53 protein-coding genes and 1 pseudogene (2 of these 54 cut by a window edge) are annotated in these 56,454 nt (G+C 64.0%); 38 read left to right on the top strand and 16 right to left on the bottom strand.

The genetic code is table 11. From position 1 onward, the window contains the following. The 6 genes and pseudogenes from CFE42_RS21600 to CFE42_RS21575 all read right to left on the bottom strand — a co-directional run. A protein-coding gene (locus CFE42_RS21600; protein WP_202959023.1) for a branched-chain amino acid ABC transporter permease crosses the window boundary here: on the bottom strand, positions 1 to 853 show its 5' portion. 29 nt of this gene lie to the left of the window's left edge; the window shows 853 of its 882 coding nt (coding positions 1-853); it begins with the start codon at positions 851 to 853; the stop codon falls past the left edge of the window. A gap of 14 nt (positions 854 to 867) precedes the next feature. Beyond that, on the bottom strand, positions 868 to 1,782 hold the full coding sequence (locus tag CFE42_RS21595; protein ID WP_004634993.1) for an ABC transporter ATP-binding protein: 915 nt from the start codon (positions 1,780 to 1,782) through the stop codon (positions 868 to 870). 93 nt (positions 1,783 to 1,875) lie between these two features. Further along, positions 1,876 to 3,012, bottom strand: coding sequence for a dimethylsulfone monooxygenase SfnG (sfnG, locus tag CFE42_RS21590; RefSeq protein ID WP_004634991.1), 1,137 nt, complete (start codon positions 3,010 to 3,012; stop codon positions 1,876 to 1,878). Between the two features lie 50 nt (positions 3,013 to 3,062). Then, complete coding sequence (msuE, locus tag CFE42_RS21585; RefSeq protein WP_004634989.1) at positions 3,063 to 3,644, bottom strand: FMN reductase; 582 nt, start codon at positions 3,642 to 3,644, stop codon at positions 3,063 to 3,065. Between the two features lie 347 nt (positions 3,645 to 3,991). Then, positions 3,992 to 4,261 (bottom strand): annotated as a pseudogene (locus CFE42_RS21580) (RNA polymerase subunit sigma-70); the annotation flags it as partial. A 34-nt stretch (positions 4,262 to 4,295) separates the two neighbouring features. Beyond that, positions 4,296 to 4,682 (bottom strand): helix-turn-helix domain-containing protein, encoded by a 387-nt coding sequence (locus CFE42_RS21575; RefSeq protein ID WP_004634985.1) that lies wholly within the window; start codon positions 4,680 to 4,682, stop codon positions 4,296 to 4,298. Between the two features lie 150 nt (positions 4,683 to 4,832). Here CFE42_RS21575 and CFE42_RS21570 point away from each other — a divergent pair, with 150 nt between their 5' ends. Further along, positions 4,833 to 5,840 (top strand): NAD(P)-dependent alcohol dehydrogenase, encoded by a 1,008-nt coding sequence (locus tag CFE42_RS21570; protein WP_004634984.1) that lies wholly within the window; start codon positions 4,833 to 4,835, stop codon positions 5,838 to 5,840. 84 nt (positions 5,841 to 5,924) lie between these two features. Here the strand turns inward: CFE42_RS21570 and CFE42_RS21565 are convergent, their stop codons facing one another. Beyond that, positions 5,925 to 6,578: a GntR family transcriptional regulator gene (locus CFE42_RS21565; protein ID WP_004634981.1), complete on the bottom strand. Its 654-nt coding sequence runs from the start codon at positions 6,576 to 6,578 to the stop codon at positions 5,925 to 5,927. A gap of 547 nt (positions 6,579 to 7,125) precedes the next feature. Between CFE42_RS21565 and CFE42_RS21560 the strand changes: the two genes are divergently transcribed. From CFE42_RS21560 to CFE42_RS21530, 7 genes are all read left to right on the top strand, one after another. Beyond that, a complete protein-coding gene (locus CFE42_RS21560; protein WP_235202077.1) occupies positions 7,126 to 8,100 on the top strand; it encodes a MerR family transcriptional regulator in 975 nt (324 codons plus the stop codon). 100 nt (positions 8,101 to 8,200) lie between these two features. Beyond that, on the top strand, positions 8,201 to 8,929 hold the full coding sequence (gene folE, locus CFE42_RS21555; protein WP_004634975.1) for a GTP cyclohydrolase I: 729 nt from the start codon (positions 8,201 to 8,203) through the stop codon (positions 8,927 to 8,929). A gap of 28 nt (positions 8,930 to 8,957) precedes the next feature. Beyond that, the gene (locus tag CFE42_RS21550; RefSeq protein ID WP_004634973.1) at positions 8,958 to 10,253 is read left to right on the top strand and encodes an FAD-dependent oxidoreductase; all 1,296 of its coding nucleotides are present in this window, start codon (positions 8,958 to 8,960) and stop codon (positions 10,251 to 10,253) included. Beyond that, complete coding sequence (locus CFE42_RS21545; RefSeq protein WP_004634971.1) at positions 10,250 to 11,017, top strand: DUF1365 domain-containing protein; 768 nt, start codon at positions 10,250 to 10,252, stop codon at positions 11,015 to 11,017. Before CFE42_RS21550 ends, CFE42_RS21545 begins: the two co-directional genes overlap by 4 nt. Continuing rightward, positions 11,014 to 12,213 carry a cyclopropane-fatty-acyl-phospholipid synthase family protein gene (locus CFE42_RS21540; protein ID WP_004634969.1) on the top strand — a complete coding sequence of 400 codons (1,200 nt, stop codon included), beginning with the start codon at positions 11,014 to 11,016 and terminating at the stop codon, positions 12,211 to 12,213. Before CFE42_RS21545 ends, CFE42_RS21540 begins: the two co-directional genes overlap by 4 nt. A gap of 2 nt (positions 12,214 to 12,215) precedes the next feature. Next, on the top strand, positions 12,216 to 12,992 hold the full coding sequence (locus CFE42_RS21535) for a DUF1295 domain-containing protein (RefSeq protein ID WP_004634967.1): 777 nt from the start codon (positions 12,216 to 12,218) through the stop codon (positions 12,990 to 12,992). 22 nt (positions 12,993 to 13,014) lie between these two features. Beyond that, a complete protein-coding gene (locus CFE42_RS21530) occupies positions 13,015 to 14,115 on the top strand; it encodes a cyclopropane-fatty-acyl-phospholipid synthase family protein (protein ID WP_004634965.1) in 1,101 nt (366 codons plus the stop codon). A 15-nt stretch (positions 14,116 to 14,130) separates the two neighbouring features. On the opposite strand, the gene CFE42_RS21525 is transcribed toward CFE42_RS21530, so the two are convergent. Further along, positions 14,131 to 14,661, bottom strand: a complete 531-nt coding sequence (locus tag CFE42_RS21525) for a DUF2878 domain-containing protein (RefSeq protein WP_004634963.1) — start codon at positions 14,659 to 14,661, stop codon at positions 14,131 to 14,133. Between CFE42_RS21525 and CFE42_RS21520 the strand changes: the two genes are divergently transcribed. After that, entirely contained in the window at positions 14,650 to 15,282 is a 633-nt protein-coding gene (locus CFE42_RS21520; protein WP_024974142.1) for a lipocalin family protein, read from the top strand. The two genes, CFE42_RS21525 and CFE42_RS21520, sit on opposite strands and share 12 nt — an antisense overlap. Positions 15,283 to 15,293: 11 nt before the next feature. On the opposite strand, the gene CFE42_RS21515 is transcribed toward CFE42_RS21520, so the two are convergent. Further along, positions 15,294 to 15,773: a chalcone isomerase family protein gene (locus tag CFE42_RS21515; RefSeq protein WP_004634960.1), complete on the bottom strand. Its 480-nt coding sequence runs from the start codon at positions 15,771 to 15,773 to the stop codon at positions 15,294 to 15,296. 339 nt (positions 15,774 to 16,112) lie between these two features. On the opposite strand from CFE42_RS21515, the gene CFE42_RS21510 reads away from it, so the two are divergent. From CFE42_RS21510 to CFE42_RS21500, 3 genes are all read left to right on the top strand, one after another. Next, the gene (locus CFE42_RS21510) at positions 16,113 to 16,754 is read left to right on the top strand and encodes a lipocalin family protein (protein ID WP_004634957.1); all 642 of its coding nucleotides are present in this window, start codon (positions 16,113 to 16,115) and stop codon (positions 16,752 to 16,754) included. A 77-nt stretch (positions 16,755 to 16,831) separates the two neighbouring features. After that, on the top strand, positions 16,832 to 18,373 hold the full coding sequence (locus CFE42_RS21505) for a cryptochrome/photolyase family protein (RefSeq protein ID WP_004634955.1): 1,542 nt from the start codon (positions 16,832 to 16,834) through the stop codon (positions 18,371 to 18,373). A gap of 34 nt (positions 18,374 to 18,407) precedes the next feature. After that, on the top strand, positions 18,408 to 19,328 hold the full coding sequence (locus CFE42_RS21500; protein WP_004634953.1) for a TIGR01777 family oxidoreductase: 921 nt from the start codon (positions 18,408 to 18,410) through the stop codon (positions 19,326 to 19,328). An 84-nt stretch (positions 19,329 to 19,412) separates the two neighbouring features. Here CFE42_RS21500 and CFE42_RS21495 read toward each other — a convergent pair whose 3' ends face one another. Continuing rightward, positions 19,413 to 20,072: a carbonic anhydrase gene (locus CFE42_RS21495; protein WP_004634952.1), complete on the bottom strand. Its 660-nt coding sequence runs from the start codon at positions 20,070 to 20,072 to the stop codon at positions 19,413 to 19,415. A 439-nt stretch (positions 20,073 to 20,511) separates the two neighbouring features. Between CFE42_RS21495 and CFE42_RS21490 the strand changes: the two genes are divergently transcribed. The 7 genes from CFE42_RS21490 to CFE42_RS21460 all read left to right on the top strand — a co-directional run bounded on the left by CFE42_RS21490 (position 20,512) and on the right by CFE42_RS21460 (position 28,737). Then, complete coding sequence (locus tag CFE42_RS21490) at positions 20,512 to 21,372, top strand: alpha/beta hydrolase (RefSeq protein ID WP_004634949.1); 861 nt, start codon at positions 20,512 to 20,514, stop codon at positions 21,370 to 21,372. 184 nt (positions 21,373 to 21,556) lie between these two features. After that, a complete protein-coding gene (locus CFE42_RS21485; protein WP_004634948.1) occupies positions 21,557 to 23,107 on the top strand; it encodes an FAD-binding domain-containing protein in 1,551 nt (516 codons plus the stop codon). 8 nt (positions 23,108 to 23,115) lie between these two features. Further along, the gene (locus tag CFE42_RS21480) at positions 23,116 to 23,280 is read left to right on the top strand and encodes a DUF2256 domain-containing protein (RefSeq protein ID WP_170816401.1); all 165 of its coding nucleotides are present in this window, start codon (positions 23,116 to 23,118) and stop codon (positions 23,278 to 23,280) included. Further along, entirely contained in the window at positions 23,277 to 24,584 is a 1,308-nt protein-coding gene (locus CFE42_RS21475; protein WP_004634946.1) for a DASH family cryptochrome, read from the top strand. The genes CFE42_RS21480 and CFE42_RS21475 overlap by 4 nt, the downstream gene beginning before the upstream one ends. Before the next feature lie 146 nt (positions 24,585 to 24,730). Then, a complete protein-coding gene (locus tag CFE42_RS21470) occupies positions 24,731 to 26,110 on the top strand; it encodes a sensor domain-containing diguanylate cyclase (protein WP_004634945.1) in 1,380 nt (459 codons plus the stop codon). Between the two features lie 577 nt (positions 26,111 to 26,687). Further along, positions 26,688 to 27,584 (top strand): LysR family transcriptional regulator, encoded by an 897-nt coding sequence (locus CFE42_RS21465; protein ID WP_004634943.1) that lies wholly within the window; start codon positions 26,688 to 26,690, stop codon positions 27,582 to 27,584. Between the two features lie 94 nt (positions 27,585 to 27,678). Next, a complete protein-coding gene (locus CFE42_RS21460; RefSeq protein WP_080633402.1) occupies positions 27,679 to 28,737 on the top strand; it encodes an AI-2E family transporter in 1,059 nt (352 codons plus the stop codon). A 33-nt stretch (positions 28,738 to 28,770) separates the two neighbouring features. Here CFE42_RS21460 and CFE42_RS21455 read toward each other — a convergent pair whose 3' ends face one another. Beyond that, a complete protein-coding gene (locus CFE42_RS21455; protein WP_004634939.1) occupies positions 28,771 to 29,487 on the bottom strand; it encodes a TetR/AcrR family transcriptional regulator in 717 nt (238 codons plus the stop codon). Positions 29,488 to 29,849: 362 nt separating this feature from the next. Here CFE42_RS21455 and CFE42_RS21450 point away from each other — a divergent pair, with 362 nt between their 5' ends. The 6 genes from CFE42_RS21450 (at position 29,850) to CFE42_RS21425 (ending at position 39,397) form a co-directional block, all read left to right on the top strand. Then, positions 29,850 to 31,016 (top strand): efflux RND transporter periplasmic adaptor subunit, encoded by a 1,167-nt coding sequence (locus CFE42_RS21450; RefSeq protein ID WP_037044792.1) that lies wholly within the window; start codon positions 29,850 to 29,852, stop codon positions 31,014 to 31,016. Then, complete coding sequence (locus CFE42_RS21445) at positions 31,013 to 34,180, top strand: efflux RND transporter permease subunit (RefSeq protein WP_004634934.1); 3,168 nt, start codon at positions 31,013 to 31,015, stop codon at positions 34,178 to 34,180. The genes CFE42_RS21450 and CFE42_RS21445 overlap by 4 nt, the downstream gene beginning before the upstream one ends. Positions 34,181 to 34,182: 2 nt before the next feature. After that, on the top strand, positions 34,183 to 35,646 hold the full coding sequence (locus CFE42_RS21440) for an efflux transporter outer membrane subunit (RefSeq protein WP_004634933.1): 1,464 nt from the start codon (positions 34,183 to 34,185) through the stop codon (positions 35,644 to 35,646). A gap of 87 nt (positions 35,647 to 35,733) precedes the next feature. Beyond that, on the top strand, positions 35,734 to 37,059 hold the full coding sequence (locus CFE42_RS21435) for a paraquat-inducible protein A (RefSeq protein WP_004634930.1): 1,326 nt from the start codon (positions 35,734 to 35,736) through the stop codon (positions 37,057 to 37,059). Between the two features lie 47 nt (positions 37,060 to 37,106). After that, a complete protein-coding gene (locus CFE42_RS21430; RefSeq protein WP_004634928.1) occupies positions 37,107 to 38,702 on the top strand; it encodes an MlaD family protein in 1,596 nt (531 codons plus the stop codon). After that, positions 38,702 to 39,397, top strand: coding sequence for a PqiC family protein (locus CFE42_RS21425; RefSeq protein WP_004634926.1), 696 nt, complete (start codon positions 38,702 to 38,704; stop codon positions 39,395 to 39,397). The genes CFE42_RS21430 and CFE42_RS21425 overlap by 1 nt, the downstream gene beginning before the upstream one ends. A gap of 43 nt (positions 39,398 to 39,440) precedes the next feature. Here the strand turns inward: CFE42_RS21425 and CFE42_RS21420 are convergent, their stop codons facing one another. After that, entirely contained in the window at positions 39,441 to 40,196 is a 756-nt protein-coding gene (locus CFE42_RS21420) for a TetR/AcrR family transcriptional regulator (protein WP_024974128.1), read from the bottom strand. A gap of 209 nt (positions 40,197 to 40,405) precedes the next feature. On the opposite strand from CFE42_RS21420, the gene CFE42_RS21415 reads away from it, so the two are divergent. From CFE42_RS21415 to CFE42_RS21395, 5 genes are all read left to right on the top strand, one after another. After that, a complete protein-coding gene (locus tag CFE42_RS21415) occupies positions 40,406 to 42,022 on the top strand; it encodes a bifunctional 3-(3-hydroxy-phenyl)propionate/3-hydroxycinnamic acid hydroxylase (RefSeq protein WP_052035698.1) in 1,617 nt (538 codons plus the stop codon). A 10-nt stretch (positions 42,023 to 42,032) separates the two neighbouring features. Further along, positions 42,033 to 43,103 (top strand): VOC family protein, encoded by a 1,071-nt coding sequence (locus tag CFE42_RS21410; protein WP_004634920.1) that lies wholly within the window; start codon positions 42,033 to 42,035, stop codon positions 43,101 to 43,103. Positions 43,104 to 43,151: 48 nt separating this feature from the next. Beyond that, positions 43,152 to 44,105, top strand: a complete 954-nt coding sequence (locus CFE42_RS21405) for a fumarylacetoacetate hydrolase family protein (RefSeq protein ID WP_004634919.1) — start codon at positions 43,152 to 43,154, stop codon at positions 44,103 to 44,105. Positions 44,106 to 44,110: 5 nt separating this feature from the next. Then, positions 44,111 to 46,051: an acyl-CoA synthetase gene (locus tag CFE42_RS21400; protein WP_004634918.1), complete on the top strand. Its 1,941-nt coding sequence runs from the start codon at positions 44,111 to 44,113 to the stop codon at positions 46,049 to 46,051. A gap of 152 nt (positions 46,052 to 46,203) precedes the next feature. Beyond that, positions 46,204 to 46,929, top strand: coding sequence for an OmpW family outer membrane protein (locus CFE42_RS21395; protein ID WP_004634915.1), 726 nt, complete (start codon positions 46,204 to 46,206; stop codon positions 46,927 to 46,929). A 15-nt stretch (positions 46,930 to 46,944) separates the two neighbouring features. Here CFE42_RS21395 and CFE42_RS21390 read toward each other — a convergent pair whose 3' ends face one another. Both CFE42_RS21390 and CFE42_RS21385 read right to left on the bottom strand, forming a co-directional pair. After that, positions 46,945 to 47,091, bottom strand: coding sequence for a hypothetical protein (locus CFE42_RS21390; protein ID WP_193747946.1), 147 nt, complete (start codon positions 47,089 to 47,091; stop codon positions 46,945 to 46,947). A gap of 244 nt (positions 47,092 to 47,335) precedes the next feature. Continuing rightward, positions 47,336 to 47,497, bottom strand: coding sequence for a hypothetical protein (locus tag CFE42_RS21385; protein WP_238563842.1), 162 nt, complete (start codon positions 47,495 to 47,497; stop codon positions 47,336 to 47,338). 84 nt (positions 47,498 to 47,581) lie between these two features. Between CFE42_RS21385 and CFE42_RS21380 the strand changes: the two genes are divergently transcribed. The 5 genes from CFE42_RS21380 to CFE42_RS21360 all read left to right on the top strand — a co-directional run bounded on the left by CFE42_RS21380 (position 47,582) and on the right by CFE42_RS21360 (position 51,919). Further along, positions 47,582 to 49,174 (top strand): MFS transporter, encoded by a 1,593-nt coding sequence (locus tag CFE42_RS21380; RefSeq protein WP_004634910.1) that lies wholly within the window; start codon positions 47,582 to 47,584, stop codon positions 49,172 to 49,174. Between the two features lie 58 nt (positions 49,175 to 49,232). Beyond that, positions 49,233 to 49,730, top strand: a complete 498-nt coding sequence (locus CFE42_RS21375) for a MarR family transcriptional regulator (protein WP_004634907.1) — start codon at positions 49,233 to 49,235, stop codon at positions 49,728 to 49,730. A 29-nt stretch (positions 49,731 to 49,759) separates the two neighbouring features. After that, positions 49,760 to 50,731 carry a magnesium and cobalt transport protein CorA gene (locus CFE42_RS21370; protein ID WP_004634906.1) on the top strand — a complete coding sequence of 324 codons (972 nt, stop codon included), beginning with the start codon at positions 49,760 to 49,762 and terminating at the stop codon, positions 50,729 to 50,731. A 10-nt stretch (positions 50,732 to 50,741) separates the two neighbouring features. Beyond that, on the top strand, positions 50,742 to 51,299 hold the full coding sequence (locus tag CFE42_RS21365; protein WP_004634904.1) for a DNA-3-methyladenine glycosylase I: 558 nt from the start codon (positions 50,742 to 50,744) through the stop codon (positions 51,297 to 51,299). Between the two features lie 74 nt (positions 51,300 to 51,373). Further along, positions 51,374 to 51,919 (top strand): NADPH-dependent FMN reductase, encoded by a 546-nt coding sequence (locus CFE42_RS21360; protein ID WP_004634902.1) that lies wholly within the window; start codon positions 51,374 to 51,376, stop codon positions 51,917 to 51,919. Between the two features lie 22 nt (positions 51,920 to 51,941). Here the strand turns inward: CFE42_RS21360 and CFE42_RS21355 are convergent, their stop codons facing one another. Together CFE42_RS21355 and CFE42_RS21350 are read right to left on the bottom strand one after the other, a co-directional pair. Further along, a complete protein-coding gene (locus CFE42_RS21355) occupies positions 51,942 to 53,168 on the bottom strand; it encodes a CynX/NimT family MFS transporter (protein ID WP_004634900.1) in 1,227 nt (408 codons plus the stop codon). Positions 53,169 to 53,262: 94 nt separating this feature from the next. Next, the gene (locus CFE42_RS21350; protein ID WP_004634897.1) at positions 53,263 to 54,141 is read right to left on the bottom strand and encodes a DUF2520 domain-containing protein; all 879 of its coding nucleotides are present in this window, start codon (positions 54,139 to 54,141) and stop codon (positions 53,263 to 53,265) included. Positions 54,142 to 54,320: 179 nt separating this feature from the next. Here CFE42_RS21350 and yddG point away from each other — a divergent pair, with 179 nt between their 5' ends. The 3 genes from yddG to CFE42_RS21335 all read left to right on the top strand — a co-directional run. Next, positions 54,321 to 55,241, top strand: a complete 921-nt coding sequence (yddG, locus tag CFE42_RS21345) for an aromatic amino acid DMT transporter YddG (RefSeq protein WP_004634896.1) — start codon at positions 54,321 to 54,323, stop codon at positions 55,239 to 55,241. Between the two features lie 173 nt (positions 55,242 to 55,414). Next, the gene (locus CFE42_RS21340; RefSeq protein WP_004634893.1) at positions 55,415 to 55,570 is read left to right on the top strand and encodes a DUF3309 family protein; all 156 of its coding nucleotides are present in this window, start codon (positions 55,415 to 55,417) and stop codon (positions 55,568 to 55,570) included. A 144-nt stretch (positions 55,571 to 55,714) separates the two neighbouring features. Further along, positions 55,715 to 56,454, top strand: the start of a protein-coding gene (locus tag CFE42_RS21335; RefSeq protein WP_004634891.1) for an efflux transporter outer membrane subunit. It continues 817 nt past the right edge of the window; 740 of the gene's 1,557 nt are visible here — the first part of the coding sequence; it begins with the start codon at positions 55,715 to 55,717; its stop codon lies off the right edge, out of view.

The raw sequence follows: 56,454 nt of genomic DNA, 5'->3' as shown, positions 1-56,454 counted from the left end.
AGAGGCCGCCCGGTTTGACCAGCAAGAAGGCCAGCGCGGCCACGTAGGCGATCCAGCTCTCGATGCCGCCACCGACGAATGGCCCCAGGTACACCTCGGCCAGCTTCTCCAGCGCGCCGATGATCAAGCCACCGACCACCGCGCCCAGGATCGAATCGAAGCCGCCCAGCACCAGGACCGGCAGCGCCTTGAGCACCACCAGCGACAGCGAGAACTGCACGCCCAGGCGTGCGCCCCAGAGCAGCCCTGCCACGAGGGCGATTACGCCGGCCGTGGCCCAGACCGTCGCCCAGATGCGCGGTAGCCGCAAGCCCACGGCAATGGCGGCGAATGTGTCGTCCGCCACGGCACGAAACGCCAGCCCCACGCGTGTGTAGCGGAAGAAGACCGACAGCGCCGTCACCATGACGGCTGCAGTGGCGGCGGCAAACAGGTCAAAGCTGGAGACGAGGATGCCGCCGATCTGCAGCGGCGCATCGGAAATGCCGAGGTTCAACTCGTGTACCTGCGTGCCCCACACCAGCTGCGCCACGCCCTCGATCACGTACGACAAGCCGAGCGTCGCCATGAACAGCGTGATGGGCGGCTGATTGACCAGCGGCCGAAGTACCGCGCGCTCGATCCCGAGCACCAGCAGCACCATCAACGTGAAGGTGAGCAGCAACGCGAGCGGGAACGGCACGCCGCGCTCGAGCAGGCTGACAAATGTGAGCGCGGCAAACAGCAGCTGCGCACCCTGCGCGAAATTGAGCACGCCCGAGGTCTTGTAGATCAGCACAAAGCCAATCGCCACCAGCGAATACATCACGCCGGACAGCAGGCCACCCACCAGCACCTCGGCAAAGAACGCCAGGTCGAAGTCGCCCATCATTGCGTCTCCGCCACGCTTGCCGCGTCGTGTGCGACGCCGAGGTAAGCATCGACGACGGCCGGATCGTCGCGTACATCGTGCGGCGTGCCGTCGGCGATCTTGCGGCCGTAGTCGAGCACCGCCACGCGATCTGACAGGCCCAGCACGATGCCGATGTCGTGTTCGATCAGCACGATGGTGGTGCCCCACTGGTCGCGCGCGGCGCGGATTAGCTCGGCCATCTGAACCTTCTCCGTCACCGTCATGCCGGCGAGCGGCTCATCGAGCAGCAATAGACGTGGCCGCGCGACCAGCGCACGCGCCAGTTCAACGCGCTTTTGCAGCCCATAGGAAAGTGTGCCCGCGAGTTGGTCCTGCACGTCGTCCAGGCCGACAAAGTGGATCACCTGTTCCGCACGGTCGCGCGCATCGACCAGCTCGCGTCGCGCGCGGCCCAGCCCGATCAACTGCTCGACGAAGACAGAACGGGTGTGCTGTACGCGGCCGAGCGCAATGTTGTCGCGCACGCTCAGGCCCTTGAACAACGCCAGGTTCTGGAATGTGCGTGCAATGCCAAGACCGGCCAATCGCGCCGGCGACACCTTGCGCATGGCGCGCCCATTGAGCCAGATGCTGCCGCGGTCCGGCCGGTACAGGCCGCTGATGATGTTGACCAGCGAGCTTTTACCTGCGCCGTTGGGGCCGATGATGGCGCGGATCTCCCCCGGCGCCACCGTGAGGTCGATGCCGCTGAGCGCCTGAATGCCGCCGAACGACAGGTCGATGTCGGTCAACCACAGCACGGGTGCCGCAGCTTCTACGGCCTCGGCGCCAACGCTGCGCGCAAGCGTTGGTGCATCGGCGTTACGCGTGTCGGCGTAGCGTGCAAGCGGCGGTGGCGGGGCAGCAAGTTCAGCGGACGTGTGAGACATGGCGGTCTTCGCAAAGCGACAGGCAACAGAACTCCCCCGCGCCCGTTCGACTGAGCGGGCGCGTATGGGGAACGCGGGTATCAGATCAGGCGGTCAGGCGGCGGACGTGGCGGCCTCGGCCTCGCGCGTGTCGGCGTTTGTGGCAGCGCGTTGCGCTTCCAACTCGCGCACCAGCGGCAGCACCTTGCGACCGAAGTACTCGACTTCCTCGATGAAATGCAGGAAGCCCGCCAGAACCAGGTCCACGCCGATCGACTTCAGATGCACGATGCGCTCTGCAATCTGCTGCGGCGTGCCGATCAGGTTGGTCCGGAAACCGTCGTTGTATTGGACGAGATCTTCAAACGTGGATTTCGCCCAGTTGCCTTCGCCCTCGGGCGACGCCTTGCCGGCTTGCTTCACCGCATCGCCAAAGGCGTGCACGGCTTCCACGTGCGCATGCTTGATGATGTCGTCCAACACCGCCTTGGCTTCCTCTTCGGTATCGCGCGCGATGATGAAGGCGTTCACGCCGATGCGGACCGTGTGGCCGTTTTCGCGGGCCTTCGCCTGGATATCGTCGATCTGCGCCTTGATCCCTTCGGGCGTGTTGCCGTTGGTGAAGTACCAGTCCGACACGCTGGCCGCGTTGTCGCGTGCGGCACGCGAGCTGCCGCCCTGGAAGATCTCCGGGTGCGGCTTCTGCAGCGGCTTGGGGCTCAGCGTGTAGTCGTTGATGCGGTAGAAGTCGCCCTTGAACGTGAACTTGTCCTGCGTCCAGATGCCTTTGAGCACGCGGATGAATTCGTTGGAGCGGCGATAGCGCTCGTCGTGCTCAAGCCAAGGTTCCCCCAGTGCCTGGAACTCGCCCTTGAACCAGCCGCTGACGACGTTGATGGCGATGCGGCCGTTGGAGATGTGGTCGATGGTTGCCAGCTGTTTGGCCACCACCGCCGGATGCCAGGGGCCGGGCAGGATGGCCGCGAGCACTTTCAGCTTGGTGGTGGCGTGCAGGATCGCCTGGCTGAACGATACCGATTCATGCTGGTGCTCGGCGCCGTAGCCGGCGGTAAAACGGATCTGGCTGAGCGCGTAGTCAAAGCCGGCCTTCTCAGCCGTCTGCGCCAGCTTCTGGTTGTATTCGAGGCTCCAGTCGGTGCGCTGCGGGATGGTGCTGACGACCAGGCCGCCGCTGACGTTCGGCACCCAGTAGGCAAACTTGATATTGGCGCTGGAAGAAGATTGGCTCATCGCGATGGTCCTTTGTCCTGTGCGGGATGGGAACGAACGAAGCGGGCGCTTCAGGCGGCTTGCGCCACAGGGGCGGCGCGAAGGTCTTCGGCCGACGATGCGTTCAGCAGCGGCAACGCACGCGTGACGGCCAGGGCGATCCGGTCACGCAGTGCCTGACTGCTGATTTCATAGCCGCTGAAATCCTGCTCGGATGCATACACGCCCAGCGGCAATGTGCGCGCCTGGAAGAAGCTGAAAAGCGGCCGCAGCTGATGGTCAATCACCAGCGCGTGACGGTCGCTGCCGCCCGTGGCGGCCAGCAGCACAGGCACGTCGATGAGCGCTTCGTGGTGGACCAGATCAAAAAGATGCTTGAACAGACCGGTGTATGACCCGCGATACACGGGGCTCGCGACGACGAGCACATCCGCCGATTCAATGGCGGCAAGTTCCGCCTGCACCCGGCTCGGCAGCCGGTCTCGATACGATGCGCCGCCGATGGCCGGGGCCAGGTCCTCGAGTGTGATCAGGTGAACATCGATGGGAAGAACCTCGGCGAGGGCGGCCAGCAGTTGCTCGACCAATACGAGTGTCCGCGAGGGGCGCTGCACGCTACCCGAGACGGCCACGACCTTGAACTTGCGACTCATTGTGAGTACCCCTGCGCTTGCGCGATCGACGGAACGATATGAATGCTTGAGCGCGGCCGGCCTCGAGCCGTGTCCAGCGCTTGCGAACCATTCTGCGTTGCACCATGCGCAGTGGCATACGTAGAAATCGGAGCATCTATATTTCAATGCTCGCGTTTCACGCTAAGTCTCTGAGCTGTAAAGAGAATTGAATTCAGTCTTTGGCGTTGGCGCGCTGTTGCCAATCCGCAATCGCGCGTTGTCATATCGAAAGACGAATTCCGGATGCGTGCAAGCGCGCAATCTGCTGGAGACTTGCTTCCAAAGCATCACGATCAACATGCAGGTCGATGTGATGATCGACAGCGTCAGCCGCGGGTAGTGCACCCGGCTGCGCGCTCGAGGAGCAGCGCACGCTCCTGCCGATTGTGCGTGAGTGCAGCAGGGCGCTCGTATTCCACGCGAGCCGACTCCAAGCGGTTGAGGCGCGCAAGAAAATCGGCGCGCACGCTGGGCAACAAGTGGTAGCTGCGCAGTGCCGGTTCGGCCGGCAGCGTATCGACGATCTCCAGCCCCGCTTGCGGGCCATACGCCATGGCCACCGCCACGGCACGGTTCAGATCGACGACGGGCGAGGGCGTCGGGCTCCTTTTTGGAAGCCTTTGTGTGACTTCAAGTCGCCATTGCCTCGCCGCGCGCGCATTCCGGTGCTTCGGCCGGCTCGCGGGACATCTCGTTCGTGCGATACGACTCACCCCATTCGCGCAGGCTGATCAGCACCGGTGCGAGCGACTCGCCAAGCGGAGTGAGCGCATATTCGACCTTGGGCGGCACCTGCGGATACACGTGCCGCGCGATGACGCCGTCCGCTTCGAGTTCGCGCAATTGCAGCGTCAGCATGCGCTGCGTGGCATTCGGAATCAGGCGCGTCAGTTCCATGAAGCGCTTCTTTCCGGGCAGCAGGTGGAACAGGATCACGGGCTTCCAGACGCCGCCGATCACGGAAAGCGTGACTTCGACGGCGCAACCGCTCTTGCCGTCCAGACGTTTCAGACGCATGGTTTTATACCTACAAAATTGATAGTACCTGTAAAAATTGTACGTTCTTGCGAAGCAGGAGGTACGCCGTGACAATGCCTGCAATGCGGTATCGCTGCAAGTTTTGCAGCGCTGCCCTTTCGCAACCTTCTCATTAAGGATGTCGTGCTCATGAAAGCCATTACCCTGCGCCAGCCTGCTGGCCTCGACAAACTTCATCTCGTCGACCTGCCCGACCCTGGCCAGCCGGGCGCCGGAGAAATCCGCGTGCGCGTGCATGCCAGCTCGCTGAACTTTCACGACCTGGGCGTTGTGACTGGCCGCATGCCGAGCGCCGACGGCCGCATCCCGATGTCCGACGGCGCCGGGGTGGTGGAGGCGATTGGCGAGGGTGTGGACGAGTTTGCCGTGGGGGATTCGGTTGTCTCGACGTTCTTCCCGACCTGGCTGGATGGCGGCCCGACACTCTCCGATTTTGCGACCGTACCCGGCGACGGCGTTGACGGCTATGCGCGCGAATACGTCGTTCGCCCGGCGCATTGGTTCACGCATGCGCCACGCGGCTACAGCCACGCCGAGGCGGCGACGCTGACGACCGCCGGGCTCACCGCATGGCGGGCGCTGGTGGTCGACGCACGTCTGAAGGCGGGCGACACCGTGCTGGTGCTCGGGACGGGCGGCGTGTCGATCTTTGCGCTGCAATTTGCCAAGAGCATGGGCGCAACCGTGATCGCAACGTCATCCTCCGACGAAAAGCTCGCACGGGCGCAGGCGCTTGGCGCCGACTTCACGATCAACTATGGGCGCGATACCGACTGGGCAGCCAAGGTGCTCGAATACACGAATGGCCGGGGCGTCGACAACGTGATCGAAGTAGGCGGGCCCGACACACTGGGTCAATCCATCCAGGCATGCCGCACCGGCGGCCATATCGCCCTGATCGGTGTGCTCACCGGTATTGCCGGGCCGGTGCCGACCGTCGAACTGATGCGACGCCACCAGACCCTGCAGGGTTTGATTGTCGGCAGCCGGAGCCACCAGCGCGACATGGTCCGCGCGATCGATGCAACCGGCATCAAGCCGGTGATCGATCAGACGTTTGCGCTGGAGGACATTGCCGATGCGTTTGCGCATCAGGCGGCGGGCAAGCATTTCGGCAAGCTCTGCCTGTCGATTTGAGTTGCCTGGGCGGCGGGAAACACCATCGGGTGGGGCGCCGCCGCCCCGTATCTGCCGGCCGATGCACCGGCGTGGGCGCCGCGCTTAAACCGTGAAGTATTCGGGCCGCAGTCGGCGCGTGATTTCCAGCACCGGCAGTACGTGGTCCAGATGCTCGCGCATGGCGCGCACGGCCCGTTTCGGGTTGTTGGACGCGAGGGCGTCGATCACGGCGCGGTGCTCGGCCAGCACCTCGGTCATGCGGCCCTCCAGCGGGAGGGTCAGCAGCCGGTAGCGGTCGATCTGCGTTTTGACTTCCAGGATGATCTGCCAGACGCCGGGGTAGCCCGACAGCTCGGCCAGCGTGGCGTGAAAGGCTTCGTCGGTGCGGAAGAAGCCGCGCCGGTTGCTCTCGCGCACGCATTGCGCCTGCCGCTCCAGCACGACGTTCAGCTTTTGGATGCCTTCGGGCGTCATGCGCTCGGCAGCCTTCTCGATGATGGCGACTTCCAGCGCGCCGCGCACGAGCATGGCTTCTTCCAGCGTATTGAGCGGAATGCGCGAGACGAAGGTGCCGACGCGGGCCTGGACGTCGATCAGCCCTTCCTCGGCCAACCGCTGGACGGCCTCGTGAACGGGGGTGCGGCTGGTACCGAATTCTTCTGCGAGATCCTTCTCGACGATGCGCGTTCCGGGCAGTAGTTCCATCTCGACAATCCGCTCGCGCAGGCTCAGATACACGCGTCGAGAGGCGGTCATGGTGGCCGCGCCCTCAGGGGGCGAGGGGAAAGGGCGCGAAGTCATACAGCTCGCAACGAGTTCGGATGGGAGTGGATGGAATTGCAACGGCGCGGTCTGAGATTGTCGATGCGGCCGCAGACCAAGGGCGGTGCGGTCACGATGATAGCGGCAAACTCAGCGCGCCTGAATTGCGATTCAATCCAGTCTGGACAGCTCGCAATTCAACAACGCCCACCGGACGGGATCTTCGTACTTCACCACCGATATGTCGTCGCCGCTGGCAGTGCAAAGGTTTGCTAGCGGTTACACCATCGAGGCGTTCCAGAAAATCGACTCCCCTGGGCCGCGGAGAACAACGCCTGGAGGGGGCTCCCGCCGTTGCAATGCGGGGAGCGCAGCCGGAACGCGTCGGTGTGCTGGGCCTGCAGTTCGCCCCGGGTTTCAATATAGCGACTCAATTCCGACTCATGCGTAGTCAAAAAGCGCGTTTTGCGCTTCATTTCATTGACGATATCGGCGGCACAGCGTTTCATGGCAACAAAGCAGCTCTTGCATGGAGACGCACGTGCCACACGAAGACAACGCGGCGCCGATGTACCGCAGCGGAACCGCCGCCCGCATGGCCAAGATGCCTGTATCCACCCTGCGTGTGTGGGAGCAGCGCTATGGCGTGATTTCGCCGGCCAAATCGGAGTCCGGCCAACGGTTGTATTCCAGCGATGATGTCCGGCGCCTCGCGCTGCTGCGTGCACTTGTCAATCAGGGCCACGCCATTGGTGCGATTGCGCATGCGGACAGCACCGAACTCCAGCAGTTGCTGGAAGCTTCCGTGGCCGTGGAGGCGCCCGCGCCAGCGCCATCCACCGCGGCCATTTCGATGGCCGTCTGCGGCGCGCTGCTGGCCGAGCGCGTCCGGCGCAGAAAGAGCACGCTTGCGTCGCTGGGTATCGAGCCCGTCATCGAGTTGCCCGCGCTTGACGGCGAGGCACTCCTCGACCCACCGCCGCGCAGCGACGCGTTGGTCGTGGAAGCTGCCTCCCTGCATCCGGAAACGGCGGAAGCCGTGTTGGCTGCGGCACGCCGTTGCGGCGCCAGTGCCGTGGGCGTGATCTACAGCTTTGGCACGGTGCGTGCCACCGACATGCTGCGCGCGGCCGGCGTGCGGCTGTATCGAGAGCCCAACGCGCAGGGCGAACTCGACCAGGTTCTGCAGGAGTTGGCGCAGCTTGTGCGCGTCGATGCCGTGTACGGAAAGCTCGAGCCGTTGCGGCGCAATGCGCGCAGGTTCACGGACCGTCAGCTGGAGATCTTCGCCAACGCATCGCAGACGCTTGCCTGCGAATGCCCACGGCATCTTGTCGGGCTGATCCGTCAGCTCGATGCATTCGAGCGGTTCAGCGATGGCTGTGCGGTGCGGTCGTCGCTCGATGAACAACTTCACCGCTATCTCGGCGATGTCGCCAACCGCGCGCGGTTGATGCTCGAAGACGCGATGGAATTCGCCATTCGGGCCGAGACGCTGCATCCACCTGCGGGTTAGCTGCGTATAGGTGGGTATGCGTTCCACCCGCCTCGCGCGGCAGCTTGCCTGAGGCGGCATGGGCGGTGAAAGCACCGCCGACTTTTCGGAGGCAACTTCAATGAAACTGACTTTGGATCCGCCCGGGTTTGCCGGTGCGGTTGGCAGCGTGCCGCTTTCTGTCCGGATTCGGGAGCGGCTGATGAGCGCCGGCCACCGCTTTCACGCCAACGACAACATCGCCGCCTACCTGCGCGACGGCGAACTGGATCTGCTCCAGGCAGAGGTTGAGGAGCGCCTGCAGGCGGTGCTGCGCGCGCTCGTCATCGACGTGGAGCAAGACCACAACAGCCAGGAAACGGCGCGCCGCGTGGCCAAGATGTTCGTACGCGAGGTGTTTGCCGGGCGCTACGTCGAAGCCCCCGAAGTGACGGCGTTTCCGAACGCGGAGCGGCTCAACGAGCTGATGGTGGTCGGGCCGTTGCGGGTGCGCAGCGCCTGCTCGCACCACCTGTGTCCGGTGATGGGACGTGCGTGGGTCGGTGTCATGCCGCGCCAGGACTCGCAGCTCATCGGGCTGTCCAAGTACGCCCGGCTGATCGACTGGGTCATGAGCCGTCCGCAGATCCAGGAAGAAGCCATCAAGCAGATTGCCGATTTGCTGGAAGACCGGATGGAGCCCGACGGCCTGGCTGTCGTGCTGGAGGCGGAACACTACTGCATGCACTGGCGCGGCACGAAAGACGACGAGTCGCGCATGGTGAGCAGCGTGATGCGCGGCGTGTTTCTGACCGACGCTAGCCTGCGGCGCGAATTTCTTGCGCTGCTGCCCGGCCGCAACGGCGGATGAGCGCCCAGCCACCCCAAGAGGCATTGCCTTGAACATTCTTCAGTTTCCTGCAAAGCGTATCGCCGTGGTCGGCTCCGGTATCTCGGGGCTGGCGGCGGCGCATTTTCTTGCGAAGCGGCACGCCGTGACGCTGTTCGAGGCCGCCCCACGGCTTGGCGGACATACCAATACAGTCGACATCGAAGAGGGCGGACAGGTCTTCGGCGTCGATACCGGCTTTCTCGTGTTCAATTCGCGCACGTATCCGAATCTGATCGCGCTGTTTGACGAGCTTGGCGTGGCGCATTGCGAGAGCGACATGTCGTTCAGCGTATCGGTCGACGGCGGAGCGCTGGAGTGGGCCGGCACCAGCCTCGGCACGGTCTTTGCGCAGCCGCGCAATCTAGTGTCGGCGCGGTTCCTGTCCATGCTGCGCGACATCCTGCGCTTCAACCGCCAGGCGCACGCCAACCTGGCGGTGGCCAGAAACGAGCGCCACAGCCTCGGCGCGCTGCTGGCTGCCGGCCGCTATGGCGAGCCGTTCTGCGCGCACTATCTGCTGCCGATGGCGGCCGCAATCTGGTCGACGCCGAGCCGCGAGATCCTGGCATTTCCAGCCGAAACGTTTCTTCGATTCTGTCTAAACCACGGCTTGCTGCAGGTCTTCAACCGGCCGCGTTGGCGTACCGTCAAAGGCGGCGCGCGCAGCTATGTGCAGGCGATTGCCAGCCGGCTGGCCGATGTGCGTGTCGGCACGCCGGTGCGAGGCATCCGCCGGGCAGAGACCCATGTCGATGTGCGCATGGATTCGGGAAGCGAGCGATACGACGCTGTGGTGCTCGCCACACACGCTCCGCAGACGCTGCAGCTGCTCGACGATGCCACCGACGACGAGCGCGCCGTGCTGGGCGCTTTCCGGTACCAGCCCAACACCGCATTCCTGCATCGGGATACCCGCCTGTTGCCGCGCCGACGGCGCGTGTGGTCGGCGTGGAACTATCTGGATGCGCCCCAAGCCGGCGCCTCGGGGGGCGCACCGTGCGTCAGCTATCTGCTGAACCAGCTGCAACCGTTGCCGGTGTCGACGCCCGTGGTGGTCACACTCAATCCATCCGCGCCGCCCGCGCCCGAGCTTGAGTATCGGCGCTTCGAATACGAGCATCCGGTGTTCGACCAACCGGCCATCGACGCGCAGGCCCGCCTGCCGGCATTGCAGGGCCGCAGTCGAACCTGGTTTGCAGGCGCCTGGACCGGCTACGGATTCCACGAAGATGGGCTGAAGTCCGCCCTGCGCGTCGTGGCGGATTTCGGCTGCGCTCCAGCCTGGGCACAGGTGGCGCCATGAACGGCGACGCGCAGCTTCTTGTCGGCCAGGTCATGCACCGCCGCCTGCGGCCGGTGGCCAATCGCTTTGTCTATCCGGTGTTTGCCGTGCGCGTGAAGCTTTCCGCGCTGGGGCGCCTGACCGGGACGTGGTTTGGCGTCGACTGCCTCCGGCCGCTGTCTTTGCGCACGCGAGACTACGGCCCGCGAGACGGCACGGACCTGCTCACCTGGATACGTGGCGTGCTGAGCAGCGCGGGTTTGCCTGCCGATGGCGAGGTCTGGCTGCAGACGTTTCCGCGTATTGCCGGCTGGATGTTCAACCCCGTCTCTTTCTGGTATTGCCACGACGCGGCCGGCACGCTGCGCGCCGTATTGGCCGAGGTCAACAACACCTTTGGGCAGCACCATCAATACCTGCTGTGCGCGCAGGGCGGTGGGGCCATCGACGCGCACACCGTGCTGACGTGCCGCAAGCAGCTGCATGTATCGCCCTTCTGCAGGGTCGAGGGCGGCTATCGGTTCCGCTTTGCCGAGGGCGCTGCAACGGCGCTGGTGCGCATCGATTATCACGACCGAGACGGCGCCTTGCTGCATACCGCCATCGGCGGCCGGTTGCAACCTTTCGATGCCGTTCACCTGCGGCGCGCGCTGCTGCGCCAGCCCTTGCTTGCACTGCAGGTCATCGGCCGCATCCATTGGCAAGCCCTGCGCTTGTGGTTCAAGGGCGTGCCGTTCTTTGGCCGCGCCCCGCACGACAGATCTTCTCCGGAGAACTCCCGATGACAGTCTCGCGCTCCCTTGCCTGGGTGCCGCCCCATGTTCCTGCTGCCGGCCGGCTGTTTCTGGCGCTGGCCGGTCGGCTGCGGCACGGCTCCCTTCACCTTGTCACGCCTGATGGCGATGTGCAGATCGGCGATGCCGCTTCGCCGCTCGCGGCGGATCTGCGCATCACCGACTGGCGCGCCTGCGGGCGCATCCTGCGCAGCGGCGACGTGGGCTTTGCCGAGGCGTATCGCGACGGATGGATCGACTCCGGCAACCTCACCAACCTGCTGCGGCTGGCCATCGTCAACGCGGCCACGCTAGACCAGGCGATCTTCGGGAATGCGCTGGCGCGCTCCGTCCTGCGCCTGCGCCACCTGCTGCGCCGGAACAGCCGCCGCGGCAGCCGTCGCAATATCCATTTGCATTACGACCTGGGTAACGATTTTTATCGCCTCTGGCTGGACGAAGGCATGGCGTATTCGTCTGCCTGGTTCAACGGCAATCTGCGGCATGGGCTTGCTGAGGCGCAAGCCGCTAAGTTCCGGCGCGTGTGCGACCTGCTGAGGGTGGAGCCCGGCATGGACGTGCTGGAAATCGGCTGTGGATGGGGCGGCCTGATGGAGATGGCCTGTGCGCGCGGTGCGCATGTGCACGGCATCACGCTCTCGGAAGAACAGCGCCGCTACACGGCCGAGCGCCTGGCCGGCGAGCCCCGGGCCCGTGTTGAGCTGCGTGACTATCGGGATCTGGATGGGGCGTACGACGCCATCGCGTCCATCGAGATGTTCGAGGCAGTGGGCGAGGCTTACTGGCCAAGCTACTTCCGGACGCTGGTGCGCTGCCTGCGGCATGGGGGGCGCGCGCTGGTGCAGAGCATCACCATCGACGAAGCGCATTTCGAGCGCTATCGCGCCGGCACCGATTTCATCCAGCAGTTCATTTTCCCGGGCGGCATGTTGCCCAGCCGTGAGCGCTTCATCAAGCTGGCGGAGCAGCACGGCTTGCGTGTGGTGGACCGCCTCGACTTCGGCCGCGATTACGCAGAGACACTGCGCCGCTGGAGCCAGCGTTTCGAAGCCCGGCTCGATGCCGTGCGCGCACTCGGATTCGATGATCCCTTCATCCGCATCTGGCGCCTGTACTTCGCCTACTGCGAGGCCGGGTTTGACGAGGGCCGGATCGGTGTGTCGCAGTTTCTGCTGCAGCGGGGATGACCATGCCTGCGATTGGGGTCGCGCTCGTCTCGCTGGTATTCCTGGTGGCGGTGTTCAGTGCCGTGTGGGCGTGGCAGTTGCGCACCGAGAATGCCGGCATGGTCGATCCGGTCTGGGCATTCTCCCTGGGCGCGGTGGCATTGCTGTACGCCGGGTTGGGCACGGGTTCGTTGCCGGCACGCTTGCTGGTCGGTGCGGGTGGCGCGGTGTGGGGCGCGCGCCTGGGCTGGCATTTGTGGCAGCGCAATGCCGGCAAGCCGGAAGACGCGCGCTACCGCAAGTTGCGCCAGGAGTGGGGCGCAGCCGCACCCCGAAACATGTTCGGCTTCTTCCAGGTGCAGGCGGCGGTATCGATGTTTCTGTCGATCGCGTTTGCCGTGCCGAGCTACCGCCCCGATTCATCAGGCGCGGTTGCCATGGCGATTGCGATTGCGCTGTGGCTGATTGCCGTGGCCGGCGAGGCACTGGCGGACCGGCAACTGCGCAGCTTTGCGGCGGACCCGGCCAACCGCGGCAAGACCTGCCGGGCGGGGCTGTGGCGCTATTCGCGGCATCCCAATTATTTCTTTGAATGCGTGCACTGGCTGGCCTACGTGCCCCTGGCGCTCGGCACGCCGTGGGCATGGCTGACGCTGTTGCCGCCGGTGGCCATGGCGTGGCTGCTCATCAAGGTTTCGGGCGTTCCCATGCTTGAAGCCCACATGCGCGCAACGCGAGACGACTACGCCGAATACGCCCGTACAACGAGCGTGTTGATCCCATGGCCACCGCGCCACTGATATACAGATCCAAGGAGCCCACATGACTGCACTGTCCACGCCGACCCTACCGCCGCAGGCTGCGGCCGACGCCAGTGACGGCTGGCTCATCCAGTGCTGCGAGCGCGGATGGCTGCCGGATGGGCTCGTTCGTGCGGGCATGCGCGCCCTCATGCGCCAACGCCTGCGAGACGAGGGTCTGAACGACGGCGAACTGCGTTCGCGGCGCTTCAATGCGTTGCTGGACGAGCTGCATGGCAGCCCCATTGCCATTGAGACAGACGCGGCCAATACGCAGCACTACGAATTGCCGCCTGCGTTCTTCGAGGCGCATCTGGGGCCGCAGCTGAAATACTCCTGTGCCCTGTACCCGAACGGCAACGAAACGCTGGCCGAGGCCGAAGAGGCGATGTTTGCGTGCTACGCCGAGCGTGCCAGCCTGGCCGACGGTCAGTGCATTCTTGACCTGGGCTGCGGTTGGGGTTCGCTGTCGCTATGGATGGCCAAGCGCTATCCCAACGCACGCATCGTGGCGTTGTCGAATTCGCGGGGCCAGCGCAGCTGGATCGAGGCCCGTGCTGCCGAGCGCGGCCTGACGAACCTGACCGTGCACACGGGAAACATCGTCGATTTCGACTTTGCAGAGATGCCCAAGGGCGGTCTCTTCGACCGGGTCGTGTCGATCGAGATGTTCGAGCACATGAAGAACTACGGCCTGTTGCTGGGCAAGATCGCGCGGTGGATGCGACCGGATGCGGTACTGTTTGTGCACATCTTTGCGCATCGCACGCTGGCGTATCACTTCCAGGTGCAGGACGGCACCGACTGGATGTCGAAGTATTTCTTCACTGGCGGCACGATGCCATCGGAGGCGTTGCTGCTGGAGTTCCAGGACGACCTGCGCATGGCGCGGCACTGGTGGGTCAGCGGCATGCACTACGCGCGCACCGCCGACCATTGGCTAGCCAACCTCGACGCGGCCCGTGATCGTTTGATGCCGGTGTTCGTCCAGACCTATGGCAAGCCCCAGGCGGCCGTCTGGTTTCAGCGGTGGCGCATGTTCTACCTGGCGGTGTCGACGTTGTTCGGCTATGCAGACGGCAACGAATGGGGCGTGGCGCATTACCGATTCGTCAAGCGTTAGGGAGCGGAGCGGCAGTCAGGGCGGGATGCCGGTTCCGTCGCTGTGCTCGCCCATCCGGACCAGTAGCGGCATCCATATCGCCCAACCGATTGCCAGGGTGCCCAGCGTGGCAGCCATCGCCGAAATATGTGCCGCCCCAAGCGCTGCACCCGCACGAAACGAGAGCGGGCCGGCAACGGCCCCCAGCGCCAACGCCAGCCACCATCTGCCGCGCAGCCAACGAAAGAGGACATTCACTTGGATTGCAAAGAGCACCCACAGCGCCAGCAGCCAGGGCGGTGCGAATCCGGCCCACAACGTGCCGTGCGGATAGGCGATGAGCCCGGCGCGTATCAGGAGGGTTTCCCACGGCGCCGCCAGCACCACGACCCACACCACCAGCCGCAATTCCCGCTGCGGCTGGCGGGCTTGCTGCAAGTGAAGCGCGAGCAGTACGGCGACGAAGACGATGCCGATCCACGCGGCGTCGCGCGCGGCACTCAGCACGCAGACAAACCAGCCGGCCTGTCCGGCCACCGCATAGAGGAGAGCACGATGAGAACGCATCAAAGAGGCCTTCGTGGGGTCATCCTGTCAGGTTGGGCACGTTACCTGGCAGTGGTCGCGCTGGCGCTTGCCAGCGCTGCCTGCTCCAGCCCTCCGCCAAATCCGAACCCGCGGGCGGCCGTGCCGCTGCAGACGGTTCCGGTCGACCTGCCGCGCTACATGGGGCGCTGGTATGTCATCGCCAACATTCCGTACTTTGGAGAGCGAGGCAACGTCGGCAGCTATGCCGAATGGTCGCTGCGGCCCGATGGCCGTATCGACGATGCGTACGTCTATCGACCCGGCAGTTTCGACGCGCCATTCAAACGCATGCAGTTCGTCGATTCGGTGGTGGACGGCAGTGGCGGCGGCGAATGGCGCGTGCGGTTGTTCTGGCCCATCTACGTGTCGCAGCTGACGCTCTATGTCGACCCAGAATACCGCGTGACCCTGCTCGGCTATCCGGACAAAAGCCTCGGCTGGGTGTTTTCGCGCGAGCCCAACATGAGTGATGCGGACTATCGCGCGGCATTGGGCCGTTTCGAAGCGATGGGTTATGACATTTCGCGCTTCCGGCGTGTACCGCAGTTCCCAAGCCAAATCGGGCAACCGGGCTTCCAGTCGCCGGGAGATCCCAACTAGCTGCCTGCGCATCAACGTGACTTGCCCAGAAGGTGACGACGCAAGGACGGAGCGCGCGTGCCGGGTGCCAGCCAGATATCGAAAAAGGCACGCGCGAAGACGGGATCGCTCACCTCGGTCGTCAGTTGTCCATTTGCGTAGAAGCGTGCTCCGCGGCCGGGCAGGTACACGCCGCACAAAGTGTCGCCGGGTTTGACATCGGGGAAGGCGGGCGTCATTGCGCGCTGCCATTGCGCGAGGGTGTCGTCGGGCGGGACGGGGCTCTGGAGCCGCCGGATTTCGTCGATGGCGGTGTCGATGAGGCGGCTTCGCTCGATCGCTCGCCGGTACGTCACCTCCAGTGCAAAGGGCGCGTCATAGCTGGGCGGGAGTTCAGCGCTCCACAACTGCGCATCGTATAGACAGAACCCCAGCAGGCACAGCGCTCCCTTGCCTGACAGCTGCGGCGCGGGCACGGTGTCGCGGCAGTCCGCCCAGGCGCCGACGCTCATGATGGAGGACAGAACAAGGACCAGGGCTCGGGCGGCGTGAACGCGTTTGGCAGGCATATTGCGAGGGCGTGCGTGTGGTCAAGCGTTGAACAAACTGCTTGACAAGTCTACTGACAGAGCCTCTGACGCGGAAACGCTGATACGAAATTTTCTCGATGCAAATCGTGCTCACGGCTCACACCGGTCGATAGCAGGATTGATCTGGTGTAGACGAATTTGCCAACGCAAAGCCTGTTCATTGGCGGGAATGCGCCGGTAGTTCTGTTGCAATCCGTTGACGCGCTGCGTCGTGCAGCGTTTCATGTCGGCATGGGCGGCATTCAGGTTGGGAGGAATTGAATGGCAGATGCGTTGACATACACGTTTCAACTCGCGAAGCATGGGTTGCGTGCAGTGCGTGCAGTGCGTGCAGTGCGTGCAGTGCGTGCAGTGCGTGCGTGCCTGCAATGGCTGGTGCCGCTACTCGCGGGCGCGACGCTTCTGGCAGGCTGTGTGCCGACGAGCCCGCCCGAAGGCATCACTGCTGTTACGCCGTTTGATCTTCAACGGTATCAGGGGCGCTGGTACGAGCAGGCACGGCTCGATCACTCGTTCGAGCGAGGCTTGACCGACGTGTCGGCCACGTACCAGCTCCAACCCGACGGCAGTGTGCGTGTGGTCAATCGTGGCTTCGATCCTGCGAAGAGCGAGTGGCGCGAGGCGGTCGGCAAAGCGCTGTTCGTTGGCAGCCACGATACCGGCTCGTTGAAGGTGTCCTTCTTCGGTCCGTTCTACGGCGGCTATCACGTGGCGGCGCTCGATCCGGGCTATCGCTGGGCGCTGGTTGTCGGGCCGGACCGCAGCTACTGCTGGGTGTTGACGCGGGACAAGCAACTCGAACCCGCGCAGCGCGAGGCGATCCTCGCGCGTGCACGTGCGCTGGGCATTGATACAAACGCGCTCATCTCGGTATCCCATGGGCGGCAGGATCCGTCTCAGTAGCGGCGAGGGCGTATGCACACGACCGAAAGCGAGCACGCGGCGCAAAGCCGTGGCGCCATGTGCCACCGAACAATGACATGAACCAGAGCGCCAAGATTCTTCGGCTGGTGCTGGGCGATCAGCTCAACCCGCAGCATTCATGGTTTGCGGACGCGGACGCGCACGTGGTCTACGTGCTGATGGAGGTGCGGCAAGAAACCGATTACGTGCTGCACCACGCGCAAAAGATCCTCGCCATCTTTGCAGCCATGCGCGACTTTGCGCGCGGTCTTCGGGCGGCGGGTCACCGCGTGCGGTATGTGGCGATCGACGATGAAAGCAACCGCCAGTCCGTGACCGAGAATCTCGCGGCGCTCGCCAGGCACTACGGCGCCGAGCGGGTCGAATGGCAATCTCCGGACGAGTGGCGCCTGGATGAACAGTTGCGTCGTTGGGGCGAAGCGCAGTCGCTGTCGACGAGCGAAGTCGATACCGAACACTTCCTGACGGGCAGGCATGAGCTGGCTGCCATGTTTGAAGGCCGCAAGCAGTGGCTGATGGAGCGGTTTTATCGCGAGATGCGACGTCGTTTTGGCGTGCTGCTCGACGGCACGGGGGCGCCGGAAAGTGGGCAGTGGAATTTCGATCATGACAACCGCAAGCCTTGGCGCGGCTCGCCCCCCGAGCCTGCCGACGCGCGTCCTGTGCATGACCACCGGGCGTTGTGGGAAACCGTTGAGCGCAGCGGTGTGAAGTCGTTCGGCAACCCGCAGGCCGGGGCATTCCGGTGGCCCCTGAACCGCACCGAGGCGCTGGCCTGCCTGGACGCATTTGTCGAGCAGGTGCTGCCGCACTTTGGCGATTTTGAAGACGCCATGAGCAGCAGCCACCAGCGGTTGTTCCACTCGTTGCTGTCCTTTTCCCTCAACGTGAAGATGCTGAATCCGCGCGAGGTGATCGATCGCGCCGAGGCAGCGTATCGGCATGGCAGGGCGCCATTGCCTGCCGTGGAGGGGTTTATCCGCCAGATTCTGGGCTGGCGCGAATATGTACGCGGCATCTACTGGGCGCAGATGCCCGGATACGCTTCGTGCAACGTGCTGAACCACGATGCGCCGCTCCCATCCTGGTTCTGGAGCGGAAAGACGCAGATGCGCTGCCTGCAACTCGCCATCGGCCAATCGTTGCAAACGGCCCATGCCCATCACATTCAACGCCTCATGGTGATCGGCAACTTCGCCTTGCTGGCGGGAATCGCACCCGACGAGGTGCACCGCTGGTACCTCGGCGTGTACATCGACGCATTCGAATGGGTGGAGCTGCCGAATACGGTGGGCATGAGCCAATGGGCAGACGGCGGCCGCATTGCCACCAAGCCGTATGTCAGCAGTGCCGCTTATCTTTCCCGCATGAGCGATTACTGCAAGGGCTGCCACTACGACAGCAAGCAGCGTGTCGGTGAGCGCGCATGCCCATACAACGCGTTGTACTGGGATTTCTTTGCGCGCCACAGTGAAGTGTTCGGCCGTAACCCGCGGCTGTCGATGGTGTATCGACAACTCGCCAAGATGGAACCCGAAGAGCGCGACGCCCTGCGCAAGCGCGCCGAAGAAGTGCGCGCAAGGCTCGAGGCGTTATGACAGTGTTGAACCGCAATAAGGAGGTCGCCCCATCGTGCGCGTCTTGCTGACTGGAGGCACCGGATTGATCGGGCGGGCCCTGTGCCGCCACTGGCAAGCGCAGGGGCACGATCTGGTTGTCTGGAGCCGTACGCCTGAACGCGTGGCGCGGCTGTGTGCCGGTGCGCGCGGCGTTGCAACGCTGCGAGAGCTGGACGGTGCTGCGCCATTGGATGCGGTCATCAATCTGGCGGGCGCGCCGATTGCCGATCGCCCGTGGAGCGCGGCTCGACGAGAGCTTCTATGGCGCAGCCGCGTCGATCTGACCCGGGAACTCGTGGATTGGCTCGGCCATTGCGAGCAGCCGCCTCGCGTGCTGATTTCCGGATCAGCCACCGGCTGGTATGGCGATCGGGGGCAGGAGCCCCTGGATGAAGACAGCCGCGCTGGCAAGGACGACTTTGGCAGTCAACTCTGCGTCGCGTGGGAGGAGGAAGCGCGCCGTGCCGAGGCGCTCGGCATGCGTGTCGTGTTACTGCGCACCGCGCCCGTGTTTGCAAGCGACGGCGGCATGTTGCCCAGGCTGCGTCTGCCATTCAGCATGGGGCTTGGCGGTCGGCTCGGCAATGGGCGTCAATGGATGCCGTGGATTCATCTTGACGACGTGGTCGGTCTGATCGATTTCCTTTTGCACCACGCCGATTGCTGGGGCGCCTTCAATGCGTGCGCACCGGACCTCGTCAGAAACGCAGACTTTGCCAGCACGCTGGCGGCGACCCTGCGCAGGCCGATGTTCCTGTCGGTTCCTGCCTGGGTATTGCGAATGGCGCTGGGCGAAATGTCAGTGTTGCTGCTGGGCAGTCAGCGTCTGCAACCGCGGCGGGCCTTGGAGACCGGCTATCGCTTTCGCTTTCCGAACCTGGAGGACGCGCTGGCGGGTCTGCTGGTGCAGGATAAGCATCCCGTTACCCGGTAACCCGCAGATTGATATTGAGCGGCGGGAACTACACCCGCCGCGTGGCAGGGAGCGACCGGAGCTCGAAGGCCCCGGCCGTGCTCGTCAGCCTTGCCGCTGGCTGCGTGACGTGACCGCCACCGTGGTGGGGGATTCCGCAAGCGGCACAAAGCGGCGCGTCGATCCATCCAGCGCGTCGATGCTGCCTCTCTCGATGTCATACACCCAGCCATGCAGGTTCATGCGGCCTTGCTCGAGGGCGAGCGCAACCGACGGGTGCGTGCGCAGGTTGGCAAGCTGTGCGATCACGTTTTCACGAACGAGGCCGTCCAGCTTGGCTCGGGGCGAGTCGAACGTATGCGCTGCGTTGATGACCTTGGCGGCGTCTGAGTGGCGCAGCCAGTTGGCCACGGCCGGCAGGTGGTCAAGACAGGTGCAGCGCGAGATGGCGCCCATCGCACCGCAGTCGGAGTGGCCGCAGATCACGATGTCCTGCACGCCCAGCACCGCAACGGCATATTCGACTGTGGCCGAAACGCCGCCCGGCTCCGGGCCATACGACGGCACGATGTTGCCCGCGTTGCGGATGACAAACAGCTCACCGGGTTCGCGTTGTGTCAGCAGTTCTGGAACGACGCGGCTGTCCGAGCAGGTCACGAACAGCGCCTTGGGGTTCTGTGATGTCGCAAGTTGTTTGAAAAGCTCTACCCGTTGCGGATAGATGTCGCGCTGAAAGCGCAGGAAACCGTCAATGATGTCGCGCATGGCGTTTTTCCCGTTCAATGGTTGGATGCCGGCGCGGTCATCGGGACCAACGCACCGGCACAGCCGCTATTGTCGTCGATATCGAGCGGAAGAAAAACGGGTCCATACGGATTGCAGGGCCATGAAGGTGATACGCCGATGGAGGCGGCGAGGTCGATGTATGCGTGTTCTTCTTACCTGGTCGTGCGATACGCCGGCACGGGCCGTCTCGGTCAGGGCGGTCTACCGTGTGGCACCGCCACATGCCGATGGATCATGCAGTTGGCCGATCCATTCAGGACAGCGCATCCAACCCCCGAAAACGCGCGTATACGGTCGAACGTCTTGCCTTGACCTGAAACTGTATGCGCTTCCACTTGATCCATATCCCATCGAGCATGGGCGGCACTGACCGCCATCTGCGCGTTCGCCCGGCTTTGGTGCCGCATGGAGGATGCCGATGCGTGGCGTGACCCGTCGAGCATGGATGGCAACCGCGTTGGCGAGCCTGGCAGGGTGTTCGGCCCTGGATGTTCTCAACGCCGTGTCTACGTCCGACGCAAGTGTGCCGGCGCTTGGCCTGCCCTACGGCGCACATCCGCGGCAAAGGCTGGACGTCTACCGGCCGGTTCGCCCGATGGAAGGGCCGCCCCGGGCGGTTGTTTTCTTCTACGGCGGATCGTGGCGAGAGGGCGACCGCAAGGATTACGCGTTCGTTGGCGAAGCGTTGGCCGCGGCTGGGTCGATCGCAATGGTTGCTGACTACAGGCTGTATCCCGAGGTGCGCTATCCGGACTTCCTGCTTGACTGTGCCGCCGCCACGGCCTTCGCCCGACGGTGGCTGGATCGGCAGGGCTATGCCGACGCGCGCTTGTTCGTTGCCGGGCACAGCGCAGGCGCCTACAACGCCGCGATGCTGGCAACCGACAGCCGCTGGTTGGCGATGCAGGGTTTGCGCATTGAAACGCTGTCGGGCTGGATCGGCATGGCCGGTCCTTACAACTTCCTGCCGATTCAAGCGGCCGACGTGCGGCCCGTGTTCAACCATCCGAATGAAACAGCGGATAGCCAGCCGTTGTTCCACGTGCGCCAGGATTGGTTGCCCCCGGCGTTGCTGCTCACCGGCGAGCACGATGCATATGTGGATGTCCGGCGAAATACGCTTTCACTCGCCGAACGCCTGACCGAGTATCGGCACCCCGTGGAACTCAAGGTCTACCCGCGCCTGGACCATAAAACACTCGTGGCCGCACTGGCCTCGCCGCTGCAGTTTCTCGGGCCTGTGCTTTCAGATGTGGCGCGCTTTGTGGCCAACGCCTGAGCGTAATTTGGAGCTTCGCCTCGCCAGATCACGAAACGTTTTTCAACGACGTGGCGGGGCGATTTGAATTGGTAATGCGTTGGAAATTCGTGCTCGGCCAGCGCGGTGGGTCGTTCATTGCGGGACCCGGCGTCCTTATACTCAGGCGACGCGATCAAGCCGCGCTGCAAGCCGCTGAAGATCAATGAGCTACACCATCGTCTGGTTCAAGCGCGACCTGCGGGTGCACGACCACGCCCCGCTGGTCCACGCCGCGCGCCGGGGAAAAGTCTTGTGTTTGTACGTCATCGAGCCAAGCCTGTGGGCGCAGCCGGACGCCGCATCCCAGCACTATCTCTTTATCCAGGAATGCCTGCACGATCTTGCGCAGCAACTGCGTGCATGCGGCGCACGGTTGCAGGTCGCCGTGGGCGAAGTGACGGAGGTATTCGGGCGGCTGCATGCGGCCGCGGCCTTCAGTCACCTGGTGTCTCACGAGGAAACCGGCAACGGTCATACGTTCGCGCGCGACAAGGCCGTCGCACGCTGGTGCCTCGATCACGGCGTAACCTGGCGCGAGTGGCCCCAGCACGGCGTGGTGCGGCGCTTGCCGACGCGGGACCTCTGGCACGATCGCTGGGCGGAACATATGTACGCGCCCTGCGTGCCTGCGCCCGGGGTGGGCGCCCTTAGCGATGTCATGCTGCCATGGCCGGCGATGGACTGGCCTGGGTGCGAGGCCCTCGGCTTGGATACACATGCCCCACCTCGCCGCCAGCGCGGTGGACGCGCGCGCGGCAGCGAGGTGCTGCGCGATTTCCTGTTCGAGCGAAGCCGGAACTATCGGGGCGGCATCTCTTCGCCTTTGACGGCGCCGAGCGCCTGCTCACGTCTGTCTCCTTACCTGGCATACGGATGCCTCGGCATGCGCGAAGTGGTACAGGCCACCGAGCAACGCGTGCTCCAGCTCAGGGCCAGCACAGACGAGGATGCGGTGTGGCAGCGTAAGGGGCTGGCTGCGTTTGTCAGCCGCCTGCATTGGCATTGCCACTTCATCCAGAAGCTGGAATCCGAACCCGCCATCGAGTTCCGCAATCTGCACCGCGGCTACGACGGCCTGCGCGAAGACGCATGGAACGCAACCCACTTTGCCGCCCTGGTCGCCGGGCGCACCGGCTGGCCGATGGTGGACGCCTGTGTTGCCATGCTGAGAGAGACCGGATGGATCAACTTTCGCATGCGGGCCATGCTTGTCTCCGTGGCTTCCTACCCGCTATGGCTGCATTGGCGGCCGGTGGGCGTTTGGCTGGCCCGGCAGTTCATCGATTACGAGCCGGGAATTCACTGGAGCCAGATGCAGATGCAAGCCGGCACCACCGGCATTAACACCACGCGCGTCTACAACCCGATCAAGCAGGCGCAAGACCAGGACCCGCATGGCCGGTTTGTCAGGCGCTGGCTGCCGGCCCTGCGCCGCGTGCCCGATGCTTGGCTCTTGCAGCCTTGGCGCATGCCGCCCGATGTGCAGGCGCGCTGCGGTGTGCGGGTGGGCGAAGACATCCCCGTTCCGCTGGTCGACCTTGTGGCAGCAACGCGGCAGGCCAAGATGCGCGTCCATGCGTTGCGTGCGCGGCCGGAAGTTCACGTCGCCAACGAGGCCATCGTAAAGAGGCACGCTTCGCGCTTGCGCCGTGACCGTGTCAGCAACCCACGTGAGAATGCGTCCGCGCATTCGCAACTCAGTCTCGACTTTTGAATGCGCCGATGCACAAGAAGCTGAACCTGCCGGACAAGCGCTGCATGCACTGCGGCTTGTCATTCACCTGGCGCAAAAAATGGGCGCGGGACTGGGATGCGGTGAAGTACTGCTCGGAACGTTGTCGCAGACAAGGCAAGCAGGGCAGGGCACAGCATGGAGAGGCGCGTTGAGGACCGTGTTGTTCTGGTTCCGCAGCGATCTGCGACTGCACGACCAGCCGGCACTGCGTGCCGCGTGCGAGAGCGGGGCCACGCACCTCGTCCCGGTCTACTGCCATGCCGACTACGAAGCGCAAACGCCGTGGGGCTTCGCACGTGTGGGTGTTCACCGCCGGGCCGTACTTGCGGCGGCGCTCCGCAATCTGAGCCGCCAGTTGGTCGATCTTGGCAACCGGTTGGTCGAGTGCTACGGGCCGCCTGGGAAGGTTCTGCCCGCATTGGCGCATGCCGTGGGCGCCAGCGCTGTGTTTTGCGAAGACATCGCCGCGCCGTACGAGCAGGCAGACGTGGCCGAAGTGCGAAGCGCGGGTTTGCACGTGCAGACCGTCTGGCAGAGTAGCCTGATCGATCCGCTCGCGCTGCCGTGGCCGGTTCAATCGCTGCCGGCTGTTTTCACAACATTCAGGCAAGCGCTCGAACAAGCGCGGATTGCACCTTCGACGCCTCTGCCACCGCCAACCCACCTTCCGCCATGGCCCTCGGGCGTCATCATTCCACCCGGGCTGCTGCGCGCGCCGGCCCACGTTGCAAACGAAACGCTGTCGGCGGATTCGCGCACGTCGTTTCCGTACGGCACGCCGGAGTTTGATGGAGGGGAGACGGCGGGGCTTCGGCACCTGGCCAGATACCTGCAGCGCAAGTTGCCTCACACGTACAAGCGCACGCGCAACGCCTTGGCTGGTCTGGACTTCTCGAGCAAATGGTCGCCGTGGCTGGCCACCGGTGCGTTGTCGCCCCGACGTGTGATGGCAGAGCTGCAGCAGTTCGAACAGTCACACGGGCAGAGCGACGGGAGCTACTGGCTTTGGTTCGAGCTGCTGTGGCGAGACTATTTCCGCTTTCTGCATCTCAAGCATGGGTCTCGGCTGTACCGCGCGCGCGGTCTCGCTGATGTGCGGCAGCACGCCGAGCGCCGAGATGTGCAGGGCTTCGAGCGCTGGCGTCATGCATCGACCGGCGAGCCGCTAGTCGATGCCGCGATGCGCGAGCTGGAGACCACCGGCTACCTCAGCAACAGGCTCAGACAGGTGGTCGCCAGCTACCTCGTGCATGAGCTGCGAGGCGACTGGCGTGCCGGTGCCGCGTGGTTCGAATCCCAACTCGTCGACTACGACGTTTACAGCAATCAGGGCAATTGGCTGTATATCGCGGGGCGCGGCACAGACCCACGTGGTGGCAGGCGGTTCAACGTCCGCAAGCAGGCCTCCGAATACGACCCCGATGGGTCTTATCTCCATCTATGGGCGGCGCGATAGTGCGCGGCGTCCAACGCCCCGGAACGCAAGCGCCGGCCGGGAACGACGGGTCCGGACATGAGCTGGAGATCACCCAGGCAGCGCACGGGCTAAAGACTGCGCATGTCGCGTCGATTATTCACATCGACACCCCGAGTTAGCACGACATGACTGAAGCAGTACAACTGGAAAGTGGTCGGCCTTCGCGAACCGAGATTCTCACAGCCGCGCTGATCATCGCCATGATTGTTGCCGTGGCTGTAATCGTCTTCAGTAATGCGCGAGGCGCGTTGCCGGAGGTCAGGCCGTTTCTTCCCATGTTCCTGACGGTGGTCGTCCTCAGTGAAGGGCTGACCGGCTACTTGCTGTTTCAGCGCGCCCGCCTTGCCCAGACGCCTTTTTATGGGGCGCTCGCCGGGGCCTACTTTTTTGCGGCATTTCTGGCGGCTGCACAATTGCCCACGTTCCCGGGCATATTCAGTGCCGACGGTCTGCTCGGAGCCGGCCCTCAATCCGCGGTGTGGCTATGGACCTTCTGGCATTCCGGATATCCCCTGTTGCTGCTGCTCGCGGCGCTGAGCCGGTATTGCCATGAACGCGGACGCTCGAGCCCTCTGCTCACGCTGGCGTTGCGAACATTGCCGTGGGTGGGACCGATTTCAGCAGCGGCCGTGGTGCCGATTTGTATCTGGGGCACCGACTATTTACCGCCGCTCATCCAGGGCGGGACATACGTCAGCCTCGTTCGCATCCTGGGTGTTCCCGTGATCGGATCGAACATCATTGCGCTTGCGGGCTATCTGGCGCTGACCAGACTCCGGCGCTCGGTGGATGTCTGGGTCACTGTGGCGCTTGCTGTCGGCTTGGCCGACTCGTTGTTGACCCTGCATGGTGGCGCTCGTTATACGCTGGGATGGTACGCGGCACGGCTGCTCAGTGTGGTGTCCTCGGCGGTTGTACTGTCGATGCTGATTGCGGATTTCACACGGCTATATCGGGCGCTGATGGCTGCGAATCACAGGCTTGAGCGGCAGTCGTTGCTGGACGGTCTGACGCAGGTCGGCAATCGTCAAGCATTCGACAGATGCTGGGCGGCCGAATCGAAACGCGCGCGGCGTACGGGGCAACCGCTGTCGGTGCTCATGATCGACATCGACCATTTCAAGCAGATCAACGACACATACGGGCATGGCAGGGGCGACGCATGTCTTGTCGAGGTTGCCAACATCCTCTCGCGCGTTGCGGGAAAGCGCCCGACCGACTTGGTGGCGCGCTATGGCGGCGAAGAGTTTGTCGTTTTGTTGGCAGACACTGAGCGTTCACGCGCCAAGGTCATCGCCGAGCAGGTGCGTCGCGCGGTCGAACAGGCCGCCCTGCCTGCGCCCTCCGTTCGCGGTGTCGTGACCGTCAGCATTGGCGTGGCTGCCTACGCCCCGTCCGCAGATCACGCGCCGGTCGCAGACGCGACATCTGAAGCACTGATGCAAGCCGATATGGCCCTCTACGACGCAAAACGCGCGGGCAGGAATGCGGTGATGGTGCGCTAGCGCGGTCTCGCGGCAGGGCCACCCATTCGGGACTTTCCCCACAACATGCTTGGCGCGCCCTGACGCGAATCGGTCCTGCGTGGAATGCGATGCATAACCGACGTCTCGGCTCGCGGCATCAGCGATTGCACGGCGCGTGATCCGTAAAAATAAAGTCTGTCGGGAAGAGGCGTTCTAACTCATTGATTTATAGAGAATCGTGGTGCCTAAAAAGAGGGCGGCAAGTCTGTCGAGCCTCTTCAGTTTGGCTCCGCAGCCCGCGCGAAATTTGCAAAAGTCTGTCGAGGCCAGGCGGGACAAGCCTTTATCAGCCCGCATAGGCCCCTCGTCGCAGTCGGCGAGCGGCCTTCATCTCATCCACCTTCTGGCCACACACTCCTCGGGAAGCAGCCACCTCTTTTTTGGCTTCGTATGTCATAATTGACATTAGTATCAGATATGACTAAATTACGCATGCTAGCGATGGAACCGGGGTCGAGAACGCCGGCTGCTATGGAGTTGAGCGCGTTCAATAGCGCATGGGTTTTAGCTGCCGCGTCAACGTGCGCCGTATCTGCGAGCCTTGTTCGAGGTGCATATGGATCATTTCGAGAGCTTGCGGCTCTTTCGTACGATCGTTGAGGTCAGAAACTTCAGACGGGCGGGGCAGATGCTTGGGGTATCGCCGGCCGTCGTTTCAAGAGCGATCACTTCCCTGGAAGAGCGGCTTGGGGCGCGCCTGTTCCACCGCTCGACAAAGCAGTTCTCGCTGACGGACGCAGCGCACAGGTTTTATGACGGATGCTGCCGTGTGCTCGACGATCTGGACTGCCTTGAATCTGATGCCCGCAGCCAAGGCCATCTCCCTGTGGGCGTACTGCGGCTGGTCGCCCATACGTCGGCAACGTCTGCGTGGCTGGCCCCACTGGTCTCGTCCTTCAAGCGGATGCATCCAAACCTCATGGTGGATGTGACGTTGGCGGAGGGCGTGGTCGACCTTGCGACCGAGGGCTATGACATCGGCTTGGTATTGCCCTTCATGCTGGCAACCGATTTGGCCGTGACTCGCATGCTGCAGCGCTTGCCTTTGGCAATCGTCGCTGGACCCAACTACTTGGAATCGCATGTGCGCCCGTCTCACCCGGTCGATCTGTCTGATCACGTCTTCGTCACCGTACCGCCTTCCGTGCATAAGCCCATCGTGACGTTCCGCGCGGACGGCGCGCCGCTCGTGGTTCCACTACGGTACGAAATCACCTCGAACAACGCGGCATTCAACCGTGAAGTCGTACTCGCCGGACTCGGCATGGGGCTGTTGCCATTGGCGCTGGTTGAAGACGATCTGCGAGAAGGGCGCCTCGTCCGATTGCTTGGCGATCATGAAATCCTGGATACCGCAGCGGAGGTGCGCCTCGCTTACATGAGCCGAACGATGGTTCCCGCCAGAGTCAGGGCATTTATTGACCACGCTGTCGCGTACTTTGAGGAGAAATGAGTTGCGGGTTCCGTCTTCTCGGGTGAGCGCCGCTTCCCATTGCGAACGGTGCAACGTCCATCCCCAGGGTAGCGCGCGTCTATCGAGAACACTGGTGTCCGCTCTGATACGCCGCCAGGCCTGGCTGTGGGGCCTTGTCGCGCTTGCAATCGGTGTCCTCATGTGGGCACTGCGGCCGGTGTTGACCCCGTTCCTGCTGGGCGCGCTGATCGCCTACATGTTGCAGCCGGGGGTGGAGTGGCTGGCGCGTCGGGGATTGCCCCGCTGGATCGCCGCGTTGGCGATGATCCTGTGCTTTGCCGCGATGGCGGCGCTGCTCGTCACGCTGATGTTCGCCGTCGTCCAGACCGAAGGTCCGCAACTCCAGGCGAAAATTCCTGCGCTGCTCGCCACGCTGAATGCCTGGTTGCAGCCGAAGCTGGCCGTTTTCGGGCTTGGCGTTGACCTGGATCTGCCACATTTGCGCGATCTGCTGGCCGGACCGCGCTATGGTGGTGAAGGCAACTCCGCCATTGCCATCTGGCAATACCTGCGCACAAGCGGCAACGCGATGTTGACCGTCGTGGGCAACGTGGTGCTGGTTCCGCTGGTGCTGTTCTATCTGCTTTACGACCGCCACCAGATGTTTCGGCGTATGGAAAGCCTTGTCCCCCGTCGGTGGCTTGCCAAGACGCAGGCGTTCGTCATCGACATTGATCGGATGCTGTCGCAATACCTGCGCGGGCAGCTTTTGGTGATGGTCGTGTTGGCCGCGTTTTACCCCATCGCATTGACGCTGGCCGGCTTCGAGATTGCCTTGCCGCTGGGGTTGTTTACGGGCTTGGCGGTGTTCATTCCCTATGTCGGATTTGCCGCTGGCCTTGCGCTTGCCGTGTTGGCCGCCGTGCTTCAGTTTGGCGATCTTTACGGCATCGGCGCCGTTGCTGTGGTGTATGGCCTGGGCCAGATCCTAGAAAACGTCTTCCTCACGCCGCGATTGATTGGCGAGCGCATTGGCTTGCACCCGTTGGCCGTGATCTTTGCGTTGCTGGCGTTCGGTCACCTGTTCGGATTCTTTGGCGTGCTGCTGGCTTTGCCTGCCAGCGCCGTTCTTGCAGCCGCGCTACGGGAATTGCGCCACCGCTATCTGGCGAGCGAGCTCTATCACGCCTGATCGATGCGCGCCCTCGCCAGACAGCGCGAGGGCTCACATGGCGGCTGCCGCGTTACCGTCCCTGACTTCCGGTAGCGGCAGTTGCGCGATTCTTTCCGCTTCAGCACGCTTGACGCCCAGTGCCTGGAGTACGAAGACGGCCGCACGTTCGGCCAAATGCTCGACGCGAACCGCAGCCGTCTGACGGCTGCGCCCGGGAACCGCCGGTGCCGCCGTAAAGTGCAGCTCGGCCGCAACACCGGCGAGCACTGTCCCAATCACAGAAAGCACGCTGGTCAGCGGATCGGCCACCACAAAGCGCTTGACGGCAAGCCCGCGCTTGCTGTCGCGTAGCAGGCGCAAGCCCAGGCCGCGCGTCAGGGCGCGTGTAGACACGCCTTCGCGCATCAGCAGCCGGCCCCAGGCCGGTTCGCGCTGCGCCCGCAGCAACGTGTGACGGACCGCGATAGCGATGACCTCGGCCGGATCGGTCAGGCCATGCGCAATGGCATCCAGCTTGTCAGCAAAGTCCTCAAACGCCCAGTCGATCACGGCGGCAAAGAGCCCTTCCTTCGATTCGAAGTGGTTGTAGAACGAGCCGAAGCCCACATCGGCGGCTTCGGTGATCTCGTTGATGGCGACGCGCTCAATGTTCCGCTCAGACAGCAGCAACAGCGCCGCGTGAAGCAGACGTGCCCGTGTTTCCTGTTTGCGCCGGGTGCCGCGCCGCTCGCGGCAGCCTTCTGCCACGCGATTCGTGAGGTTCCGCATAGGGGTCTGGAATGGTGTTCTCCTCGAGGATGATAGTGTCTTGCGTCATAGTTGACAATAATATCAGTGATGAGTTTAATGTCGAAATGTAGGGTCGATCAGGGTGATGCGCCCTGAGTTAGGACGCGGTGATGGGGCAAGCCCCCGGCGAAAAAGGCCAGAGAGCCGTCCGCCGTTGCTTGCCGGCTGAGTGCAGCCATTCGCCGAGAAGTGGTTCCTGAACGCCGTGGAGACAGGCGACTCGCGTACCCGACATCCGAGTTCCGTGACGCGTAGCCCGAGAGCCGACCGCGCAGAAGAAGCGCGGCTGCGGGATGTGCGTTACCCATTGTTCGTTAGGCCATCACTTGCTTGGAAACATCGTGAAACATCCTGGTCGTCATGCGCAAACGACAGCGCGCCCACACCTGTCCGTCGTCGGGCGTTCCAAACGAGCGCCTCTTGTCATTGCCGCCTGCTGCGCTGTGCTGCTCGCAGGCTGCCACCACAGCGAAACCCTGGTCAGCGCGCCCAAGCCGGTCGTTGCGCTGACGCTGCACCCGGACGGCAACGCCGTCGCCAACACACTGCCGGGGCAGGTGCAGGCGCGGTACTCCACGCCGCTGTCGTTCCGTGTTGCCGGCAAAGTGGTCGAGCGCCGCGTGCGCATCGGCGATACCGTCAAGCAAGGTCAGGTGCTGGCGATGCTCGACCAGGCGGATCTGCGCAACGACCTCGCCAATGCACGGGCGCAACTGGAAGCCGCTGAACACCGGCTCGTCTTCGCCAAGCAACAACTCGACCGCGACCGCGCGCAATCGCAGGCGAACCTGATTGCGCCGGCGCAGATGGAGCAGACGCAGGACGCCTACGCATCCGCGCTTGCGCAACGCGATTCCGCGCGGGCACAGGCCGCACTCGTTGGCGATCGCCTGCGCTACGCAACGCTGGTGGCCGACCACGATGGCGTCATCACCTCGGAAGATGCGGACACCGGCCAGAATGTCCAGGCGGGTCAATCGATCTATCACCTCGATTGGACGGGTGACGTCGACATCGTTTGCGATGCACCGGAGAGCGCGCTGTCCTCGCTGACCGTCGGAAGCAAGGCTCGCGTGAGCCTCCCCGCCGCGCCTTCGCAAAGCTTCGAGGCGCGCGTGCGCGAGGTATCGCCCACGGCCGATCCGCAAAGCCGTACGTGGCGCGTCAAGCTGTCGCTCGTGGCGCCAAACGCAGCGGTGCGCATGGGCATGACCGCCAATATCGCTTTCGATGCCACGGGCGAGGCGGGAGCCTCGCGCCCGTTCAAGCTGCCCGTCACCGCACTCTTTCACCGTGGCGAAGAGCCTGCGGTCTGGGTGGTGCGCGCGAACACAGATACCTTGGAATTGCGCCCCGTCACCATCGCGCGTTACGACGAGCGCAGCGTGCTGGTCGCTTCCGGCTTGCACGATGGTGATCGCGTAGTGATGCAGGGCGTGCACGCCGTCAACGCCGGTCAACACGTACAAGTAGTTGCCCCGCTGCACCCTGAGGACTTTGCATCATGAGCGCCGATGATCGCGAAACCGTGCGAGGCACGGCCCCGGTTACGGCGTCTGCATCTCAGGCGGACGAGGGCGGCTTCAACTTGTCGGCCTGGGCCCTACGCCACCAGCAGCTTGTGATCTTCCTGATCGGCCTGGCGACGCTTTTTGGCGTCATTGGCTACACGCATCTTGCTCAGTCTGAAGATCCGCCGTTCACCTTCCGGACAATGGTGATCCAGACATACTGGCCGGGTGCAACTGCGCGCGAAGTCCAGGAGCAAATTACCGACCGCATCGGGCGCCAGCTTCAGGCTGCACCGTATGTCGACAACATCAAGAGCTATTCGCGCCCCGGCGAGTCGATGATCTTCTTCGCCATGAAGGACGCCGCCCCAGTCAAGGACGTGCCGGAGACCTGGTATCAGGTGCGAAAGAAAGTGGGCGACATCCGTGCAACGTTGCCCAAGGGCACGGTCGGGCCGTTCTTCAACGATGAGTTCGGTGATGTCTACACCAACATCTATGCGCTCGAAGGCGACGGCTTCTCGCCGGCACAACTGCATGACTATGCAGACAAGCTGCGCACCGTCCTGCTGCGCGTGCCGGGCGTCGCCAAGGTGGACTACTTCGGTGATCCGGCCGAGCACGTCTTCATCGAAATCTCCAATGCGCAACTGACCCGGCTCGCCATCACGCCGCAGCAGATCGCACAGGCCATCGACGCACAGAACACCGTGGCACCGGTCGGCACGATCACGACCGCCGATGACCGCGTATTCGTACGACCGACCGGCGCGTTCAAGGATGTGCAGGCGCTGTCCGACATGTTGATCACCGTGAACAAGCGGACCTTCCGGCTGGGCGATATCGCCAAGATCACCCGCGGCTATGACGACCCGCCCGTGACGCAGATGCGCACCAACGGCCGTGCAGTGCTTGGCATTGGCGTGACGATGCAGAAGGGCGGCGATGTGATCGACCTCGGCAAAGCCCTCGACGCCACGGCGGGCGAACTGCAGGCGACGCTGCCGGCAGGGCTGAAGCTGTCTGCGGTTTCCAGCATGCCGCATGCCGTCAAGCACTCGGTGGACGAGTTCGTGAGGTCGGTTGGTGAAGCCGTGGCGATTGTTCTGGTGGTCAGCCTTGTGTCGTTGGGCCTGCGCACCGGCATGGTGGTAGTGATCTCCATCCCGATCGTGCTGGCCATCACGGCGCTGTGCATGCACATGTTCGGTATTGGTTTGGACAAGGTTTCGCTAGGCACACTCGTGCTTGCACTCGGCTTGCTTGTTGATGACGCGATCATTGCCGTCGAGATGATGGCCGTGAAGCTGGAGCAGGGATGGAGCCGCTTGCGCGCCGCTGCTTTCGCCTACTCGAGCACGGCATTCCCGATGTTGACTGGCACGCTGGTGACGGTGTCCGGCTTCCTCCCGATCGCGCTGGCCAAGTCGAGCACGGGCGAGTACACGCGCTCGATCTTCGAGGTGTCGGCCATCTCGCTGATCGTTTCGTGGTTTGCTGCCGTGGTCCTGGTACCGCTGCTGGGCTATCACATGCTGCCCGAGCACAAGAACGGCGCTTCTGAACATGGCCATGACCACGATATCTACAACACCGGCTTTTATCAGCGCCTGTCGGGGTGGATCTCGTTCTGCATCGGGCGCCGATGGGCGGTCCTGGGTGTGACTGCCTTGCTGTTTGCGCTGGCCATGGCAGCTTTCACCCTTGTGCCCCAGCAGTTCTTCCCGAACTCGGAACGGCCCGAACTGCTGGTGGACCTTCGCTTGCCGGAAGGGGCGTCGTTTGACGCCACGCTGCGCGAGGCAAAACGTCTGGAGAAAGCCCTGGATGGCCGAAAAGAGATCGAACACTTTGTCGATTACGTCGGCACCGGCGCCCCGCGCTTCTATCTGCCGCTGGACCAGCAGCTTCAGCAGCCGAACTTCGCCCAGTTCGTGATCACGGCCAAGAACGTTGAAGAACGCGATGCGCTCTCGCGCTGGCTCAGCGCCACGCTTGAGAAGGATTTCTCCGGCGTTCGCACCCGTGTGGCCCAACTCGAGAACGGCCCGCCCGTGGGCTTCCCGATCAAGTTCCGTGTGAGCGGCGACAACATTGCCACCGTGCGCAACATCGCTGACAAGGTGGCCGAGAAGGTCCGTGCGGATGCGCGCACCCAGAACGTGCAGTTCGACTGGGATGAACCGGCAGAACGTTCGATGTCGTTCGAGATCGACCAGATCAAGGCGCGCCAACTTGGGGTGACGTCGGAGGATGTCTCCAACTTCCTCGCCATGACGCTGTCCGGCTACACGGTCACGCAGTATCGCGAACGTGACAAGCTGATCAACGTCGATCTGCGTGCACCGAAGACGGAACGTGTCGACCCCGCCAAGCTCGCCGGCCTGGCCATGCCGACGCCCAACGGCCCGGTTCCGCTCGGTGCGATTGGGCATGTGCAGAACAAGCTCGAGTACGGCGTGATCTGGGAACGCGATCGCCAGCCGACCATCACGGTGCAGGCAGACGTGCGCGGCAACGCGCAGGGCATCGGCGTGACGCGTGACGTCGATCAGGCCCTGGCCGCAGAACGCGCCAAGCTGCCGGTGGGCTATCGCATCCAGATTGGCGGCGCGGTGGAAGAGAGCGTGAAGGGCCAGACGTCGATCAATGCCGAGATGCCCCTGATGATCATTGCCGTGCTGACGCTGCTGATGATCCAGCTCAAGAGCTTCTCGCGCACGTTCATTGTCGTGTTGACCGCTCCGCTGGGGCTGATTGGCGTGGTGACGGCGCTGCTGCTGTTCGGCAAGCCATTCGGGTTCGTGGCGCTGCTCGGGGTGATCGCCATGTTCGGGATCATCATGCGCAACTCCGTGATTCTGGTGGACCAGATCGACCAGGACATCGCGGCGGGCCAAAAGCGCTTCGACGCCATCATCGGCGCAACGGTGCGGCGCTTCCGGCCCATCATGTTGACGGCCGCTGCCGCCGTGCTGGCGCTGATCCCGCTGCTGCGCTCGGGCTTCTTCGGGCCGATGGCCACCGCGCTGATGGGAGGTATCACCATCGCCACGGTCCTGACCATCTTTTTCCTGCCGGCGCTGTATGCCGCGTGTTTCAAGGTGCGCCCGGACGAACGGGAAGTGCCTCCGGCCGGCACTGCAGCCCTGGAGAATTGATCATGAAACGCTCTCGTATGACGTATGCGCTTGCGGCGACGTCGGTGCTCGCTCTCACGGCGTGTTCCCTGGCGCCTACCGCCGTGCCGCCTGCCACGCCGTCGCCGGACCATTACGGCATGACCTCGCAGCCCGCCAAGACGGTGGAAGCGGCTGGCCTTGCCCAGCAGTTTGATGTGGGCGCCGCGCCGGTGCCGCAATGGTGGAAGCTCTATCGCTCCGATGCGCTGAACGCGTTGGTGGAAGAAGGACTGCGCAATAACCCCACGCTGGCTGCAACGCAGAAGACCTTGTCCGCCGCCCAGGAGGAACTGCGTGCACAGGTGGGGGCGTCAACATTGCCGTCCCTGGACGCTGGGGCGCAAGCCGCACGCCAGCGCACGCCAAACTTCACGGGCGTGGGCCCCGAAGCGCTGCGCTACAACGTGTTTGTTGGCCAGTTGCAGGCGCATTACACCTTCGACCTGTTCGGTGCCACGCGCTATGCCAATGCCGCGAGCGCGGCGCGGGTAGATGTGCGTGGCTGCGAACTGGAGGCAGCACGGCGTGCCCTCGCGGCGAATATTGTCGGCGCCGTGATCAACGCGGCCGCGCTGGACCAGCAGATCGCCTTGACCGAACGTCTTGTTGTCGTGGCAGACGCGACGGCGCGAGATAGCCAGCGGCGGTACGAGCTGGGGGCGCTCTCGCATGTGCAGGCGCTGGCATCGACGCAGAGCGCCGCATCGCTGGCGGCGACGCTGCCGCAGTTGCGCCAACAGCGTGCGGTGTCGATCCACGCGTTGGCCGTGTTGCTGGGCCGCACACCGGATGCAGCGCCGGCGGTACCCGAGTTCAGCAGCCTTTCGCTGCCGAACCAGGTGCCTGTGGCCGTACCCTCGGATCTGCTCCGTGCCCGGCCCGATATCCGCGCCGCCGCTGCTGCGGTCAGGGCAGCGTCTGCAGACGCAGGCGAGGCCACCGCACAGCTTTTCCCGAGCCTGTCACTCACAGCCTCGCTTGGTCGGGGTGGGTTGAGCTGGCCTGCGCTGCTGTCGGGGGCGGGCGGCTTGTGGGCCGTGGGCGCCGGGCTGAGTCAGCCGATCTTCCACGGCGGCGCTTTGATGGCGCACCGCCGCGCCACGCTCGAGCTGTATGACGCAACGGTACTGCAGTACAAGTCTGCGGTCTTGTCGGCATTTGAAAACGTTGCCGACACGCTCGCCGCGCTGGAGAACGATGCACAGACGCTCGCTTCAGCAGAAGTCGCTTCGACGGCTGCGCGTACGGCCTTCAACGAGACCGCCTCGCGCCGCCGCTTGGGCGCGCTGCCCGCATCTGCCGAGCAGTCGAGCGAGCTGCAGTACCTGAACGCGCAACTCGACACCGTGCGTGCGACCAGCCGGCGCATGAGCGACACGGCTGCCTTGCTGCAGGCCATGGGTGAACTGCCCGCAAACACTGTCCAGACGATCGCCAAGGACTGACATTGCCTTTGGATGGGCTCGGCCTCCACGCGACTCGCGTGGAGTGCCGTGCTTCGCCCGCAATGCCGATTGGCTCCGTCCACGCCCATGGAATCCACCCACCTGATTGCCTGCCATGAGTGCGACCGCGTGTTTCGGCGGCCGCCGCCGTTGGAAGGCTTGAACGTCCGATGCTCGCGTTGTGCGAGCGACCTGAGTAGCGCCCATCTCGCCCGGCCGACCCTCGACAACGCAGCTGTGATGGCGGTGGCTGCGCTCATTACGCTGGTGATCGCGCAGTGCTTCCCGATCATTGCCCTCAAGGCCCAGGGGATGACGTCGCAAGCCACGTTGTTTGACGCGGTGTCCTCACTTTGGGCGGGGCACATGGGCGTCGTGGCTGCGGTCGTGTTTTTCACCACCACGCCTTTTCCCTCGATGGAATTGCTCGCGTTGCTTTACGTGTTGCTTCCGTTGCGCGCGGGCAGTGTGCCGCCCGGATTTCGCCTCGTCATCCGCTTTCTCCAATGGCTTCGCCCTTGGGGAATGATCGAAGTGTTCATGCTCGGCGTGCTGGTCACGACGGTCAAGATGATCAGCCTCGCGCGCGTGATTCCCGGTGCAGGCCTGTTTGCATTCGGCGCGTTGACGGTGCTGCTGGCGCTGGTTTCGCGCTTCGATCCGCACAGGCTCTGGCATGCGTGCGACGAGATTGAGGGTGGGGATGGCGCAGCGCCGTCTGGCGAACTGCGAACTGGCTGGTCGTTGAAAGAACCGGTCGTGGCGGACTCGCTCAAGGCCGTCTCCGCAAAGCAGGCGGGGCTGGTGGTCTGCCACACGTGCGGCAGCGTGCAACAGCGGGATGGCGTCGGGTCGCATCCGCAGTGCCGTCGTTGCCATACGGCCCTGCACGAACGCCGCCCGGCCAGCGTTTCGCGGACTGCCGCATTGCTCCTGGCTGCCGCGCTGCTGTACATCCCGGCCAACCTGCTACCGGTGATGCACAGCACCTCACTCGGGCGCTCGGAAGACGACACGATCCTGAGCGGGGTGGCGTACTTCTGGACCTCCGGCGACTGGGGCCTCGCTGCGGTCGTCTTTATTGCAAGCGTGGTGGTGCCGATGCTCAAGCTCGCCATTCTTGCGGTGCTGGTATTCGCAGCACGCCGGCGCTCGACATGGCGTCCGCACGAGAGGACACGGCTTTATCGCCTCGTCGAACGCATCGGCAGGTGGTCGATGCTCGATGTGTTCGTGGTGGCGCTCACGGTTGCACTGGTGCACTTCGGCTCCTTCGCTGTCATCACCGCGGGCCCGGGGGCACTGGCTTTTGGCGCTGTGGTGATCCTGACGATGATCGCCTCCATGCAATTCGACCCCCGGCTTATCTGGGATCCGATCCCCGACGAAGCACCCGCGCACGACGATTCCTGAGCGGGTCTCGCGCACACCGTCCGTCCGCCTTCTCTTCCTTGTAAGCAATGCGTCCTATCGATCTACCTCTTCCCGAAATCACGCCTCCACGGCGTTGGCTTCCTTCCATTGTGTGGCTCGTGCCCCTGATCGCGGCGTTGATCGGGCTTGCGCTGGTTGCCAAGACCATCGCCGAGAAAGGCCCTGTCGTGACCGTCACCTTTTCCAATGCCGAGGGCCTTGAGGCAGGCAAGACCAAAGTGAAGTACAAGGACGTCGAGATCGGCACGATACAAGCCATCTCGCTCACCCCGGATCTGAAACGCGTGACGGTGAAGATCCAACTGGCGCGCGAAGCCGAGCGCTTTGCGGCCAGGGACACCCGGTTTTGGGTGGTCCGACCGCGTGTGGGCGCGAGCGGCATATCCGGGCTGGGCACGTTGCTTTCCGGCGCGTATATCGGCGTGGATATTGGGCATTCCAAAGACAGCCAGACCCAGTTCGTGGGGCTGGAGAGTCCGCCTTCCGTCACCACGGATCAGCAGGGACGCCAGTTCTCGCTGCACGGCGATTCGCTCGGTTCCGTCGATATCGGCGCGCCGGTCTTCTATCGCCATCTGCAAGTGGGGCAAGTGGTGGGCTTTGCGTTGGACAAGCAGGGCGGGGGCGTGCAGGTGAAAGTCTTCGTCAACGCACCCTACGACAAATACGTCGGGACCAACACGCGCTGGTGGCATGCCAGTGGGGTCGACCTCCGGCTCGATTCCAGCGGCCTGAAGCTGAATACGCAGTCGCTGGCCACCGTCATGGTCGGCGGGCTGGCGTTTCAGTCGCCGCAGGGCCAGGCGGATGGGCCACCGCCGCCCGACAGCACCGTGTTTCAGTTGGCGTCCGATGAAGCGGATGCGATGCGCGAGCCCGACGGTGCGCCGCTGACTGTGGTCATGCGATTCAACCAGTCGCTGCGCGGCCTGTCTGTCGGCGCACCTGTGGATTTGCGCGGCATTGCATTGGGCAACGTCACCGACATCGGCATCGAGTACGACGAGGCGGCGAAAACGTTCAGCATGCGTGTTGTGATGGCGCTGTATCCGTCGCGGCTCAGCCGGCGCAGCAACACCTCGCTTCCTGCGCCCGACACGCCGGGCGGTCATCAAATGCTGCAGCACTTGGTCATGCAGGGGCTGCGTGGGCAGCTTCGCATGGGCAACCTGCTGACGGGTCAGTTGTACGTTGCGCTCGACATGTTCCCCAAGGCACCGCGTGCGACGGTCGATGTCCATCGGTCGCCGGTGGAGTTGCCGACGGTTCCGAACTCGCTTGATGAATTGCAGGTGCAGCTTGCCGACATCGCGAAGAAGCTCAACCAGGTGCCGTTCGACAAGATCGGCAGCAACCTGAACGGCGCGCTCGAAAATGCAAACCGCCTATTCGGTCATCTGGATACCGAAGTGGTGCCTCAGGCGCGGGACACACTGGCGTCTGCACAGCAGACCTTCAACGCAGCGCAGGCAACCTTGCGGCAGGATTCCCCGCTCCAGTCGGATGTGCACGAGGCGATGCAGGAACTGACGCGCACGCTTCAATCGCTCAATGCGCTGACGGACTATCTGGAACGCCATCCGGAATCGCTGCTGTTTGGCAAGAAAGGAGATGCGCGGTGATGGTGTCGTGGCTCCCAATTTGCCGCACCCTTGCTGGCGTGGTTGCCTGCGCAGCGCTCGCGGCATGCAGCTCGCCGCCGGCGCGCTTTCATAGCTTGCTCGGTGCCGATGCCGATGCCGATGCCGATGCCGATGCCGATGGCGTTGCGGTGTCCGCACCAGCACAGGCACCTGTGCGAACGTATCTCGTCGATGTGGTGGCGGTACGTGTTCCGCCGTCGGTGGCGGGCAGGCGGCTGGTCGTCCAGGCCGGTTCAGGCCAGGTCGATGTCCTGGAAATGGACCGCTGGGCTTCGCCCGTGGCTGATGAGATTCGTGCGGCGCTGTCGTCCGGGCTGGCGTTGCAGATCCGCGCGATGGACCTGCACGGCCTTCCATACGATGGGAGACGGCCCGTCTACCGCGTGGCCGTGGATGTACAGCGGTTTGATGCTTGGCGCGGCTCGCACGTCCTGATCGATGCTGTCTGGACGATGCGCACCGCGGATGATCGACAACTGCTGACGTGCCGCAGCGTCGTCCAGGAGGTCGTATCCGCCGGTATTGACGGCGTGGTAGAGGGCCATCGGCGCGCGCTGAAGGCGCTGGCTTCGCAGATGGCCGAGGCGCTGCTGGCATACGCCGCCGCACCGGCAGACGTGGCGCGACCGATGCCAGGTTGCCTGGATTCGGCGACCAGTACCGTCGGCAAGTAAGGGGGGTCGCCTAGACGCCCGCGCTGCAACGCGGGCGCTCAGGTCAGCTTGCGCTGTCGGCTGTCTCTACAACGGGCAGCGGTCGGGCGGCCACTTTTTCGGCTTCAGCGCGCTTGAGCCCCAGCGTCTGGAGCAGCGCCGCTGCCGTGCGTTCGGGGAAATGCTCCCCCGAGAAACCCAGCTCTTTGACGATATTCGCGGCCGGCGCATCGGGCGCCAGAAAGTTGAGTTCAGCCGAGACGGCGGTTAGCACAGTGCCGCCGACCGACAGGAATCCGATAAACGGATCCGCCACGACAAACCGCTTTGCCGCGATGCCGCGCTCGATATCGCGCAGCAGGCGCTGGCCGAGGCCGTGCGTCAGCACGCGCGCTGAGAAGCCCTCCCGAATGAGGAAGCGCCCCCACACAGGCTCGCGCCTCGCCCGGACCAACGTATGCCGCACCGATACCGAAATGATTTCGGCCGGGTCGGATAACCCTTCCGTCAGCTTGTCGAGCGAATCGGCGAACTCTTCAAACACTGCGCTCACCAGCGCAGCGTAGATGGCTTCCTTCGATTCGAAGTGGTTGTAGAACGACCCGAAACCAACGTCCGCCGCCTCGGTAATTTCGTTGATGGCCACGCCCTCCATGCCCCGATCAGCCATGAGCCGGAGTGCGGCATCCAGCAGCCGTGCGCGTGTTTCCCGCTTACGCCGTGCGCCACGGGGCTCCCGCTCGTCGGCGGCCGGCGCCGCAGGGGTAGGCGTCTTCGCAACGGAGCGCTTCGGAGTTCGGCGAGTCTCGGTGGTGGCCATGATGGTCTGGTGGTCCTTGTCGTGGCCGGAATTATAGATTCGAATGTCGATATTGACAAAATCATCAGGCATGACTTTAATGTCAAAAAAAGGCGGAAGAAGCCTGACTGAGGCGTAGACAAAGAAACGGAGTAGCGGTGGAGACAAAAGCACATGCGCGTGCCAGTTCACGCGTCGCGGATGGCGCATGCCCTCAGGGGGCAGGTGAGTTGCCATCTCAGATAGACATCCTTGTCGTGGGGCTTGGCCCCGTCGGGGCCATGGTGGCCAATCTGCTGGCGCGTCATGGCGTGAGCGTGTTGGCGATCGACAAGGCCCCCGACATCTATATGGCCCCGCGTGCCATTGCGCTGGATAACGAAGCCTTGCGGATCCTGCAACAGGCAGGCATCAGCGAAGGTGATTTCGAAACGGTGGCCATTCCCCACGTCCGGATGCATTCGCCCTGGCTGGGCGAATTCGGGCGTGTCAACACGCTGGGCAGCCTGGATGGCCATCCGAAGCTCGTCACGTTCTATCAGCCCGATCTGGAGCGCTGTCTGCGCGCACGCCTGGCAGCGCACGGTGATGTGCATGTCGCGCTCGGCACCACGCTGCTCAGCATCACGAATCAGCCGGATGGCGTACTGGCTTCGCTGGATATCGGGTGCGGGCAGGTACACCGGGTCCGCGCTCGCTACCTGGTGGGTGCAGACGGGGCGAGTTCGCTCGTGCGCCACCTGATCGGGCAGGAATTCCGGGGCACGACGTACGCGGAGGATTGGCTCATTGTCGATGCGCGTCATGTCCCCAAGCCGATCGACCATGTTGAATTTCTCTGCGACCACCGGCGCCCCACGCCGCACATGGTCGCCCCAGGCGCGCGCGAGCGTTGGGAGTTCATGCTCCAGCCAGGCGAGAGCCGCGACGACATGGAATCGGACAGCCGTATTCGCGAGCTGCTGGCACCGTGGACGGACGTTGACAGCATCACGATCGAACGCAAGGCGGTCTATCGCTTTCATGCCAGAACCGTCGACCGGTTCAGCGTTGGCCGGGTGTTCCTCGTTGGTGATGCGGCGCACATCACCCCGCCGTTTGTTGGCCAAGGGCTGGTCGCAGGACTGCGGGACGCCGCCAACCTGAGCTGGAAGCTGGCCTGGGTGCTGCAAGGACGGGCCGATGCGCAGATTCTAGACACCTACGACGAGGAGCGCCGCCCGCACGCGAAAGCCATGATCAATCTCGCGCGGTTCATGGGCAAGCTGGTGATGCCGCGCAGTGCGCCCATCGCGCTGTTGACGCACGGCTTGATGCGCTTGACGCGGCTGGTGCCGGGCCTGCGTTCGCAATTCGAGGAGTTGCGCATCAAGCCGAAGAACGCGTTCAAGACCGGACTGTTCGTCAAAGGATGCTCGTCCACCAAGCTGATGCGCGGTGGAGTGATCCCGCAGGGCTGGGTCAGGAACGCGGAGGGCCACATGTGCCTGAGCGACGACGTGCTCGGCCACGGATACACGCTCATCGGTTTCGGCTGCGACGCCCGCGCCGCGCTGGAGCCCGCAACGGCAGCGGCATTCGAACGCCTGGGCGGTACGTTCGTTCGGATCGCGCATCGGGGGCAGCCTCTGCGCCGTGGGGTACCCGGCGTTTGGGAAGACCTCACCGGCACGTTCCTTCCCGACGCGGTGCCCGTGGGCTGGGCGGCCGTTGTGCGCCCGGATCGCACGGTCGTCCATGACGGGCCAGCCGCCGAGGTAGACCGCCTCGTTCACGAGAGCCTGGCGCTGCTCGGCGGCCGAGCTGAGCCCGTGCCCGCGACTGCCGCCGCCGTTCAATCCGCCTGAGTGTCTTGCCATGAAACTCACCACAGCACAGCCTGCACGCCATCCGCAGCCGACGACCAAGGCGTTGGCGCTCGCCTACCTGATGTTCGATCGGCCCGATCTCGAGCGCGCCGAGCGATTCCTCAATGACTTTGGTCTCGTGACGGTGCAGCGCGGCGAGGCGACATTGCTCTTGCGCGGCACCGGCCCGGCGCCGTTCTGCTATGTCGTGCGCAAGGCGCCAAAGGCCGCGTTTGCCGGCTTCGGGTTGCAGGTCGCCGGACGCGCAGCCCTGGATGCCCTGTCAAAGCTGCCCGGAGCCTCGACCGTGGAGCCGTTGGATTGGCCGGGTGGTGGCTATCGCGTGCGACTCGTTGATCCGTCCGGCTTCCGCGTCGATGCCATTGCGGATCAGGCACCGACAACCGAGTTGCCGCACCGTTCAGCGTTGTCGCTCAACTCGGTGGACGCCCCTTTGCGCATCAACGAAACGCAGCGGCCGCCCGTGGGTACACCCGAGGTGATTCGCCTGGGGCATGTCGTTCTGGAGCTTGCCGACTTTCAGGCCACCTGCGCCTGGTACACGCAGCACTTCGGTTTCATACCGAGCGACGTGCAGGTGTTGCCGGACGGCTCGCCTGCGGTCGCATTCATGCGGCTCGATTTGGGCGACACGCCGGCCGACCACCACACGCTCGCGCTGGCTCAGGGTTTTGTGTCGAAGTACAGCCACAGCGCCTTCGAACTGATCGATGCCGATGCCGTCGGCATGGGGCATCGCATGCTGCGCGAGCAGGGGTGGAAGCACGCCTGGGGGTTGGGGCGGCACATTCTCGGAAGCCAGATTTTCGATTACTGGCAAGACCCGTGGGGCGAGAAGCACGAGCACTACTGCGACGGTGACCTGTTCACCGCAGATCAGCCGACCGGCATTCACCCGGTCAGCCGCGAGGCCATGTCGCAGTGGGGGCAGTCGATGCCCGCCAGCTTCACCAAGCCGAAGCTGACACCGGCGGCCATTGCGGCCCTCATCCGTAACCTGCGGCGCAGCCCCGACCTGACGCTGCGCAAGCTGGTCACGCTCGCCCGGATCTTTGCCTGAGGCAGCGCAAGCGCCCTCCGCCGTCACCCATCCAACGCATCTTTTGTCATGTCCATCAATATCGTTCGCTTTGAATACCAGGATCAGACCCAATGGGGCGTGATCCGCGATACACGCATTACGCCCGTGCCTGGCACCTATGCCACGACCGGTGACTTCGTTCGCAATACAACCCCGGCCCAGCTTGCCGCGCTGGATGGTGAAGCGATCGCGGTGTCTGCCGTGAAGCTCCTGTCTCCGGTCACGCGCAATCAGCAGTTCATCTGCCAGGGCGCGAACTACCGCCAGCACATGATCGAGTCGGGCATGGACCCCGACGTGAAGACATACAACATGATCTTCACCAAGGCATCGAGTTGCATCGTCGCGGCCGACAGCGACGTGATCAAACCGAAGCGCGTGCAGTTTCTCGATTACGAGATCGAGCTTGGCCTGGTGATGCGCCAGGTAATTCACGGGCCAGTCGACGTGACAGACGACAACCTGCACGAATACGTGGCGGGCGCCGTGATCGTGAACGACTATTCCGCGCGCGACGTCCAGATCCCCCAGATGCAGTTCTACAAGGGCAAGTCGTTCCGTACGTTCGGGCCGGTGGGCCCGTGGCTCACGCTGCTGGAACCGCGCGAGATCTCTGCGCTCAGGAGCCTGCAGCTCAAGCTGACCGTCAACGACACGCTGCGGCAGAACGACACGACAGCCAACCTCGTCTACGGCCCGGCCGAGACGCTGACCGAGCTGTCCCGCGTGCACGACCTGGAAGCGGGCGATTTGCTGGCCACCGGCACACCCGCAGGCTGCGCGCTGTCCGTGCCGTCACCAACCAAGCAGAAGATGGCCGCGATGCTGCCTGAGAAGGCGAAGTGGGAGATGTTCCTGAAAGTGCAGGCGGCGCGCCCTCAATACCTGAAGCCGGGCGACGTGGTGGAAGCACGCATCCACTCGTCGGACGGACGGATCGATCTGGGCATGCAGCGCAATCACATCGTTGCCGAGGAGTGAGCGCCATGTCCGGTTTTTCCAGCCTGCAAGACGTGGAAGCCGTGGAAGGGCTGGGTCTTCCGCCCGATCTTCCGCAGAGCACATACGAAATGATCCGTCGCGGCGCCAGCGTGAATCCGGAGGCGCCGGCATTGAGCTTCTTTCTGAGCGTCAATGACCACCGCACTCCGCAGACGTGGAGCTACGCGGCGCTTCTTGAACGCATCACGCAGACGGCAAATTTCTTCGACAGCATCGGCGTCAAGAAAGACAGCGTGATTGCGTTTGTGCTGCCCAACCTGCCGGAAACGCATTTCGTGATCTGGGGCGGGCAGGCGGCCGGCATCGTCGCGGCGTTCAATCCGCTGCTCGAAGGGCCCGCGCTGGCCGAACTGCTCAATGCTGCCGGTGCGTCAGTGCTGGTCACACTCGCGCCGTTTCCCGGCACCGATACCTGGGTCAAGCTGCAGCCGCACTTGCCCGCCATCAAGAGCCTGCGGCACCTGGTGCTGGTCAACCTGGCCGACCGTGTGCATGCCGCGGCGCAATGTGCCGTGCAGATACAAAAGAACGAGGCGCTGCGATTGCTCGGTCCGCAAGGCGTGCATGGCGCAGTCCCGGTGTCGGTGCGCATCCACGATTTCAACAGCGCCATCCAGGCGCAGCGTGGTGATGGCCTGAACAGCCGGCGGCACATTGCCGCACAGGATGCGTCTTCGTACTTCTGTACGGGTGGCACCACCGGCTTGCCGAAGATTGCGATGCGTACCCACGGTAATGAAGTCGCAAACGCGTGGAGCACGGCGCAGGTGCTGGGCGAGGGCATCGGCCCCGGCAAGGTGGTGTTTTGCGGCTTGCCGTTGTTCCACGTCAATGGCGTTCTGGTGACCGGGCTGCTGCCGTTTTCCAGAGGCGCGCATGTCGTGCTTGGCACGCCGCAGGGCTATCGCGGCGATGGCGTGATCCAGCGCTTCTGGGAGATCGTCGAGCACCATCGCGTGAACTTCTTCAGCGGCGTGCCGACGCTCTACGCTTCGCTGCTGCAGGTGCCCGTTGGGGAGCGGGATGTGCGATCGCTCGAATACGGCCTCTGCGGCGCCGCGCCCATGCCGGTCGAAGTCTTTCGCCGCTTCCAGGAGCAGACGGGCATCAAGATTCTCGAAGGCTATGGGCTGACGGAAGCAACCTGCGTGAGCAGCGTCAACCCGCCGATGGGCGAGCGCCGCCTTGGCTCCATCGGCCTGCGCGTGCCCATGCAGCAGATGAAGACCGTCGTGCTGGACGAGGGCGGTGCATACCTGCGCGATTGCGTTGTAGACGAGGTGGGCGTGTTGGTGGTGTCTGGCCCCAACGTCTTTTCGGGCTACCGCCAGGCCGGGCAGAACGAGGGGCTCTGGGTCGATACGGGCGATGGATGGCGGTGGCTCAATACCGGCGACCTGGCGCGGCAGGATGAACAGGGCTACTTCTGGCTCACGGGCCGCAAGAAGGAACTGATTATCCGCGGCGGTCACAACATCGATCCGCTCACCATCGAAGCGCCGCTGCATCGCCACCCTGCGGTGCAGATTGCCGCCGCCGTCGGGCGCCCGGATGTGCATGCGGGCGAGCTGCCGGTTGCCTACGTGCAACTGCGTGCCGGTGCGTCCGCCACGGAAGCCGATCTGCTGGCCTTCCTGAAGGCGGAAATTGCCGAACGTGCGGCGTTGCCCCGGCAGGTCAACATCATTGAAACGATGCCTTTGACCGCCGTGGGCAAGATCTTCAAGCCCGCACTCAGGCACCGTGAAACGCGTGAAGCCCTGTCCGCAGCACTCAAGGATGCGGGTATCGCCTTTGAGGCTCTGGAAGTGGCGGAAGACAAATCCAGAGGGCTTGTGGCGTCGGTCAGGCTCGACGCCAGCGCATCGATTGCCGTCGCGCGTGAAGTGCTTGGCCGCTTTCCATTTCCCTTTTCCGTCAATTGATTGAAGTGCCGGTGAAGCAGCGTCCTGGCTGATCCGGCTGAAGGAGGAATTCCTCGCCTGCGCACCGTCGCGTGAGCAGGCGAAGTGCCCCGCGCCGCATGGTGGCGCATTCCTGCAGTTGCAGTACCTACATTAGAAAAATCGGAGACAACATGAAGCACACACGCGCGGCAATGCTCTTGTCGCTCGCGGCGACCTCGCTCGCCCATGCGCAATCGGCAGGGCAGTGGGTCGTCAATGCAGGCTGGATGCATCTCGCCCCTCAAGATTCCAGCCAACCGCTGACGGTGCATGCACTCGGGCAATCGGCCGAGGTGCCCGGCAGCGGGTCGACGCTGGCCAACGCCAATACCTTCGCGCTCACCACACGGTATTTCGTCACGGATCATGTGGCCCTGGAAACGGTGCTGGGCGTCCCGCCCAAGCTGCACCTGAGCGGAACCGGATCACTCGCACCGGTTGGTGAGTTGGGCACCGCCCGGGCATGGAGCCCGGCTGCGCAAGTGCAATACCACTTTGGTGAACCGAATGCGCGCGTGAGGCCGTACCTCGGCGTGGGGCTTGGCTATGTCTGGTATCGGGATATCGAGTTGAGCCGGCCGTTGGCAACCGGGCAGATTCTCGCCTCGCCAACCACGGGCTCCATGTTGGTCGGCCCGACTACGGCATCGCTCAGCAAATCGTTCGCCCCCATCGTCAATGCCGGCTTGACGTACAACCTCGACGCCCATTGGTCGATCGGCGCATCGGTGTCGTATATGTGGCTATCCACCAAGGCAACGCTGACGACGCAGGCGCCAGTGGGCACCATAACAACGACGACCAAGGTGCGGATCAACCCGTTGGCGAGTTTTCTGTCGGTCGGGTACCGGTTCTAGCGGCCGCGTGCTTGCTCAGACGCCAATCGCGCCGTCGTCCAACTTGAAGATGGAGACGGCGCGGCGCGGCGCACCGGCCTGCTCGGCCACCGCGTTTGCCGCCGCAGAGGCCTCTTCCACCAACGCCGCGTTCTGCTGCGTGACTTCTTCGATCTGGCCCACTGCGATGTCGACCTGCTCGATGCCGGTGCTCTGCTCGGTGGAGGCCGACGAAATCTCAGTCGGCAGTTTTCGCGGAGACCGCAGCGCTCTCCCTGGCGATTTACCGCGCTGCTTCGTCTAGCAGACGCGCAGGCTCGCGATCCACGCCCGCGACCACCTTGTTGCCTACGGTGGGGTCGAAGGAAGCGGCCACGAACATATCGTGGCCCTTGCGGTCACCCACGCCCATGGCGAGGTGAGCCGTTCAAAATTCCGCGATGAGGTCTCGGCTCTTACCCGGCGGGAGTGATGCCTGGTGCGTCTTTGCCTGGTCAGCAACTGCTAGCTCGTCCTTGAGGAAGGCGGCCCAGTGGTTGCCGAGCTTTATGGGGTCTTCGCCGCGCAGCAGCGTGTCTTTCCACATCACGCGCAGCAAGCCTTCCAGGATTTCGCTACACTATTAATTGACGAATCAATCGTTGATGCAGCATTTATATTGCCGCTCCCCGTCATGGCCGTCCACACCGCGCTCCCACATTCCCATACCCAGGTCTTGCCGTTCAAGGAATCGCTTTTGGCGATGATCGGCATTTGCTTTGTCGTCGTTCTGGTGGCGTTCGACCAGACCGTGGTCGGTACCGCCTTGCCGACGGTGGTGGCCGAACTCAAAGGCTTTGAGCTGTATGCCTGGGTGGCGACGTCGTATCTGCTGACCTCCGTGGTGACGGTGCCGATCTTTGGCCGCCTGGGCGACTTTTACGGGCGCAAGCCGTTCGTGATTGCGTCCATCGTGGTCTTCACGCTGGCGTCGGTCATGTGCGGCATGGCAGGCAGCATGACGTTCCTGGTGTGGTCGCGGGCGCTGCAGGGTGTCGGCGGCGGCATGCTGGTCGGCACGGCATACGCATGCATTCCCGATCTCTTTCCCGATGCGCGTGTGCGCTTGCGCTGGCAGGTGATGCTGAGCGCCTCTTTCGGTATCGCCAACGCAATCGGCCCGACGCTGGGCGGGTGGATGACGCAGGCGTTCGGGTGGCGGTCGGTGTTCTACGTGAACATCCCGTTCGGCGTGCTGGGGCTGTGGTTTGCCTGGCGCTTCCTGCCGCATCTGCGTCAAAACGTGCACACCGGACGTATCCGGCTGGACTGGCAGGGTGCAGTTCTGATCACGGTGGCGCTGGGCGCGTTGCAGTTGTTTGTCGAATGGCTGCCGCGGCACGGCCTGTCGCTGCCGCTGTTCGGCTCGCTGGCGCTGTCGGCTGCGGCGTTTGTGGCGCTGTGGTGGTGGGAGCAGCGTGCGGAGCAGCCGCTGCTGCCGTTCGACATGCTACGCAACCCCGCACTGGCTGCGCTGTTCATGCTGGCGTTGCTGTCGGGTTTTTCGATGTTTGCGGTGTTGTTCTACGCACCGTTGCTGTTCCAGGGCGGGTTTGGCATGTCGCCGCAGGAAGCCGGCTTGGTGATTACGCCGCTGGTGGTTTGCATCACGCTGGGCAGCATCATCAACGGGCGTCTCGTCACGCGCATTCCCAATCCCAACGCCATGCTGTATGCCGGTTTTGCGCTGCTGACGGTGGCGGTGGCGGGCATGTCGGTGTCGTCCAACAACATGCCGCATGCGGTGCTGACGTTGCTGATGCTGCTGGCCGGCCTGGGCCTCGGTTTCGTGCTGCCCAATCTGACCGTGTTTGCGCAGCAGACGGCCGGCCGTACGCATCTGGGCATTGCCACGGCGCTGCTGCAATCGCTGCGCATGGTGGGCGGCATGGTGGGCACGGCGCTGGTCGGCACGCTGGTGAGCGAGCGCTATGCCTCGGGCGTTGCCAATGCACTGAGCGCCGACAGCGCGACGCAGTGGCTGCATCAGCTTGCCGATCCCGAAATTCTCATCGATCATGACGCGCAAGCCGCCTTGCTCTCGCAGTTGCATGCTGCCGGCCACGACGGTGCGGCGCTGCTCGAAGCTGCGCGCCATGTCCTGGTGAGTGCTATCCATATCGGCCTCATCGTGGCGACGGTGGCGGCGCTGATGGGCCTCTGGCATGTGCGCCGGGTGCCGCCCGTGGTGCTGCACCATGTCGAGCCCGTCCAACATACGGAATAGGCGAGACACGCCCGAGCGGTTAGCATGCGCGGTTTCCCAGCAATCTCAGCCCTGATCGATGACCTCTGAACGCGAACGCTTCGCCGTCATGCACCAGTTCGGCCGCACCTATCGTGCGTTCATGTCCGCCTTCGAGGCGCATGTCGGCCAGCCGATGCCGCGCTGGCGCATCCTGCTGGCGCTGCACGACAACACCGGCGGCGGCATGGCTCAGAAACAGCTCGCCGAGCGCCTGCAGATGGACCCTGGCGCGCTCACCCGCCAGCTCAAGGTGCTGGAGCAGCTCGGCTGGATCGAACGCGCAACCGATGCGCGCGACAACCGTCTGACCAACGTGTCGCTGTCAGACGCCGGCTTGGCCGTCGTGCTTGACTGCATGCCGCGCCGCATCGCCTTCATCAATGCCACGCTCGATGGGCTGCCGGACGATCTCGTCCACGCGTTGTCCGAAGCGCTGGCGCAAATTGAAACACGCCTGGCTGAAGTGCCGGCGCTGGCCACCGCGGCCTCTACCGCATCCGATAGCAAATCCGCAGATCAGCCCGCAGACCGCTAATGCGCGCTGAATGCGTTCCGGAGACAACCATGTCCATGGTGATCAACAGCGCGCTGTACCGCAATGGCAAGCGCGAGCGTGACCTTTCCGTTGAGGCCATCAGCGACGTGCTGCATACGCCGGGCTCCTTTGTCTGGCTCGGTCTGCATGAACCGGACAACGCCATGCTCGACCGCGTGCAGGAAGAATTCGGCCTGCACGATCTCGCCATCGAAGACGCGCGCAACGCGCACCAGCGGCCCAAGCTGGAGGTCTACGGCGACGTGCTATTCGTCGTGCTGAACACAGCGCAGATGGAAAATGGCAACGTCGTCTTTGGCGAGACGCACCTGTTTGTCGGCCTGGACTTTTTTGTCTCGGTGCGGCATGGGCCGTCGACGTCGTATTCGCCGGTGCGTGAGCGTTGCGAGCGCACGCCGCAATTGCTGGCCAAGGGCGCGCCGTTTGCGCTGTACGCGGTGATGGACTTCGTGGTCGACAACTATCAGCCCGTGCTGGAGCGCCTGCAGGAAGAGTTCGAGCAGATCGAAAGCCAGATCTTTGGCGACACGTTCGATCGCGCGACCATCGAGCGGCTCTATACGCTCAAGCGCCAGCTTCTGCGCTTGCGCAACGCCGCGCTGCCCGTGGAAGACATCGCCGGTCAGCTTGTGCGCCTGCATGAAGACGTGGTCCCCAAAGAACTGCGCGCGTATTTTCGGGATATTGCCGACCATGCGCATCGCGCGGTGGGCGCACTCGATGTGATTCGGGAAATGTTGACCACGGCCATCTCCGTAAACGTGGCGCTGGTGTCGGTCACGCAGAACGACATCGTGAAGCGCCTGGCGGGGTGGGGCGCTATTCTGGCAATTCCGACCGTGGTGTTCAGCAACTACGGCATGAAGTTCAAGGGCATGCCGGAGCTGGAGCATCCGGCGGGGTATCCCATCGTGCTGGCGTGCACGGCCACCGCTTGCGTGTGGCTGTATCGCAAGCTGCGCAAATCGGGCTGGATCTAGGAGACAAGAGATGGCGCGCTGCTGCTGGGCGGGGGAAGACCCGCTGATGATCGCGTACCACGACACCGAGTGGGGCGTGCCCTCGCACGATGATCGTCACCTCTACGAGATGCTGATCCTGGAAGGGGCGCAGGCCGGGCTGTCATGGCAAACCATCCTGCGCAAGCGGGCGCGCTATCAGGAAGTATTCGAGGGGTTTGATGCGGCACGCGTGGCGGGCTTTACGCCGGCACGCATCGAAAAGCTGCTGGCCGATCCGGGCATCGTGCGCAATCGGGCCAAGGTGGAAGGCGCGGTCATTAACGCGCGCAAGGTGCTGGAACTTCAGGAAGAAATGGGTTCGCTCGACGCATTCCTGTGGGCGTTCGTCGATGGCAAGACCATCGTCAACCGTTGGGACAGCTACCGCGACGCACCCGCCGCAACGGATGCGTCCAAGGCGATGAGCAAGGCGCTCATCAAGCGCGGTTTCAAGTTTGTCGGCCCGACCATCTGCTACGCCTTCATGCAGGCCACCGGCATGGTGGATGACCACGAAGCCGGGTGTTTTCGCGCCGGCAAGGTGTAGCGCGTAAGGCCTCTTTTTGATCCGGCCAATGTCCGTTATTCTCGCCAGTCCCAACACTGACGGAGTCGTTCTTCATGTCGCTGAATTTCCTTGGCATTGCCGGTAGCCTGCGCCGCAAGTCCACCAACCAGGGCCTGCTGCGTGCGGCATCCACCCGCCTGCCCGCTGGCGTTGAAATGGACCTGGCCGACCTGACGGATATTCCGTTCTACAACGCCGACATCACGGACAAGCCAGCCTCGGTGGTGCGCGTGCTCGAACAGATCGGGCGCGCCGATGCGCTGGTGCTGGCCTGCCCCGAATACAACTACTCGCTGGCGCCGGCGCTGAAGAACATTCTGGACTGGGCCTCGCGCGAGCCCAACAACGCGTTGCTGGCAGGCAAGCCGGTCGCGATCCTGGGCGCGGGCGGCGGCATGGGCACGTCGCGCGCGCAGTACCACCTGCGTCAGGTGTGCGTGTATCTGGACCTGCATCCGTTGAACAAGCCGGAAGTGTTTGCCAACGCGTTTGCCGGCGGCTTCACCGCCGATGGCGATCTGACGGACGAGCGCATCGCCGGCCTGATCACCGAGCAGATGCAGGCGCTGGCCAACTGGACGCTGAAGCACAAGGCTTGAATGAAGCCTTGCGGTAGATGAATTATTCGCCGGCGTGCAGCGTACGGTTGCGCCCGGCGAGTGAGCCGGCCACGAGCGAGGCCAGCGCAATCGCGCTGAACAGCCAGCCCATCACGGCCCAGCTGCCCGTCAGATCGTGCAGCACACCCATGAGATACGGCCCCGCAGCGGCCATGGTGTAGCCAATGCCCTGCGTCATGGCCGACAGGCTTGCCGCCACGCGCGCATCGGCCGAGCGCAGCACGATGAGCGACAGCGCCACGCTGAAATTGCCGCCTTGGCCGAGTCCCAACAAGACCGCCCACCACCACAGCGTTGACAGCGGTGCGTACAGGCAGCCGATCAGGCCTGCCCAGCACATCAGCATCATCAGGACCACGGCGGGGCGTTGATCGCGCCCGAGCCGCGCTACAAACGGCCCGCCCAGCGCGGTGATGAGCTGCACGAGAATCGACACCGCCACCACCACGCCGGACTGCACGGCGGATAGCCCGCGGTCCTGCAAGATCACAGGCAGCCAGCCGAACACGCAATACGCCAGCGACGATTGCAGCCCCATATGGAGCGTCACCTGCCAGGCAATCGGCTTGTTCCACAGCGACACACGCTGCAGCCGCGTGGCCGCGCCCTTACCGTGCGCATGCCGCATATGCGGCCACCAGCCGACAAAGGCCAGCAGAGCGGGTAGGGCCCAGAATGCCAGCGCGGGTTGCCAGCCGCCCAGCCATGCTGAAAGCGGCGCGCTTGCGCCGGCCGCCACTGCCGCACCAAAGCACAGCGCCATGGTGTAGACGCCGGTCATCAGGTCTGCCTGCCGGCCGAAATCACGCTTGACGATGCCCGGCAACAGAATGCCCGTTACGCCAATGCAGGCGCCCGCCGCCAGCGTGCCGATGAAGAGCGGTGCAACGCCACCCGCACTGCGCAACGCAATGCCTGCCGCCAACGCAATCAGCAAGCCGCCCACGGCGCGTTCTGCGCCAAACCGGCGAGCCAGCACCGCGGCAGCCGGCGCAAACAGGCCGAGGCACAGCACCGGCAGGGTCGTCAACAAGCCCGCCGTGGCGCCAGACAGCCCGGTGCCCGCTGTCACCTGTTTAAGCACGGGCGACAGGCTCGACAAGGCTGGTCGCAGATTCACACCCACCAGCACCAACCCCACCACGAGCAGGATCAGGGCGCCGGATGAACGGGGTGCAGCGGCGTCATGTGCAGCAGGAGATGGCGGCGAGTGCGGTGTGTGGGACATGGCAGAACAGGCGTGTGGGCAAGCTGCCGATTGTAGGGCGCGTGCCGAATTGGTGCATGCGCGTCGTCCAACCCCGAGGATGCCGACTCCGAAATTACGTAGGGTTGAGTCGCGCAGCCAGGTCGGCCAGCACATCTTCGGAGGGTGCGCCGCGCTCGGCGGCCAACGCCAGCGCACGCCGTGTGAGTGCGGTGTACAGCGCAGCGTGATCGGCGCCGAGCGCATCGAGCGCTTGCAGATGTTTGTCGATCACGCCGCCGTCTCCGCGTGAAACGGCGCCCGCCAGTGCGCCAGCCAGACCGCGTGCGCGCGCTGCGGCCAGCGTGCCATCCACGAGCGGCCACATGGCCGCGACAGCGGCGTCACGGTCGATGCCCGCGGCTTCCCACAAAGTGGCGGCTTCATGCAGTGCGCACAGCAGGAAGCTGGCCGCGTAGTTGGCGCCGGCGTGATACAGGGCGCGTTGCCCGGCACGCACCTTCAGCGGCGTGCAGCCGAGCCGCCATGCAAAGCTGGACAGCGCCGCATCGTGGGGGGCGTCGGCGTCAATGGCGATGGAGGCGCCGCCCAGACGCTCAGCGTCATCCGGCAAACCGGCAAACAGAAATAGCGGGTGGAAGCTGGCGGTCGCCGCGCCGGCTTGGCGGGCGGCATCGAGCAAGTCGCGTTCGCCGGCGCCGCTGCAGTGGAGTACGAGCTGGCCCGGTCGCCAGCGCACGTTGCCGACGACGCCCGGGATGGCGTCATCCGGCACGGTCACGAATACCCAATCGGCGGCGTCCGCCACGCCTTGTGCATCGACGGTCTTTGCTCCCGTGGCTTGTGCGAGCCACGCGGCGGGCGCGGCCGACCGGTTTGCAACCGCCACGGTGCGCACGCCTGCATCGTGTGCCCGCGTGGCCAATGCCCGCGCCAGCCGCCCCGTGCCAATCCAGCCCACGGAAACGGGCGCTTCGATTGCAAAAGACGTCATAGCAAACCTCGAATTTTTATCGTCAGCATCTTATAGCGAAGCATCGTCCGTAGACTGAGATGCGGCTATTACGCGCTCTGCCACTGCGGCCGGTAAACTGCACGGCTTTACCGGCAGCGTTGGGCCGGGTGTGAGCAAGCGGTTTTCCTCAGGCGGACATGTCAGTGCAAGCAGGTGGTATGCAAAGCAAAAGTAGGGCAACACTCATCGGACTCATCGCGGTGCTTCTGTGGAGTTCGATCGTCGGGTTGATCCGCGGTGTGAGCCAGCATCTGGGGGCTGTGGGCGGCGCCGCCATGATCTACACCGTCGCGTCGGTGCTGTTGGTATTCACGGTCGGTTTCAATCATCTGAGGACGTTTCCGCGGCGCTACCTGCTGTGGGGCAGCCTGCTGTTTGTGTCTTACGAGCTGTGCCTCTCGCTGTCGATCGGCTATGCCAGCAGCGCGCGGCAGGCGATTGAAGTCGGGATGGTCAATTACCTGTGGCCGACGTTCACGATGCTGTCCGCCATCGCCTTCAACAATCAGCGGGCGAATGCGTTGATCGTGCCGGGCGTGCTCGTGTCCATCCTCGGGATCTGCTTCGTGCTGGGCGGCGATCAGGGACTGGATATCGCCGGCATGGCCGGGAACGTCAAGGACAACCCGCTCAGTTACGGCTTGGCCTTTGCAGGCGCGGTGATCTGGGCGGCGTACTGTACGGTCACCAGCCGGATTGCCGACGGCAAGAACGGCGCAACGCTGTTTTTCATCCTGACCGCGCTGGCCCTGTGGATCAAGTTCTTCGCCACGGGCGGCGGTGCACTGCATTTCAACGTGTCAGCGGTGATCTACCTTGCGCTGGCCGCGTCCGCAATGGGGTTTGGCTACGCGGCGTGGAACGTCGGCATCCTGCACGGCAACGTCACCGTGCTGGCGGGCGCGTCGTATTTCATCCCCGTATTTTCTGCGGCCCTCGCAGCGGCGCTGTTGCATACACCGCTGTCGTTTGCGTTCTGGAAGGGCGCATCGATGGTGGTTGCCGGGTCGATCCTGTGCTGGCTTGCTACGCGCGGTGGCCGCGCAAGGGCGTTGTCTTCGTCCAAGTCCTCCGCCTGACGCAAGAAAGGCCACACGGGGGCCTTGAATGCCCCCGATATTCCGCAATTAACTGCCAAGCATTCAAGAAAACCGCAGATGGAGCCAGCACGGGAACGGGGCGTGCTAGATGCCGGGTAAGCCGCTGCGCCACGACGGAACGGCGGCATACCAACGCAGAAACAGGAGGCATCATGTTGAGCACCATTCTCATCATCGTTCTCATCTTGCTGCTGATCGGCGCGCTGCCGTCGTGGCCGTACAGCCGGGGGTGGGGCTACGGGCCGACGGGTGGGCTCGGACTGATCGTGGTGATCGTGGTCATTCTTGTGCTGCTGGGCTATATCTGACGCCCGGGCCGGCGCCGATGTGCGCAGGGTCCTGAGCATCGCCTGACCGGTTGTCGGGGGTTGGCTGAGCTCCGTGGCGGGGCGAGTGTCTTGCCGACGCTTGACTGGGCATAATCCCAGCTGCGTTCCCGAAGGACACCTCCCATGAAGACAGGTCGACATGCCGGCAGCCGCGCGCCCGGCGGTCGCGCCCGATTTACGCCGCTGGTGCTGGCCCTGCTGCTGGCCGGCTGCGCGGTCGGGCCCGATTACCACACGCCGCCACTGAGCGGCACCGAAGCCCCGCAAGGCTGGCACGCCACGCTGCCGCATCACGGCAGCCGCATGGCGCTGGCGCGCTGGTGGGAGCAGTTCCACGACCCAGCGCTGACCCAACTGGTGGAGCACGCGGATGCGACCAGCCAGACGATCGCGCAGGCCGTCGGCCGCGTGCGTGAGGCGCGTGCGAGCGTTTCCACCAGCCAGGCTGCACTGTTTCCGCAACTGAAAGGTTCCGGCTCCGCGACGCGGCAGGGCGGGTTTGGTGGTAGCCAGTTTGGCGGCGTGGGCGGGCTTTCTGCTGGCGCGCTGAATCCGACGCTGGGGCTGGGAACGATTACCACTTTGGCGGCGCAGGTCGACGCCTCGTGGGAGATCGACCTCTTCGGCGGCAAACGCCGCAGCCTGGAAGGCGCCGATGCGCGGCTGACGGCCAGCGAAGCCGATTGGCACGACGCGCGCGTATCGCTCGCGGCTGAGGTCGCCAATACCTACTTGCAGCAACGCGAGTGCGAGGCGCTGGTGAATATCGGCGCGGCAACGCTGTCGTCCCGGCAAGAAACGCTGCAACTGACCGAGCGCAAATTCCACGCGGGCTTTGTCGCGCCGGCTGATTTTGCGCAAGC

The sequence above is a fragment of the Ralstonia sp. PBBBR1 genome (assembly GCF_002256165.1).
Taxonomy (GTDB): domain Bacteria; phylum Pseudomonadota; class Gammaproteobacteria; order Burkholderiales; family Burkholderiaceae; genus Ralstonia; species Ralstonia thomasii.
The sequence above is the reverse complement of the archived record's forward strand: the minus strand, read 5'-3'. Positions and strand labels throughout refer to the sequence as shown.

Bases quoted from the DNA above. Each gene is read 5' to 3' on its own strand.
- CFE42_RS21520 (WP_024974142.1), top strand. From the start codon at position 14,650: ATGAGAACGCATCAAAGAGGCCTTCGTGGGGTCATCCTGTCAGGTTGG.
- yddG (WP_004634896.1), top strand. From the start codon at position 54,321: ATGCAAAGCAAAAGTAGGGCAACACTCATCGGACTCATCGCGGTGCTT.
- CFE42_RS21455 (WP_004634939.1), bottom strand. From the start codon at position 29,487: ATGCGGAACCTCACGAATCGCGTGGCAGAAGGCTGCCGCGAGCGGCGC.
- CFE42_RS21340 (WP_004634893.1), top strand. From the start codon at position 55,415: ATGTTGAGCACCATTCTCATCATCGTTCTCATCTTGCTGCTGATCGGC.
- CFE42_RS21465 (WP_004634943.1), top strand. From the start codon at position 26,688: ATGGATCATTTCGAGAGCTTGCGGCTCTTTCGTACGATCGTTGAGGTC.
- CFE42_RS21365 (WP_004634904.1), top strand. From the start codon at position 50,742: ATGGCGCGCTGCTGCTGGGCGGGGGAAGACCCGCTGATGATCGCGTAC.
- CFE42_RS21350 (WP_004634897.1), bottom strand. From the start codon at position 54,141: ATGACGTCTTTTGCAATCGAAGCGCCCGTTTCCGTGGGCTGGATTGGC.
- folE (WP_004634975.1), top strand. From the start codon at position 8,201: ATGAAACTGACTTTGGATCCGCCCGGGTTTGCCGGTGCGGTTGGCAGC.
- CFE42_RS21360 (WP_004634902.1), top strand. From the start codon at position 51,374: ATGTCGCTGAATTTCCTTGGCATTGCCGGTAGCCTGCGCCGCAAGTCC.
- CFE42_RS21425 (WP_004634926.1), top strand. From the start codon at position 38,702: ATGGTGTCGTGGCTCCCAATTTGCCGCACCCTTGCTGGCGTGGTTGCC.
- CFE42_RS21495 (WP_004634952.1), bottom strand. From the start codon at position 20,072: ATGCGCGACATCATTGACGGTTTCCTGCGCTTTCAGCGCGACATCTAT.
- CFE42_RS21485 (WP_004634948.1), top strand. From the start codon at position 21,557: ATGAGCTACACCATCGTCTGGTTCAAGCGCGACCTGCGGGTGCACGAC.
- CFE42_RS21430 (WP_004634928.1), top strand. From the start codon at position 37,107: ATGCGTCCTATCGATCTACCTCTTCCCGAAATCACGCCTCCACGGCGT.
- CFE42_RS21540 (WP_004634969.1), top strand. From the start codon at position 11,014: ATGACAGTCTCGCGCTCCCTTGCCTGGGTGCCGCCCCATGTTCCTGCT.
- CFE42_RS21375 (WP_004634907.1), top strand. From the start codon at position 49,233: ATGACCTCTGAACGCGAACGCTTCGCCGTCATGCACCAGTTCGGCCGC.
- CFE42_RS21575 (WP_004634985.1), bottom strand. From the start codon at position 4,682: ATGCGTCTGAAACGTCTGGACGGCAAGAGCGGTTGCGCCGTCGAAGTC.
- CFE42_RS21435 (WP_004634930.1), top strand. From the start codon at position 35,734: ATGGAATCCACCCACCTGATTGCCTGCCATGAGTGCGACCGCGTGTTT.
- CFE42_RS21395 (WP_004634915.1), top strand. From the start codon at position 46,204: ATGAAGCACACACGCGCGGCAATGCTCTTGTCGCTCGCGGCGACCTCG.
- CFE42_RS21405 (WP_004634919.1), top strand. From the start codon at position 43,152: ATGTCCATCAATATCGTTCGCTTTGAATACCAGGATCAGACCCAATGG.
- sfnG (WP_004634991.1), bottom strand. From the start codon at position 3,012: ATGAGCCAATCTTCTTCCAGCGCCAATATCAAGTTTGCCTACTGGGTG.
- CFE42_RS21380 (WP_004634910.1), top strand. From the start codon at position 47,582: ATGGCCGTCCACACCGCGCTCCCACATTCCCATACCCAGGTCTTGCCG.
- CFE42_RS21565 (WP_004634981.1), bottom strand. From the start codon at position 6,578: ATGACCGCCTCTCGACGCGTGTATCTGAGCCTGCGCGAGCGGATTGTC.
- CFE42_RS21370 (WP_004634906.1), top strand. From the start codon at position 49,760: ATGTCCATGGTGATCAACAGCGCGCTGTACCGCAATGGCAAGCGCGAG.
- CFE42_RS21490 (WP_004634949.1), top strand. From the start codon at position 20,512: ATGCGTGGCGTGACCCGTCGAGCATGGATGGCAACCGCGTTGGCGAGC.
- CFE42_RS21480 (WP_170816401.1), top strand. From the start codon at position 23,116: ATGCACAAGAAGCTGAACCTGCCGGACAAGCGCTGCATGCACTGCGGC.
- CFE42_RS21440 (WP_004634933.1), top strand. From the start codon at position 34,183: ATGAAACGCTCTCGTATGACGTATGCGCTTGCGGCGACGTCGGTGCTC.
- CFE42_RS21515 (WP_004634960.1), bottom strand. From the start codon at position 15,773: ATGAGCGTCGGCGCCTGGGCGGACTGCCGCGACACCGTGCCCGCGCCG.
- CFE42_RS21510 (WP_004634957.1), top strand. From the start codon at position 16,113: ATGGCAGATGCGTTGACATACACGTTTCAACTCGCGAAGCATGGGTTG.
- CFE42_RS21420 (WP_024974128.1), bottom strand. From the start codon at position 40,196: ATGGCCACCACCGAGACTCGCCGAACTCCGAAGCGCTCCGTTGCGAAG.
- CFE42_RS21595 (WP_004634993.1), bottom strand. From the start codon at position 1,782: ATGTCTCACACGTCCGCTGAACTTGCTGCCCCGCCACCGCCGCTTGCA.
- CFE42_RS21525 (WP_004634963.1), bottom strand. From the start codon at position 14,661: ATGCGTTCTCATCGTGCTCTCCTCTATGCGGTGGCCGGACAGGCCGGC.
- CFE42_RS21545 (WP_004634971.1), top strand. From the start codon at position 10,250: ATGAACGGCGACGCGCAGCTTCTTGTCGGCCAGGTCATGCACCGCCGC.
- CFE42_RS21410 (WP_004634920.1), top strand. From the start codon at position 42,033: ATGAAACTCACCACAGCACAGCCTGCACGCCATCCGCAGCCGACGACC.
- CFE42_RS21400 (WP_004634918.1), top strand. From the start codon at position 44,111: ATGTCCGGTTTTTCCAGCCTGCAAGACGTGGAAGCCGTGGAAGGGCTG.
- CFE42_RS21530 (WP_004634965.1), top strand. From the start codon at position 13,015: ATGACTGCACTGTCCACGCCGACCCTACCGCCGCAGGCTGCGGCCGAC.
- CFE42_RS21505 (WP_004634955.1), top strand. From the start codon at position 16,832: ATGAACCAGAGCGCCAAGATTCTTCGGCTGGTGCTGGGCGATCAGCTC.
- CFE42_RS21570 (WP_004634984.1), top strand. From the start codon at position 4,833: ATGAAAGCCATTACCCTGCGCCAGCCTGCTGGCCTCGACAAACTTCAT.
- msuE (WP_004634989.1), bottom strand. From the start codon at position 3,644: ATGAGTCGCAAGTTCAAGGTCGTGGCCGTCTCGGGTAGCGTGCAGCGC.
- CFE42_RS21535 (WP_004634967.1), top strand. From the start codon at position 12,216: ATGCCTGCGATTGGGGTCGCGCTCGTCTCGCTGGTATTCCTGGTGGCG.
- CFE42_RS21445 (WP_004634934.1), top strand. From the start codon at position 31,013: ATGAGCGCCGATGATCGCGAAACCGTGCGAGGCACGGCCCCGGTTACG.
- CFE42_RS21355 (WP_004634900.1), bottom strand. From the start codon at position 53,168: ATGTCCCACACACCGCACTCGCCGCCATCTCCTGCTGCACATGACGCC.
- CFE42_RS21470 (WP_004634945.1), top strand. From the start codon at position 24,731: ATGACTGAAGCAGTACAACTGGAAAGTGGTCGGCCTTCGCGAACCGAG.